The organism is Microbacterium sp. CCH5-D1 (genome assembly GCF_001557335.1).
In the GTDB taxonomy this organism is placed as follows: Bacteria; Actinomycetota; Actinomycetes; order Actinomycetales; family Microbacteriaceae; genus Microbacterium; species Microbacterium oxydans.
Map to the genome: position 1 here is coordinate 1 of NZ_LSJW01000175.1, position 41,306 is coordinate 41,306.

Annotated in this window: 52 protein-coding genes; 49 read left to right on the top strand and 3 right to left on the bottom strand. The window is 66.7% G+C overall.

Annotation, left to right across the window (positions count from 1 at the left end):
- The 16 genes from AX744_RS21000 to AX744_RS10750 all read left to right on the top strand — a co-directional run.
- Window positions 1-960, top strand: a 960-nt coding sequence (locus AX744_RS21000) for a hypothetical protein (protein WP_061016820.1), incomplete at its 5' end; no start/stop codon positions are given.
- Between the two features lie 65 nt (window positions 961-1,025).
- The gene (locus tag AX744_RS10680) at window positions 1,026-1,460 is read left to right on the top strand and encodes a hypothetical protein (protein WP_061016822.1); all 435 of its coding nucleotides are present in this window, start codon (window positions 1,026-1,028) and stop codon (window positions 1,458-1,460) included.
- Window positions 1,461-1,541: 81 nt separating this feature from the next.
- Window positions 1,542-2,189, top strand: a complete 648-nt coding sequence (locus tag AX744_RS10685; RefSeq protein ID WP_061016824.1) for a hypothetical protein — start codon at window positions 1,542-1,544, stop codon at window positions 2,187-2,189.
- Window positions 2,190-2,406: 217 nt separating this feature from the next.
- On the top strand, window positions 2,407-2,775 hold the full coding sequence (rpsL, locus tag AX744_RS10690; protein ID WP_017201609.1) for a 30S ribosomal protein S12: 369 nt from the start codon (window positions 2,407-2,409) through the stop codon (window positions 2,773-2,775).
- A gap of 5 nt (window positions 2,776-2,780) precedes the next feature.
- Window positions 2,781-3,251, top strand: a complete 471-nt coding sequence (gene rpsG, locus AX744_RS10695) for a 30S ribosomal protein S7 (protein ID WP_017201608.1) — start codon at window positions 2,781-2,783, stop codon at window positions 3,249-3,251.
- Between the two features lie 87 nt (window positions 3,252-3,338).
- Entirely contained in the window at window positions 3,339-5,453 is a 2,115-nt protein-coding gene (gene fusA, locus AX744_RS10700; protein WP_046747809.1) for an elongation factor G, read from the top strand.
- A 168-nt stretch (window positions 5,454-5,621) separates the two neighbouring features.
- Window positions 5,622-6,812, top strand: a complete 1,191-nt coding sequence (gene tuf / locus AX744_RS10705; RefSeq protein ID WP_046747810.1) for an elongation factor Tu — start codon at window positions 5,622-5,624, stop codon at window positions 6,810-6,812.
- Window positions 6,813-7,067: 255 nt separating this feature from the next.
- Entirely contained in the window at window positions 7,068-7,655 is a 588-nt protein-coding gene (locus tag AX744_RS10710; protein ID WP_061016826.1) for a hypothetical protein, read from the top strand.
- A complete protein-coding gene (locus AX744_RS10715) occupies window positions 7,652-9,460 on the top strand; it encodes a polysaccharide biosynthesis protein (protein WP_061016828.1) in 1,809 nt (602 codons plus the stop codon). Before AX744_RS10710 ends, AX744_RS10715 begins: the two co-directional genes overlap by 4 nt.
- A complete protein-coding gene (locus AX744_RS10720) occupies window positions 9,457-10,593 on the top strand; it encodes a DegT/DnrJ/EryC1/StrS family aminotransferase (protein WP_061016830.1) in 1,137 nt (378 codons plus the stop codon). The genes AX744_RS10715 and AX744_RS10720 overlap by 4 nt, the downstream gene beginning before the upstream one ends.
- Window positions 10,590-11,213: a sugar transferase gene (locus AX744_RS10725; protein ID WP_061016832.1), complete on the top strand. Its 624-nt coding sequence runs from the start codon at window positions 10,590-10,592 to the stop codon at window positions 11,211-11,213. Before AX744_RS10720 ends, AX744_RS10725 begins: the two co-directional genes overlap by 4 nt.
- Window positions 11,206-11,868 carry a NeuD/PglB/VioB family sugar acetyltransferase gene (locus tag AX744_RS10730; RefSeq protein WP_061016833.1) on the top strand — a complete coding sequence of 221 codons (663 nt, stop codon included), beginning with the start codon at window positions 11,206-11,208 and terminating at the stop codon, window positions 11,866-11,868. Before AX744_RS10725 ends, AX744_RS10730 begins: the two co-directional genes overlap by 8 nt.
- The gene (locus AX744_RS10735; protein ID WP_061016835.1) at window positions 11,865-12,797 is read left to right on the top strand and encodes an NAD-dependent epimerase/dehydratase family protein; all 933 of its coding nucleotides are present in this window, start codon (window positions 11,865-11,867) and stop codon (window positions 12,795-12,797) included. The genes AX744_RS10730 and AX744_RS10735 overlap by 4 nt, the downstream gene beginning before the upstream one ends.
- Complete coding sequence (locus AX744_RS10740; protein WP_061016836.1) at window positions 12,794-13,930, top strand: glycosyltransferase family 4 protein; 1,137 nt, start codon at window positions 12,794-12,796, stop codon at window positions 13,928-13,930. The genes AX744_RS10735 and AX744_RS10740 overlap by 4 nt, the downstream gene beginning before the upstream one ends.
- Window positions 13,927-15,255 carry an oligosaccharide repeat unit polymerase gene (locus tag AX744_RS10745; RefSeq protein WP_061016839.1) on the top strand — a complete coding sequence of 443 codons (1,329 nt, stop codon included), beginning with the start codon at window positions 13,927-13,929 and terminating at the stop codon, window positions 15,253-15,255. Before AX744_RS10740 ends, AX744_RS10745 begins: the two co-directional genes overlap by 4 nt.
- A complete protein-coding gene (locus AX744_RS10750; RefSeq protein WP_061016841.1) occupies window positions 15,252-16,274 on the top strand; it encodes a glycosyltransferase in 1,023 nt (340 codons plus the stop codon). Before AX744_RS10745 ends, AX744_RS10750 begins: the two co-directional genes overlap by 4 nt.
- Here the strand turns inward: AX744_RS10750 and AX744_RS10755 are convergent.
- Window positions 16,253-17,407: a hypothetical protein gene (locus AX744_RS10755; RefSeq protein ID WP_061016843.1), complete on the bottom strand. Its 1,155-nt coding sequence runs from the start codon at window positions 17,405-17,407 to the stop codon at window positions 16,253-16,255. The two genes, AX744_RS10750 and AX744_RS10755, sit on opposite strands and share 22 nt — an antisense overlap.
- The gene (locus AX744_RS10760; RefSeq protein ID WP_061016855.1) at window positions 17,404-18,657 is read right to left on the bottom strand and encodes a nucleotide sugar dehydrogenase; all 1,254 of its coding nucleotides are present in this window, start codon (window positions 18,655-18,657) and stop codon (window positions 17,404-17,406) included. Before AX744_RS10760 ends, AX744_RS10755 begins: the two co-directional genes overlap by 4 nt.
- 91 nt (window positions 18,658-18,748) lie before the next feature.
- On the opposite strand from AX744_RS10760, the gene AX744_RS10765 reads away from it, so the two are divergent.
- From AX744_RS10765 to rplQ, 33 genes are all read left to right on the top strand, one after another.
- Window positions 18,749-20,560 carry a DUF4012 domain-containing protein gene (locus tag AX744_RS10765; protein WP_157543582.1) on the top strand — a complete coding sequence of 604 codons (1,812 nt, stop codon included), beginning with the start codon at window positions 18,749-18,751 and terminating at the stop codon, window positions 20,558-20,560.
- On the top strand, window positions 20,557-21,870 hold the full coding sequence (locus AX744_RS10770) for an O-antigen ligase family protein (RefSeq protein WP_061016847.1): 1,314 nt from the start codon (window positions 20,557-20,559) through the stop codon (window positions 21,868-21,870). The genes AX744_RS10765 and AX744_RS10770 overlap by 4 nt, the downstream gene beginning before the upstream one ends.
- Before the next feature lie 33 nt (window positions 21,871-21,903).
- Complete coding sequence (locus AX744_RS10775) at window positions 21,904-22,116, top strand: hypothetical protein (RefSeq protein ID WP_045264638.1); 213 nt, start codon at window positions 21,904-21,906, stop codon at window positions 22,114-22,116.
- A gap of 845 nt (window positions 22,117-22,961) precedes the next feature.
- Window positions 22,962-23,270, top strand: coding sequence for a 30S ribosomal protein S10 (rpsJ, locus tag AX744_RS10780; RefSeq protein ID WP_017201594.1), 309 nt, complete (start codon window positions 22,962-22,964; stop codon window positions 23,268-23,270).
- Between the two features lie 8 nt (window positions 23,271-23,278).
- Window positions 23,279-23,938, top strand: coding sequence for a 50S ribosomal protein L3 (gene rplC, locus AX744_RS10785; RefSeq protein WP_021201123.1), 660 nt, complete (start codon window positions 23,279-23,281; stop codon window positions 23,936-23,938).
- Between the two features lie 2 nt (window positions 23,939-23,940).
- A complete protein-coding gene (gene rplD / locus AX744_RS10790) occupies window positions 23,941-24,603 on the top strand; it encodes a 50S ribosomal protein L4 (protein WP_021201122.1) in 663 nt (220 codons plus the stop codon).
- Window positions 24,600-24,923, top strand: a complete 324-nt coding sequence (rplW, locus tag AX744_RS10795; RefSeq protein WP_017829206.1) for a 50S ribosomal protein L23 — start codon at window positions 24,600-24,602, stop codon at window positions 24,921-24,923. Before rplD ends, rplW begins: the two co-directional genes overlap by 4 nt.
- Before the next feature lie 20 nt (window positions 24,924-24,943).
- Entirely contained in the window at window positions 24,944-25,783 is an 840-nt protein-coding gene (gene rplB, locus AX744_RS10800; protein WP_017201590.1) for a 50S ribosomal protein L2, read from the top strand.
- Between the two features lie 12 nt (window positions 25,784-25,795).
- Window positions 25,796-26,077 (top strand): 30S ribosomal protein S19, encoded by a 282-nt coding sequence (gene rpsS / locus AX744_RS10805; RefSeq protein ID WP_017829205.1) that lies wholly within the window; start codon window positions 25,796-25,798, stop codon window positions 26,075-26,077.
- The gene (gene rplV / locus AX744_RS10810) at window positions 26,077-26,475 is read left to right on the top strand and encodes a 50S ribosomal protein L22 (protein WP_045264641.1); all 399 of its coding nucleotides are present in this window, start codon (window positions 26,077-26,079) and stop codon (window positions 26,473-26,475) included. The genes rpsS and rplV overlap by 1 nt, the downstream gene beginning before the upstream one ends.
- On the top strand, window positions 26,475-27,230 hold the full coding sequence (rpsC, locus tag AX744_RS10815) for a 30S ribosomal protein S3 (RefSeq protein WP_017201587.1): 756 nt from the start codon (window positions 26,475-26,477) through the stop codon (window positions 27,228-27,230). The genes rplV and rpsC overlap by 1 nt, the downstream gene beginning before the upstream one ends.
- Complete coding sequence (gene rplP / locus AX744_RS10820; RefSeq protein WP_017829203.1) at window positions 27,230-27,649, top strand: 50S ribosomal protein L16; 420 nt, start codon at window positions 27,230-27,232, stop codon at window positions 27,647-27,649. Before rpsC ends, rplP begins: the two co-directional genes overlap by 1 nt.
- Entirely contained in the window at window positions 27,649-27,966 is a 318-nt protein-coding gene (gene rpmC / locus AX744_RS21260; protein ID WP_017829202.1) for a 50S ribosomal protein L29, read from the top strand. The genes rplP and rpmC overlap by 1 nt, the downstream gene beginning before the upstream one ends.
- The gene (gene rpsQ / locus AX744_RS21265; RefSeq protein ID WP_017829201.1) at window positions 27,966-28,298 is read left to right on the top strand and encodes a 30S ribosomal protein S17; all 333 of its coding nucleotides are present in this window, start codon (window positions 27,966-27,968) and stop codon (window positions 28,296-28,298) included. The genes rpmC and rpsQ overlap by 1 nt, the downstream gene beginning before the upstream one ends.
- On the top strand, window positions 28,295-28,663 hold the full coding sequence (rplN, locus tag AX744_RS10835; protein WP_017201583.1) for a 50S ribosomal protein L14: 369 nt from the start codon (window positions 28,295-28,297) through the stop codon (window positions 28,661-28,663). The genes rpsQ and rplN overlap by 4 nt, the downstream gene beginning before the upstream one ends.
- 2 nt (window positions 28,664-28,665) lie before the next feature.
- Window positions 28,666-29,025, top strand: coding sequence for a 50S ribosomal protein L24 (gene rplX, locus AX744_RS10840; RefSeq protein ID WP_045264644.1), 360 nt, complete (start codon window positions 28,666-28,668; stop codon window positions 29,023-29,025).
- A complete protein-coding gene (rplE, locus tag AX744_RS10845) occupies window positions 29,025-29,615 on the top strand; it encodes a 50S ribosomal protein L5 (RefSeq protein ID WP_045264645.1) in 591 nt (196 codons plus the stop codon). Before rplX ends, rplE begins: the two co-directional genes overlap by 1 nt.
- 132 nt (window positions 29,616-29,747) lie before the next feature.
- Complete coding sequence (gene rpsH, locus AX744_RS10850) at window positions 29,748-30,146, top strand: 30S ribosomal protein S8 (RefSeq protein ID WP_021201117.1); 399 nt, start codon at window positions 29,748-29,750, stop codon at window positions 30,144-30,146.
- A gap of 6 nt (window positions 30,147-30,152) precedes the next feature.
- On the top strand, window positions 30,153-30,689 hold the full coding sequence (rplF, locus tag AX744_RS10855; protein WP_017829197.1) for a 50S ribosomal protein L6: 537 nt from the start codon (window positions 30,153-30,155) through the stop codon (window positions 30,687-30,689).
- Window positions 30,690-30,691: 2 nt separating this feature from the next.
- Window positions 30,692-31,051 carry a 50S ribosomal protein L18 gene (rplR, locus tag AX744_RS10860; RefSeq protein WP_017201578.1) on the top strand — a complete coding sequence of 120 codons (360 nt, stop codon included), beginning with the start codon at window positions 30,692-30,694 and terminating at the stop codon, window positions 31,049-31,051.
- Between the two features lie 20 nt (window positions 31,052-31,071).
- Complete coding sequence (gene rpsE / locus AX744_RS10865; protein WP_269430495.1) at window positions 31,072-31,752, top strand: 30S ribosomal protein S5; 681 nt, start codon at window positions 31,072-31,074, stop codon at window positions 31,750-31,752.
- Window positions 31,752-31,937 carry a 50S ribosomal protein L30 gene (gene rpmD / locus AX744_RS10870; protein ID WP_017201575.1) on the top strand — a complete coding sequence of 62 codons (186 nt, stop codon included), beginning with the start codon at window positions 31,752-31,754 and terminating at the stop codon, window positions 31,935-31,937. The genes rpsE and rpmD overlap by 1 nt, the downstream gene beginning before the upstream one ends.
- Window positions 31,937-32,572 (top strand): 50S ribosomal protein L15, encoded by a 636-nt coding sequence (gene rplO / locus AX744_RS10875; RefSeq protein ID WP_061016850.1) that lies wholly within the window; start codon window positions 31,937-31,939, stop codon window positions 32,570-32,572. Before rpmD ends, rplO begins: the two co-directional genes overlap by 1 nt.
- Window positions 32,573-32,755: 183 nt before the next feature.
- The gene (secY, locus tag AX744_RS10880; RefSeq protein ID WP_046747821.1) at window positions 32,756-34,078 is read left to right on the top strand and encodes a preprotein translocase subunit SecY; all 1,323 of its coding nucleotides are present in this window, start codon (window positions 32,756-32,758) and stop codon (window positions 34,076-34,078) included.
- The gene (locus AX744_RS10885; protein ID WP_058632584.1) at window positions 34,075-34,680 is read left to right on the top strand and encodes an adenylate kinase; all 606 of its coding nucleotides are present in this window, start codon (window positions 34,075-34,077) and stop codon (window positions 34,678-34,680) included. Before secY ends, AX744_RS10885 begins: the two co-directional genes overlap by 4 nt.
- Window position 34,681: 1 nt before the next feature.
- The gene (gene map, locus AX744_RS10890; RefSeq protein WP_058632585.1) at window positions 34,682-35,533 is read left to right on the top strand and encodes a type I methionyl aminopeptidase; all 852 of its coding nucleotides are present in this window, start codon (window positions 34,682-34,684) and stop codon (window positions 35,531-35,533) included.
- The gene (locus tag AX744_RS10895; RefSeq protein ID WP_046747824.1) at window positions 35,533-36,201 is read left to right on the top strand and encodes a DsbA family protein; all 669 of its coding nucleotides are present in this window, start codon (window positions 35,533-35,535) and stop codon (window positions 36,199-36,201) included. The genes map and AX744_RS10895 overlap by 1 nt, the downstream gene beginning before the upstream one ends.
- A gap of 165 nt (window positions 36,202-36,366) precedes the next feature.
- Window positions 36,367-36,588, top strand: a complete 222-nt coding sequence (gene infA / locus AX744_RS10900; RefSeq protein ID WP_017201569.1) for a translation initiation factor IF-1 — start codon at window positions 36,367-36,369, stop codon at window positions 36,586-36,588.
- A gap of 64 nt (window positions 36,589-36,652) precedes the next feature.
- Window positions 36,653-36,769 (top strand): 50S ribosomal protein L36, encoded by a 117-nt coding sequence (gene rpmJ / locus AX744_RS10905; protein WP_005050492.1) that lies wholly within the window; start codon window positions 36,653-36,655, stop codon window positions 36,767-36,769.
- A gap of 178 nt (window positions 36,770-36,947) precedes the next feature.
- Entirely contained in the window at window positions 36,948-37,322 is a 375-nt protein-coding gene (rpsM, locus tag AX744_RS10910) for a 30S ribosomal protein S13 (protein ID WP_017201568.1), read from the top strand.
- 31 nt (window positions 37,323-37,353) lie between these two features.
- A complete protein-coding gene (rpsK, locus tag AX744_RS10915) occupies window positions 37,354-37,752 on the top strand; it encodes a 30S ribosomal protein S11 (protein WP_017829189.1) in 399 nt (132 codons plus the stop codon).
- Window positions 37,753-37,886: 134 nt separating this feature from the next.
- The gene (locus AX744_RS10920) at window positions 37,887-38,876 is read left to right on the top strand and encodes a DNA-directed RNA polymerase subunit alpha (protein WP_021201111.1); all 990 of its coding nucleotides are present in this window, start codon (window positions 37,887-37,889) and stop codon (window positions 38,874-38,876) included.
- Window positions 38,877-38,909: 33 nt separating this feature from the next.
- Window positions 38,910-39,458 carry a 50S ribosomal protein L17 gene (gene rplQ / locus AX744_RS10925; RefSeq protein WP_061016852.1) on the top strand — a complete coding sequence of 183 codons (549 nt, stop codon included), beginning with the start codon at window positions 38,910-38,912 and terminating at the stop codon, window positions 39,456-39,458.
- 69 nt (window positions 39,459-39,527) lie between these two features.
- Here the strand turns inward: rplQ and AX744_RS10930 are convergent, their stop codons facing one another.
- Window positions 39,528-41,102, bottom strand: a complete 1,575-nt coding sequence (locus AX744_RS10930) for an AMP-binding protein (RefSeq protein WP_061016854.1) — start codon at window positions 41,100-41,102, stop codon at window positions 39,528-39,530.
- Window positions 41,103-41,306 lie beyond the last annotated feature (204 nt).

The window sequence follows — 41,306 nt, forward strand, 5'->3', positions numbered from 1 at the left end:
GGTCTGGATGCCGCCGCGGCCGCAGGTGCGGATGTCCCCGGCTCCGGCGAGACCGTGGCAGACGGTGGCGACGTCACGCCGGCCGCCGCACCCGTGGATCCCGACCTCGCCGCTTTCGAAGCGGCCGAGCGCGAACACCCCGGAACCTTCGCATCGCCGCCCCCCGCGGTGACCCCCGCTTCCTCCGCCGCGTCGTACGACCGTGCCGAAGAGGTCAGGGCTCAGGCCGACGCCGAGAACACCTCCTTCTACCCGGAGCCCGTCGTGGGCGAGCCCGTGCCCTTCGGTCACGAGCAGTCCGGCATGGCGGGAGCCGCCTACGCCCAGTACGGCGATGAGGCCGAGACGCGTGTCGTCCCCTCGGAGCCGCTGGTGGTCGCGGCCGCAGCGCAGCCGCAGCCGATCTTCGTCCAGGCTCCCGAGCCTCCCCGTGACCGGGGCAACCGCGGCACGGCAGGGGCCATCGGGCTTCTCGCCACCCTCGTCTTCGCGGTCCTGTACCTCGGTGCATGGCTCGGTCTCGGCGCGATCGCCGGTGACGTGACCGGAGAGAACATCGGTCAGAGTGCTGTCGCCCCGCTGTCCACCTGGGGGTTCTGGACGCCCGTCGTCGTGTTCTTCCTCGGGTTCTGGCTGCTCGGCGCGATCATCAACCGCGGTCGCTGGGGACTCTGGGTCGTCTTCGGTCTCATCGTCGGCGTCATCGCGTACGGCGGCCACATCCTCGGGCAGCTCTTCGAAGCCCCGTTCTGGAAGCTCAGCTCGAGCCAGGGCCTCGACCTCGTCGGCGAGCAGCTGCTCGCTCCGCTCGCGATCGCGGCATTCGTGTTCGCCCGCGAGCTCACGATCTGGTTCGGCGCGTGGGTCGCACGCAGCGGCGCCCGCAAGACCGAGCTGAACGCCGAGGCGCAGCGCGAGTACGAGCGCACGCTCGAAGCCGGCCCGACGCTGGCGAGGTAATCACGAACTCCACCACGCCGAACCCCCGCGGACCCGAGTCCGCGGGGGTTTCGGCCATCCTGGCGGTGGTCCTCGCCACCATCGGCTTCTTCGCGCTCGCCGTCTTCGGGCTCGGAGCGGTGAGCGTCGCCACGGACACCGACATCATCGCGGTCCCGAACCTGGGCCAGGTGCCGGGAGTGGCCGGGATGATCGCCGCCGTCGTCTCCTTCGCCCTCGTCCTGTGGTCGACGCTGCGTCGGTCGCAGCCCTCCTATGTGGCGACGGTCGCGATCGCCCTGACGGCGGGACTCGCCCACCTCGTCGTGGTCTGGTTCGCCGTACTCATCGGCGACGGAGATCTCGTGCTCGCGACTGCGGTCGCCGGAGACCTGGTGCGCGGCGGGACGAGCGCTGTCATCGTGCTGGCTGCGCTGATCGCCGGGTGGGGCGGTATCGCCCTGCGGCGCACCCGTGCGGAGCATCCACGCTGGCCCTGGGAGCGCGAAGAGGAGGAGTGACCTTCGGGCGCTCGTCCGTCTTCGCCCCGCCGGGCTGGGGAAATCGCGACGGCGAGGGGCGACGCGCCGTACGCTGGTGGAGTGGAGCGCTCGTTGGAGACGCAGGTCGACCAGGCCGTCGAAGCCTGGTTGCGCTGGGTGCCGCGCTGGGAGCCGGCGACCCACCGCGGTCGCGTCGCGCCGTGTCGTCGGTGTCTCGGCTCTCCGATCCTCTCGGCGGCCGGCATCGGGGCGAACGTGCCGCACGGGGTGCAGCACGGGCTGTCGACCAGGATCAAGACCATCGTCGATCATGCCGTCGCGGAGTACACGGCGAGGAACCTGCCGATGCTGCAGCGCGAACTCGACCAGCAGGCCGCGCGCAACCGTGCCCGCAGCTATCGCCCGGCGGAGGATCTCGACCCCGAGTTCGACGGCCTCCCGCTCGATCCCGATCCGGTTCCCGGCGCCCCGTTCCTGTTCACCATCGCCGGGCTCGCGGACGACTCTGCCCCGGAGCTCCCCGCGCTGCCTCCGCTCACGGAGGAGGCCAAGATCGCGCTCCGGCAGGAGGTGGCACTCGCCGACGAGTACGCCAACCTGGTGGGCCGCGAGATCTGCGGCATCCTGCTGCGGCACCGGATCTCGATCCAGGCCGCGGTCTCGCAGCACGTCGAGCCGCAGATCGAGGCTCTGCTGGCCGAGCTGACCGAATCGCTCGACTCGCCGTTCGACCCCGACCTGCCCTGAGGTGCGAGCGCAGGCACGCCCATTTGACCGCTACGTTACGCGGCATTACACTTGATCAGGTGTGTGCACGCCTCCGCGTGCGCACTGGGCGCCGGCACCTGTCGGTCTGCCCCCACGGCATACCCATCACACCAAAAGCTCGTCGGTTCCGGCGTGCCGGTGGGTCATGATGTGAAACCCATCACGCTGTCACCGTGCAGCACTATGAGGAGAGAACGTGCCAACCATTCAGCAGTTGGTTCGCAAGGGTCGCTCGCCCAAGGTCACCAAGACCAAGGCGCCGGCGCTCAAGTCGAACCCGCAGCAGGCCGGGGTCTGCACCCGCGTCTACACCACCACGCCGAAGAAGCCGAACTCGGCGATGCGCAAGGTCGCTCGTGTGAAGCTCCGCAACGGCACCGAGGTCACCGCGTACATCCCCGGTGAGGGCCACAACCTGCAGGAGCACTCGCTCGTGCTCGTGCGTGGCGGTCGTGTCAAGGACCTCCCCGGTGTGCGTTACAAGATCGTCCGCGGCGCCCTGGACACCCAGGCAGTCAAGAACCGTAAGCAGGCTCGTTCCCGCTACGGCGCGAAGAAGGGTTGAGTTAGATGCCTCGTAAGGGACCAGCCCCCAAGCGCCCCGTCGTCAACGACCCGGTATACGGCGCACCGATCGTCACCTCGCTGGTGAACAAGATCCTCGTCGACGGCAAGAAGTCGCTGGCCGAGTCGATCGTCTACGGCGCCCTCCGCGGTGTCGAGGCGAAGAACGGTCAGGACGCCGTCGCCACCCTGAAGAAGGCGCTCGACAACGTGCGCCCGACCCTCGAGGTCCGCAGCCGCCGCGTCGGTGGCTCGACCTACCAGGTGCCGGTCGAGGTCAAGCCTCACCGCGCCAACACGCTCGCACTGCGCTGGCTCGTGAGCTACGCGAAGGGCCGTCGTGAGAAGACGATGACCGAGCGTCTGCAGAACGAGATCCTCGACGCGTCGAACGGCCTGGGTGCCGCGGTCAAGCGCCGCGAGGACACGCACAAGATGGCCGAGTCGAACCGCGCGTTCGCTCACTACCGCTGGTAAACAGCTCCGCCGGCCCCTCGGCCACCCGCCGAGGGGCCGGCACCCCCTCTTCGCAGTACACCTGCTCCAAAAGATAAGGACACTCCTGTGGCACAAGACGTGCTCACGGACCTGAGCAAGGTCCGCAACATCGGCATCATGGCGCACATCGATGCCGGCAAGACCACGACGACCGAGCGCATCCTGTTCTACACGGGCGTCAACCACAAGCTCGGCGAGACGCACGACGGCGCCTCGACCACCGACTGGATGGAGCAGGAGAAGGAGCGCGGCATCACGATCACGTCTGCCGCCGTGACCTGCTACTGGAACAAGAACCAGATCAACATCATCGACACCCCCGGCCACGTGGACTTCACGGTCGAGGTGGAGCGTTCGCTCCGCGTGCTCGACGGTGCGGTCGCCGTGTTCGACGGCAAGGAGGGCGTCGAGCCCCAGTCCGAGACCGTCTGGCGTCAGGCCGACAAGTACAACGTCCCGCGCATCTGCTTCGTCAACAAGATGGACAAGCTCGGCGCCGACTTCTACTTCACGGTCGACACCATCATCAACCGCCTCGGCGCCAAGCCGCTCGTGATCCAGCTGCCGATCGGCGCGGAGAGCGACTTCATCGGCGTCGTCGACCTGATCGAGATGCGTGCACTGGTCTGGGCCGGAGACTCCAAGGGTGACGTCACCATGGGCGCCTCCTACGAGATCCAGGAGATCCCGGAAGACCTCAAGGAGAAGGCGGCGGAGTACCGTCAGCAGCTCCTCGAGACCGTCGCCGAGACCGACGACGCGCTGCTGGAGAAGTTCTTCGGTGGCGAGGAGCTCACGGTCGCCGAGATCAAGGGCGCCATCCGCAAGCTGACCGTCGCGAGCGAGATCTACCCGGTGCTCTGCGGCTCCGCGTTCAAGAACCGCGGCGTCCAGCCGATGCTCGACGCGGTCGTCGACTACCTCCCGAACCCGCTCGACGTGGGCTCGATCGAGGCGCACGACCCGAAGGACTACGACACGATCATCGAGCGTCACCCCGACGCCAATGACCCGTTCGCAGCTCTCGCGTTCAAGGTCGCCGTGCACCCGTTCTTCGGTCGCCTCACCTACGTGCGCGTCTACTCGGGCCACCTCGACTCCGGTTCGGCCGTCGTCAACTCGACCAAGAACAAGAAGGAGCGCATCGGGAAGATCTTCCAGATGCACGCCAACAAGGAGATCCCGGTCCCCTCGGTCACCGCCGGCAACATCTACGCGGTCATCGGCCTCAAGGACACCACCACGGGTGACACCCTCACCGACCCGACGGCGCCGGTCGTGCTCGAGTCGATGACGTTCCCGGAGCCCGTCATCGAGGTCGCGATCGAGCCGAAGACCAAGGCCGACCAGGAGAAGCTGGGTGTCGCCATCCAGAAGCTCGCTGAAGAGGACCCGACCTTCCGCACGGAGCTTAACCCCGAGACCGGTCAGACGACCATCAAGGGCATGGGCGAGCTGCACCTCGACATCCTCGTCGACCGCATGAAGCGCGAGTTCAACGTCGAGGCCAACGTCGGCAAGCCGCAGGTGGCGTACCGCGAGACGATCCGCAAGACCGTCGAGAAGCACGACTACACGCACAAGAAGCAGACCGGTGGTTCTGGACAGTTCGCCAAGATCCAGTTCACCATCGAGCCGCTCGACCTCGACTCCGAGAAGACCTACGAGTTCGTGAACGCCGTCACCGGTGGTCGCATCCCTCGTGAGTACATCGGCTCGATCGACGCCGGTTTCCAGGACGCGATGAACGTCGGTGTGCTCGCGGGCTACCCGATGGTCGGCGTCAAGGCGACCATCGTCGACGGTGCGGCCCACGACGTCGACTCCTCGGAGATGGCGTTCAAGATCGCGGGCTCCATGGGCTTCAAGGAGGCCGCGCGTCGTGCCAACCCCGTGCTGCTCGAGCCGCTGATGGCCGTCGAGGTCCGTACTCCTGAGGAGTACATGGGCGACGTCATCGGCGACCTGAACTCGCGTCGTGGCCAGATCCAGTCGATGGAAGACGCTGCCGGCGTCAAGGTCGTCCGCGCTCAGGTCCCGCTGTCCGAGATGTTCGGCTACATCGGCGACCTGCGCTCGAAGACCTCGGGCCGTGCCGTCTACTCGATGGAGTTCCACAGCTACGCTGAGGTGCCCCGCGCTGTGGCCGACGAGATCGTCCAGAAGACCAAGGGCGAGTAATCGCTCTTCTGGGAGCCCTGGGTCGCTGAGCCTGTCGAAGCACCCGGGGTTCCCAGGTCACCTACAACTTCACATTCCCTCTCTACTAAACTGAGAACCTAACCCGTAGAGAACCGGTCGCAAACCAGTGCCCGGTCACCTCTACAACGACGTCCTGAGGAGGACCCAGTGGCTAAGGCCAAGTTCGAGCGGACCAAGCCGCACGTCAACATCGGAACGATCGGTCACGTCGACCACGGCAAGACCACGCTCTCCGCAGCGATCTCGAAGGTGCTTGCTGACAAGTTCCCGTCCGACACCAACGTGCAGCGTGACTTCGCTTCCATCGACTCGGCGCCGGAAGAGCGCCAGCGTGGAATCACCATCAACATCTCGCACATCGAGTACGAGACCCCCAAGCGCCACTACGCGCACGTTGACGCTCCCGGCCACGCCGACTACGTCAAGAACATGATCACCGGTGCGGCTCAGATGGACGGCGCGATCCTCGTGGTCGCCGCCACCGACGGCCCGATGGCTCAGACGCGTGAGCACGTGCTGCTCGCCAAGCAGGTCGGCGTTCCGTACCTGCTGGTCGCGCTGAACAAGTCCGACATGGTCGACGACGAGGAGATCCTGGAGCTCGTCGAGCTCGAGGTCCGCGAGCTGCTCGCAGGCCAGGGCTTCGACGAGGACGCTCCTGTCGTCCGCGTCTCGGCTCTCAAGGCCCTCGAGGGCGACGAGAAGTGGACCCAGGCGATCCTGGACCTGATGCAGGCTGTCGACGACAGCGTTCCGGACCCGGAGCGTGACCGTGACAAGCCGTTCCTGATGCCCGTCGAGGACGTCTTCACGATCACCGGTCGTGGCACCGTCGTCACGGGTCGCGCCGAGCGTGGCACGCTGGCCATCAACTCCGAGGTCGAGATCGTCGGACTCCGTCCGACCGTCAAGACCACGGTCACGGGTATCGAGATGTTCCACAAGCAGCTCGACGAGGCCTGGGCCGGCGAGAACTGTGGTCTGCTGCTCCGCGGCACCAAGCGTGAGGACGTCGAGCGCGGCCAGGTCATCGTGAAGCCGGGTTCGGTCACGCCGCACACCGACTTCGAGGGCACCGCTTACATCCTGTCCAAGGACGAGGGTGGGCGTCACAACCCGTTCTACACGAACTACCGCCCGCAGTTCTACTTCCGCACCACCGACGTCACCGGCGTCATCTCGCTGCCCGAGGGCACCGAGATGGTCATGCCCGGCGACACCACCGACATGACGGTCGAGCTGATCCAGCCGATCGCCATGGAGGAGGGCCTCGGCTTCGCCATCCGTGAGGGTGGACGCACCGTCGGCGCCGGTACGGTCACGAAGATCATCAAGTAAGCACCTGCTTCCTCGCAAAGGGGTCGGACCTTCGGGTCCGGCCCCTTTGTCGTGCAGCGGGCGCTCACGACGGCGTCGGGCTCGGGCGATGTCGGCATGGGGTGCGACTTTTCATCCAATAGAATGACTAGACCGCGCAGGAGCGGCAGCGTCGTACATCGGGATTGTTGGCGTGTTTTGACCGTCCGACTCCGATGTATTGGGATGCTGGATTACAGAGTCGTTCCGTGCCCATGTGGTTCGAAGAGGAGAAGCATGTCGCCGGAGGAGTGGTTCGGCGCGTTCAGACGCGCATGGGTGGGCATGACGGCCGTCTTCCTGCTGAGCGTGCTCGCTTCGACGGCGGTGCTCGTCTTCACGCCTCCGACCTATGAGGCGGAAGCGGAGATCGTGTTCAGCGCGGGCGACACCCGGGAGACCTTCGTCCCTCGCACAGTGGCTTCGAATGCTGCCGTCCGCGCCCGTTCGGAGAGCGTCCTCGCCCCGATCGCCGAGGACTTCGGCGTATCGCGGAGCGAACTCGCCGACCGCGTCTCCGCAACGTGGCGTCCGGAGACCTCGATCACGGCGGTGACCGTCTCGCACACGGACCCTCGGACGGCGGCGGCCATGGCGACCGCGATCGCCGAGTCCGCGGCGGAGCAGGCCGGATCCGGCGTCAGCGCGGAGACGTTCGAAGCGGTGACGCCGGTGGCGCCCGTCCAGCCGCTCGCGGTGACCGTGCTCCCGGTGGGGGCACTCATCGGCCTGGCGCTGGCCGTCGCATACGCCGGTCTCCGCTTCGTGATGGGGGGCCGCACGACGGTCGGAGCGACGGCTGACCGACACGGAGGGAACGAATGAGCATCGGAGAAGGTACGGGTATCCGTACGGTCAATCGGTTGGTCCCGGACGCGGTGGCGTGGGCCATCGCCGCGTTGCTGGTGGTGCTGCTGCGCTATGACTTCCTTGTCCCGCTGACGGTGTGGCCGTTCGCGTTGATCGTGGTCGCGGGCCTCATCGCCGCGCAGTTCGCTGCCGGGTTCGTCCTTCACCTGTATCGCGGGCGCTATCTGTACGGGTCCATCGAGGAAGTCCGCGCACTGGGGCTAGCCGCGCTCCTCGTGGGTGTCCTCATGGGGGTCGTGCTGCTCGTCTGGATGCGTCAGCCGGCGGAGGCCCTTCGAACCGCCCTCTCCGTGACGGCGATCGCGTTGGTCCTGATGCTGGTCTTCCGCTACGTGCCGCTCGTCTTCAGCCGGAAGAGCGATGACGTTCCGGGAGGATCGCGCAAGGTGCTGGTGTTCGGCGCCGGGTGGGTGGGCCAGCAGCTGATCAGCCGAATGCTCAACGAGACGAAGGAGCCGGTCTTCAGTCCCGTCGGTCTGATCGACGATGACCTCAAGAAGCGGAACCTGCGGGTCAAGGGGGTTCCCGTCCTCGGGACGCTCGCTCAGCTGAGGGCTGCCGTCGAGCTGAGCGGCGCGACGGAGCTCATCATCGCGGTAGGACGCGCCGACGCCGCACTGCTGCGTCGCGTCACCGACGCGGGCAACGCTGCCGGTCTCAACGTGCTCGTGCTCCCCGAACTCGACAAGGTCCTGCAGGGCGCGAGCCGCATCCGGGACCTGAGGGATGTCAGCATCGAAGACCTCATCGGCCGTCAACCCGTCGACACCGATGTCAAGTCGATCGCGGGATACGTGACGGGGAAGCGTGTGCTCGTCACGGGGGCCGGCGGGTCGATCGGCGGCGAGCTCTGCCGTCAGCTCTCGCAGTTCGGTCCGGACGTGCTCGTCATGCTCGACCGCGACGAGAGCGGCCTGCAGGGAAGCCAGCTCAGCATCTCCGGTCACGGCCTTCTCGACACCGAGGATGTCGTCCTCGCCGACATCCGTGATGTCGAATCGCTCCGCGAGATCTTCCGTCGTCATCGCCCCGAAGTCGTCTTCCACGCTGCGGCGCTGAAACATCTGCCCATGCTCGAGCAGTATCCCGAAGAGGCCTGGAAGACGAACGTGCTCGGCACCCGGAACGTGCTCGAAGCCGCCCTCGATGTCGATGTCGAGACGTTCGTGAACATCTCCACCGACAAGGCGGCGAACCCCTCGAGCGTTCTCGGACACTCCAAGCGCGTGGCGGAGAAGCTCACGGTGTGGGCCGCGAAGAGCTCGCATCGGCGGTACCTCTCCGTGCGCTTCGGCAACGTGATCGGCAGCAGGGGCTCCATGCTCCCCATGTTCCGGACCCTGATCGAGGCAGGCGGGCCCGTGACCGTGACCCACCCGGAGGTCACTCGATACTTCATGACGATCTCCGAAGCGTGCCAACTGGTGATCCAGGCCGGAAGCATCGGCCGGCCGGGCGAAGTGCTCATCCTCGACATGGGTGAGCCGGTGAAGATCCTCGACATCGCGCAACGCATGATCGCGATGTCCGGCGAGTACATCGAGATCGTCTACACCGGTCTGCGCCCAGGCGAGAAGCTGCACGAGGAACTGGTCGGTGAAGACGAGGTCGTCGAACGACCCTTCCACCCCCAGATCCAGCACACGTCGATCGGGAGCATCAGCCCGGAGGCGCTCGACCTCGGCGGCTGGATGCGCCGGCTCGTTCCCGCAGAGGCTGCCGTGTCCGCCCATGGTCGAGAAGGAGACCTCCCGCGATGAACGACCGGATCTACATGTCGTCTCCCGATGTCGGCGAGCTCGAGGAGAAGGCGATCGTCGCCGCACTGCGGTCCGGATGGGTCGCTCCGCTCGGTCCGGACGTCGACGCCTTCGAGCACGAGATGTGCGACAGGGTCGGAGTGCGCCACGCGGTCGCGCTGAGCTCGGGGACGGCAGGGCTCCACCTCGGACTTCTCGCGCTCGGGGTCGGTGCCGGCGACATCGTCGTCACGTCGAGCTTCACGTTCGCTGCCACCGCCAATGCGATCGCCTACACGGGCGCGACGCCGTACTTCATCGACGCGGACCCGGTGACGGGCAACATGGATGTGGGCCTGCTCCGCGAGGTCATCACGGAACTCGAGGCGAAGGGCACACCGCCGAAGGCGATCGTCCCCGTCGACCTGCTCGGCAAGGTCGCCGATCTCGAGGCGATCGAGCAGATCGTCGACGCGTACGGGATCCCGGTGCTCGCCGATGCCGCCGAGTCGCTCGGAGCCCGCCGCGGCGGCCGACCCGCAGGCAGCTTCGGGCGCGCGTCGGTCTTCTCCTTCAACGGCAACAAGATCATGACGACCTCCGGCGGCGGCATGCTGGTGACCGATGACGCGGAGATCGCAGATCGCGTCCGCTATCTCGCGACGCAGGCGCGACAGCCGGTCGCGCACTACGAGCACACCGACATCGGCTACAACTACCGGCTCAGCAACCTCCTCGCCGCGCTCGGTCGCGCACAGCTGTCCCGCCTCGACGACATGATCCGCCGACGTCACCGCTGGCGCGACGAGTACCGCGCGCTGTTCGCGGACATCGACGGCGTCTCGGTGTTCGGCGGAGACCACGATGCCGAGGACAACGCGTGGCTCACCGCCGTGCTCGTCGACGAGGACGTCACCGGCTGGAGTGCCTCCGAGCTCTCCGCGCACCTCGGTTCTCATGACGTCGAATCCCGACCGCTGTGGAAGCCGATGCATCTGCAGCCCGTCTTCGCCGAGGCCCCGGCCGCGGTGAACGGGGTCTCGGAGCGCTTCTTCCGCGTGGGCATCACGCTGCCGTCGGGGTCGGCGCTGTCCGAGGAGCAGATGGAGCGTGTGCAGACCCTGATCCGCGGTTTCCTGGCTGAGCGCGCATGAGCAGAGTCTTCTTCGATGCGGCCAAACGCACGCTCGACCTCGGTGTCGCCGCCGTGGTCCTGATCCTCTCCCTTCCCCTGCAGATCATCGTGGCCGCGCTGGTGCTGGTGAACCTCGGTCACCCGGTGATCTTCCGGCAGCCGCGGCCGGGACGCGAGGGGAAGGTCTTCACCCTCTACAAGTTCCGCACCATGCGCCCCGCCGATCCTGCGGTCGGCACCGCCGACGACGCGGCGCGGCTGACCGCGTTCGGGCGTCTGCTGCGCGGCACCAGCCTCGACGAGCTGCCGACCTTCTGGAACGTGCTGCTCGGCGATATGAGCCTGGTGGGTCCACGCCCTCTCCTCGTCTCCTACCTCGACCGGTACACGCCAGTGCAGGCTCGTCGGCATGAGGTGCGACCAGGGGTCACCGGGTTGGCGCAGGTGAGCGGTCGGAACACCGTCGACTGGGATGAGCGGTTGCAGCTCGACGTGAAGTACGTCGACACACGATCGATGAGGCTCGACCTCTGGATCCTGTGGCGCACGGTCGCCGTCGTGGTGCGCCGTGACGGGGTCAGCGCCGACGGGCACGCGACGATGCCGGAGTTCCGAGGTCTGAAGGATGCCGATGCGTGAGCTGATCATCCTCGGCGCCGGAGGCTTCGCGCGCGAGACGCTGGACGTCGTCGAAGCCCTGAACGCGGTGTCGCCCCGCTTCGACGTGCTCGGTTTCGCCGACGACGCCCCCAGCCCTCTCGCTCTGGAGCGTCTGGCCGATCGGGGCCATCGCCATCTCGGCACCATCGATGCGGCACTCGCCGCGCACCCGGCGTCGTCGTTCGTCATCGCGGTGGGGTCGCCCGAACATCGCGCGCACATCGCCGCGCGGGTGGGAAGCGACCGGGCGGAGACGCTGGTGCACCCCGGCGCGTCGATCGGGTCCCTGACGACGATCGGCGTCGGCACGGTCGTGTGCGCCGGTGTGCTGGTGTCGACGAATGTCCGGGTCGGACGACACGCTCACCTGAATCCGGGAGCCATCGTCGGCCATGACAGCGTCCTCGCGGATGCGGTGTCCTTGAATCCGGGATCGGTGGTGTCGGGGGACGTGCGCATCGGAGAGCGCGTGCTCATCGGCGCGAAATCGGTGGTGCTGCAGGGATTGAGCATCGGTGCGGACGTCACGGTCGGTGCGGCTGCGTGCGTGACCAAGGACGCCCCTGCACGGGTGACACTGGTGGGAGTGCCCGCTCGTATCCACAGAACAACAGGAAAGAGTCACAGCTCGTGAAGGTAGTCATCACCGGCGGTGCCGGGTTCATCGGTTCGAACCTCGTGCGACGGTTCAACGACGAGGCGTCCGATGTCGATGTCCACGTGCTGGACGACTTCAGCACGGGACGCGAATCCAACCTCGCCGGAACGCGGATCACGCTGCACCGCGGGTCCGTCGCCGATGCCGAAGCGGTCGCCGCCGCCACGGTCGGCGCGGACGCGGTCGTCCACCTGGGCGCGCTCGGCAGCGTCCCGCGGTCCATCGACGACCCCGTCGCCTCTCACGTCGCCAACCTGACGGGGACGCTGACCGTGCTCGAAGCGGCCCGGCGCGAGAACGCCTACGTGGTGATGGCATCCTCGAGCTCCGTGTACGGCGCCAACCCCGCTCTGCCGAAGTCGGAGTTCGACTGGACGCGGCCGATGAGCCCGTATGCGGCGACCAAGCTCGGGGGAGAGGCCTACGTGCTGGCCTACCAGTACTCCTACGGTCTTCCGACCCTGGCGTTCCGCTTCTTCAACGTCTACGGTCCCTACCAGCCGGCCGACCATGTGTACGCCGCCGTGATCCCGAGGTTCGTCGACGCGGCCCTCGCCGGGCGCGCGCTCACCATCCACGGCGACGGCCTGCAGTCGCGGGACTTCACGAGCGTCGACACGGTGACGCATGCGCTCATGGTCGCCGTCCGAGACCGCGTGACGTCGGGACATCCCGTGAATCTCGCGTTCGGAACCAACACCACGCTGCGCGAGCTGGTGACCGTCATCGAAGATCAGACCGGCCGCACGGTGAGCGTCGAGCACGTCGATCCGCGTCCTGGCGATGTACGTGCCTCCCAGTCCGACGGCGTTCGTCTGCGGGAGCTGTTCCCCGACGTGCAGCCCGTCCCGCTCGAGGAAGGGATCGCGAAGACCGTCGCGTGGTTCCGGAGCAAGGACTCGTGACCCCGGCCGCGACAGCTCGCATACTGATCGGCGTCACGGCGGACGTCTCCATCGGCCTGTTGTCCGGGCTGCCGCAGCGGCTGATCGCTGACGGATGGGAGGTGCACGTCGCGAGCTCGCCCGGCGAGAGACTCGACGCGCTCGCATCGTCTCCCGGCGTCTCGGTGCACCCGCTTCCCATGGCCAGGGAGATCGACATCGTCGGGGACGTCCGCGGGCTTCGTGACTGGATGCGGCTGATCCGCCGCCTCCGACCTGACGTCGTCTTCGTCGGCACCCCGAAAGCAGGCCTGCTCGGCATCACCGCCGCCCGACTGCTCGGCGTTCGCACTCGTGTGTATCACCTGCGCGGGCTCCGGCTGGAGACCGCAGCGGGGATGACTCGGCGGGTGCTGACGATCATGGAGCGTCTGACGATCCGCCTCGCGACCTCCACGCTGGCCGTGAGCCCGAGCCTCCGCCAGCGCGTCGTGTCCCTGCGGCTCGCGCCGGCCGCACGCATCACCGTGCGCGGCAGAGGCAGCTCCAACGGTGTGGATGTGGATCGCTTCGCCCCCGGCAACACGGCGGCGCAGGTCGATGGCCTCCTGCCCGGTGTCCCCGTCATCGGCTTCGTCGGCAGACTCAACCACGACAAGGGCCTCGAGGTCCTCGCCGAGGCCTGCCGCCTCCTGGACGACCGCGGAGCGGAGTACCAGCTGCTGATCGTGGGCGGCGTCGACGGTGCGGAGTTGGACTCCTTCTCGCGACTGCGGCGCGCCCCGATCGTGCTCGGAGCCGTGCCGGACACATCGATGTACTATCCCCTGATGCGAGCCCTCTGCCTCCCGACCCTGCGCGAGGGTTTTCCCAACGTCGTGCTGGAGGCCGGGGCGACAGGGATCGCCGTCGTCACGACGGATGCGACCGGAGCGGTGGATTCCGTGATCCCCGAGCGCACCGGACTCATGGTGACGGCGGGGGACGCGGGTCAGCTCGCCTATGCTCTGCAGCGGGTGATCGAGGATCCGCATCTCGCGGCGGACCTGGGCGCGAACGCCCGCGACTTCGTGGTCGAGCATTTCCGACGTGACGCGGTCCATGCATCGGTGTCCGACTTCCTGCGGAGTGAGATGGAGCGGGGTCGGCGATGACGGACGTCTCCAACGGCGTCGGCGCGCTCGTCGTCGTCGCCGTGCTCATCGGGCTGACCGTCCTGACCTGGTTCATCGCGCGACGAGCGTTCCTTCCCGTGGTCGTGCACAACGCGGTGTGGGCGGTGACGCTGGTCCTCATCGGGTCGGGGCTCATCGCCTATCACGGTGCATCGATCGCCGCGTGGGGCGTGCTGCTGGTCGGTATCGCGTTCTTCTCCGTCGGGGCGTGGGGAGGTGTCGCGCTCGCAGCCCGCAAGGCACGCGGCGCCGACCTGGCACCGCGGGACCATGCGCTCGTCAGCCGGCGAGTCCTGCTGATCCTCGCAGGCGCCTACGCGCTGGGTTTCGGGGTGTACATCTGGACCATCCTCCAGCGCTTCGGGTGGGACGCCTTCTGGTTCCATCCCGAGACGATCCGAGGCGCCGCCGAGTCGTACCTCGCCGGGGTGCCCCTGTGGGCGCGTCTGCTGATGTACGTCGGACCTCTTCTGCTGGCGATCCTCATCGTCCCCGGGTCGGTCCGGAACGGACTCGCGTGGTGGTGGCGCGTGCCGGCCGCGGTCCTGCTCGCCGCCTCGATGCTCGCCCTGCTGCAGCGGACGAACCTCTTCGCGGGGGTTCTGCTCGCGATCGCTGCCCTTCTCCTCCTCTACGCGCGCTCCTGGCGGGGCGGGGCTGAGCGTGCGTGGTACCGCCGGCCGTGGGTGATGGCGGTGTCGATCGCAGCCATCGGCGTCGGAGCGCTTCTCGCTTTCCAGGTGCTCGCCGGTGCACTCGGCAAGACGGGTGATGTCGGCGGCAACGTCTCGCCTGCCCTGAGCGCCTCCGGACTCTCCAGCCCCTTCATCTACCTGACCGCGGGCGTGCCCGCGTTCCTGTCCCTCGTGGATTCCACCAACGGCGCGTGGCCCCCGGTGGGCGGGCCTCGCCTCGTCTACGGCGACTACAACCCGCAGACCTTCGGAACGGCCTTCTTCGAGCCCATCCTGGGTCTGATCCCCGGGCTGCGCACCTGGGAATCCTCGGCGCCGTTCGTCGACGTGGGCACACTGACGAACGTGTACACGTGGCTGGAGCCGTTCTACCGGGACTGGCGGGTCGTCGGCGCAGCCGTCGGCGCGGCGGCGATCGGTGCGCTCGTGGCCTACCTGTACTCCACGCGGCGGGCGTCGCCCGTGCGATGGTGGCTCTCGGCCCTGCTGGTGTCGACGCTGTTCCTGGTCACGTTCGCGCAGAAGACCAACAACACGCTGTACCTCGTCACAGCCGCGATCATCGTGGTGCTCGGGGTGATCGGCTCTCGCCGGCGGGCGGCATCATGACGGCGCTGCACACGTACACCAGTTACGGGCGCAGTGCGGGAAGCGCACGGGTCCGCGTCTTCGACTGGCTCGACAGGCTGGAGGTGCCCGCGGTCACGCACTCGTATCTCCACGGTGCGACCAACTCCGGACGGTCTCTCCTGAAGTCTCCTCGGCGGCTGCTCGCGGCCGAGGCGGAGCTGCGTCGCAGGCCTCCGCGCGACGCGCGAGTGCTGGTGTCGCGGCAGGCGAGTCCGCTGAGCCGTGGCGGTGTGGAGAGGCGTCTGCTGGGTGGCGAGCGCGTCGGGATCTATGATTTCGACGACGCCCTCCACCTCGACCGCCGGGGCCCGTTCCCGAAGGCGGCGATCTGGCGAGCGGCGGTCGGCGCGGCCGACGTCGTCATCGCCGGAAACGCCACACTCGCCGAGGCGGCGAGTCGGATCAACCCTCGCGTGACCGTGATCCCGAGCTGCGTGGATCCGGCGGACTACTCGCGCAAGACGAGCTTCGACATCGGGGAGACGCCGCGCGCGATATGGATCGGCTCGCCCGCCACGGAGCGCTATCTGCGCGACATCGAGTCTGCGCTGCTGTACGCGCATGAGCGGACGGGCATGCGGCTCACCGTCGTCAGCGCGGGGGACGCGGAGCTCGGACCGCTGGACGCGATCGTCGACCGGGTGGCGTGGTCGCCGCAGACCTTCGGTGCCGTGCTCGCCGACGCCGATCTCGGGCTGATGCCGACACCGGATTCCGCCTGGTCGCGGGGCAAGTGCGGCTACAAGCTGCTGCAGTACGGCGCGGCCGGGCTTCCGATGATGGGTGACCCGGTCGGGGTGAACGCCGAGATCCTGCGCAGAGGTGACGGCATCGCACCCGAGAGCACGGACGACTGGGCGGACGCCCTCATCGGCTTCTTCTCGGAGAGCGCGACGCGACGCGGGGAGCGGGGAGCCGCTGGTCACCGCACAGTCCGGGATCACTACAGCTTCTCGGCGTGGGAGTCGGTCTGGCGTCAGGCGGTGACCGGCAGCTGATCCGCGCGGCGGGCGACGAGCAGCCAGAAGAGCGACGACAGCAGGGTGGAGAGGGCGTATGCCCAGATCGCTCCGCTCAGCCCGCCCAGCAGAGCACCCGCCAGCGGCCCGACGACGCCCAGCGCGGTCTGGACGAGCCGCGCCGCGAGCAGGCCGCGTCGTGAGGCCCGCAGCCGGGACACGATGTAGAAGGTGTGTCCCACCATGTTCGCCATGACGAAGATCGCGGTCGGTGCGGCGAACGGAATCAGGTCCCGGAGAGTGCCGAGCGGCCAGGACGTCTCGCCGAGCAGCAGCAGCACCCCGGCGGCGAGACCGCCGAGCACGATACCGCCGGCCACGACCGCGCCGACGGTCGACGCAGACATCCGCAGTCGGGCGATGCGCGGCCGGATCGGATTCAGCAGCAGGCGCACCGGTGCGGCGACGTTCGACACGGCCCGGTAGACACCGAACGGGCCCACTCCGAGGATCGGGGCCAGCGCGTAGGGGGTACCGATCGAAGAAGCATCCATGATCAGGGAGTCGCGCACGAGGGGAGCGATGGCGGTCCAGCGCTGACGGGTCCAGCGCACGAGCACGCCAGGTCGACTCAGAGCCGGCCACCTCGAGAACACGGCGGCGACGACGCTCGACGCCGCCCAGGTGCCGAGGACCCAGGAGAGCTCGCCGCTGTGGAGGGTGAGGGTCACGACGCTGAGGACGACGGCGACGATGGCGGCGATGGCGTCACCGACGACCGACCCGCGTGTGTCGCTGTTCTCGACCGCGTAGAACCGTGCGGTCGAGCGGTAGGCGCTGCCGCCGATGGCGAGCGCGATCAGCCACCAGTACGGCGTCAGGGGCGAGTTCGTCAGGGAGACGACGAGTGCGGAGACGGCGGCGAAGATCAGGGCGAACTCCGTCGACGCACCGCTGAAGTCCGGCCAGGAGGTGGGGACGTCCTGGCGTGAACGGGTCGCCGCCTCGCAGATGAGGGAGAGTGCGAGCGACAGCGCGAAGGCGCCGGCGAGATAGACGATCGAGAAGAGCCCGAAGTCCGTGGGGGCGAGGGTGATGAGGCCGAGGACCTGAACGGAGAGTGTCGCGACCGCGGCAGCCGAGGACGTGAGGATCAGGCGCAGCGAGCTCACAAACGAACGACCCTGGGTCCTGTGAGCCGGCCCTTGGTGTCGAGCACCGGCGTCGGGGACTCATGCAGCAGCGTCAGGTCGAAGTCGGAGTGGTCGGTCACCAGGATGACCAGATCCGCGGCCTCCACTTCCGCAGCGGAGAGCTCCACACGCTCGACGGCGGCCGGCCACCGGTGCGACTCGACGTGGCGGTCCGCGCCGCGGATGGACGCGCCGAAGGAGGTGAGCAGCTCGATGAGGCGCAGCGAGGGGGACTCGCGGATGTCGGCGGTGTCGCGTTTGTACGCGAGTCCGACCAGCAGGATCGTCGACCCGTTCAGCGAGCGCCGGTCTTCGTTGAGCAGTTCCATGGAACGCTGGGCGACGTAGTCCGGCATGTGGTCGTTGACATCGTTCGCCAACTCGACGAAGCGGAAGCTGCGTCCGAGCTTGCGCCGCACCTGCCACGAGAGGTAGCTCGGATCCACGGGAAGGCAGTGGCCGCCGACACCGGGGCCAGGGGTGAACTTCATGTACCCGAACGGCTTGGTCGCCGCGGCATCGATCGATTCCCAGATGTCGACGCCCAGCTCGTGCGCGAACACGGCGAGTTCGTTCACCAGGGCGATGTTGACGTGGCGGAACGTGTTCTCGAGAAGCTTGGTGAGCTCGGCCTCCTTGGGCGTGGTCACGCTCACCGTCCGGTCCACGAGGAGGTCGTAGAAGGCCTTCACCTTGCCGAGTGACTGCTCGTCGATGCCGGAGACGACCTTCGGTGTGTTGACGAAGCCCCACGTGGGGTTGCCCGGGTCGATCCGCTCCGGGCTGTATCCGACGGCGAAGTCCTGTCCTGCCCGGAGCCCGGAGCCGGCCTCGAGGAGGGGGACGAGGATCTCCTCTGTCGTGCCCGGGTAGGTCGTGGACTCGAGCACGACCGTCGCCCCGCGGGTGAGTCGGGTCGCCAACGATGCTCCCGCCGACTCGATGTAGGAGATGTCGGGGAGGCCCTCGCGGAGCGGGGTGGGGACCGTGATCACCGCGACGTCGAAGCCCTCGGTGTCGTCGTAGTCGGAGGACGCGAGATAGCGACCGGAAGCGATCGCCTCCTTCAGCTGCTCCGACGAGATGTCATCGACGTACGACTCACCGGCGTGCAGAGCGGCGATCCGCACGCTGTCGACATCGAGTCCGACGACGGTCATGCCCACCTGCACGGCGCGCATGGCTACCGGAAGCCCGACATATCCCTGACCGACGATGACAGCTTTCACGTGCACTCCTCCATGGTGTGGGCGAACCCCCGCCATGGGCGTGCGTCGCGGTCTGCGACGCTGCTCAGGTCCACCTCGGTAGTATATTGCGGTGACCCGAGACTCCAGACGCGCGCGTCGAGCCCAGAACGAGCAGCAGCGTCGAAAGAGTCGCCGCACCCGGATCATCCTGTGGGTGGTGGGCGTCGTGCTCGCACTGCTCATCGCCGTCGCCGTGATCGCGGCGATCCTCATTCCGAAGGCGCTCGACGCCAAGGACAAGCTCGAGGCTTCGGTGCCGCTGGCCCAGAGCATCCCCGGGCTGATCGCCTCCGGCGACACTGCGGGCGCGCAGGCCGCGGCGGAGGAGCTGACGAAGACCGCCGCTTCCGCGCACGAGCAGACCAGCGGATTCCTCTGGGAATCGCTGGAGTGGGTGCCGGTGATCGGCCCCAACCTCCATGGCGTCCGCATGGCGACCGCGGCCGTCGACGAGCTGGCCACTAAGGCGCTCCTTCCCGCTTCGGGGATCGACATCGCAGCACTTCGTCCTTCCGACGGCGGGCTCGACCTCCAGGCGATCCACGGCATCGGGGACATCGCGCGGTCGGCCGACCAGGCCGTGCGCGCTGCCTCATCGATGCTGGCGGGCGTCGATCATGACGCGCTCCTCGGGCCCGTGGCATCCGGTGTGGAACGCATCGAGAAGGTTCTGAAGCCGGCTGCGAGCACACTCGCCGGCGTCATGCCGCTTGTCGAAGCCCTCCCCGAGATGCTGGGAGAGGGGGGACCCCGCGACGTGCTGGTCATCTTCCAGAACAATGGAGAGGTGATGTCCGGTGGCGGCACGATCGGCTCCATGGCCCAGGTGCACATCGACAACGGCGCCATCTCGATCGTGAACCAGTCGTCGGCTTCCGGTCGCGACTTCCCGAACTTCCGTCCACCGGTCGGGGGAGTGACGCAGGAGGAGACCGACCTGTACGGCTCGCTGTTCGGCAGCTACGTTCAGGCGCTCACCCGCTCGCCCCGTTTCGACAGGACGTTCGAGATCGCACGCGACATGTGGCGTGAGGCCAAGGGCGTCGAGGTCGACGCGGTCGTCTCCCTCGATACGGTCGCCCTGAGCTACCTCCTGGTCGCGACCGGGCCGGTCGCTATCCCCGGCGGTCCGGAGATCTCGAACTCCAACGCGGTGGCGATGCTGCTCGGCGACCTCTACAAGACGTACGAGCCCGCAGAGGTCGACATGATCAACCAGGTCTTCGCTGGGCTGACACTGCAGAAGCTGATGGGCGGTCAGGTCGATTTCGCCAAGCTGTCCTCTGTGCTCGGGCTCGCAGCGAAGGAGGGCCGGATCGCGATCTGGAGCGCCCGCGAGTCGGAGCAGCAGCTCATCGCCGGCACGGACCTCGATCGTCGCGGGCCGAGGGCGGCGGAAGGCACGGAGGCGTTCGGCGTCTACTTCATCGACTGGACGCCCGGGAAGATGCAGCGGTACATGACCCAGTCGATCGACGTGAGTCAGCCGATCTGCGCCGCCGACGGACGCCGTCACGTGTTCGTGACGGTGACGCTTGCCAACACCGTCGATCCCGCTTCGGTGCGAGGGCTTCCCGAGTACGTCACCGGCGTCGGGATCGAGACGCCGAAGGGATCGATGCAGGTGGAGACCCTCGCCTTCGCCCCTCCGGGATACTCGCCGGTCGGGCAGAGGGCAGACGCCGAGCTCGCGCAGTCGGAGGTGCGCAAGGACCAGGAGTTCACCGTCGGAACGATGCGGTTGACGCTGGCGCCGCAGGAGAGCAGGACGCTCACCTACGAGTTCGTCGCCGACTCCGACGCCCCCACGAAGATCGAGCTCGACAGCACCCCGGTCGTCACTCCGACGGTCCTCACGCAGGACGCCGTCACCTGCCAGTGACCGACGCCACGGGCGCGCGCCCGTTTCTGCAGACTCTCGACACGGCGGCGGACGTGCTGGCCGCGGCGATCCTCGCCTACCTGATCGTCCTGCCCGTGGGGCACAACGCGGTCCTCGTTTCTCTGCTCCTGCTGCTCGGGATGTGGTGCGTATGGAGAATCGCGCGCCACCCTCGTCGGCTTCCTCCGCTTCTCCTGGCGGCGGCGGGTTGCGCTGTCGGCGCGATTCTCATCGGCGTGATCGGCGGTGCTGGCAACCCCGGTTTCGCGCACTCGCTCATCAGCTGGGTGGCTGCCCCCGTTCTCTTCTGGGCATGGGCCAGCCAGATGGACGAGCGTGTGCTCGGTCTCTTCCTGCGCTTCGCCGCGTGGGCGACCGCCGTCCTGGCTGGCACCGTGCTGGTGCTGTGGACGATGGGTGCGGTGGGGCTCGAGCCCGCGGTGTGGATCAAGGTCCTCGTCGATGCCGACGTCTCCGGCGCATGGCCGAACGTGATCGTGGGCGTCTACGGAGCGTCATCGCTGATCGCCGTGGCTCCGCTCTGGATCGTGGGGATGTTCTTCCAGGGCCGTGCGCTTCCCTCTCGAAAGCTCATGATCGCTGCAGCTGTCCTCGCGACCCTGGCTGCGGTCGTCAGCACGCGGAGGGCAGCCCTCGCCCTCGGGCTGCTGGTGCCGGTTCTGATCTTCGTCGCCTATCTCGCGGTGGTCGGCCGTGCGTGGTTCACTCGGCGCCACGTCCACGCGCTGATTGTCGTGGGCGGGGCAGCGGTGCTGACCGCCGTCGCCCTGCTGATCACGCCGACCGGACAGCGCATGAGCGCGGGTGTTCTCGCGCTGCTGACGGGCAGAGGCGGCACTGCTGACGAGGATCTGCGGATCGAGCAGACGGAGCGTCTCTGGGCGGGGTTCTTGGAATCCCCGGTGTTCGGCCATGGCATCGGTGCGGTCATCCCGGGTTATGCGCGCAGCGAAGCACGTCCCTGGAACTTCGAGATGCAGTACAACATGCTGCTCTTCCAGGTCGGCGTCGTCGGAGCTCTGCTGCTGGCAGCGAGCGTGGTGCTCGTCGCGTGGGCTGCGGTCCGTGTCGTGACTCGCCGGGTGGAGGCACGGCCGGCTGTGTTCACGACGGCCGCAGCCGCGCTGGCGGTGCTCGCGGCGAACGCGCTCAACCCGCTCCTGCAGGCGCCGGGACACTTCTGGGCCGTCTTTCTCCTCGTCGGCGCGGTCACGGCTTTCTGGCCCTCCCCGGACGTCCGGCCACGCGCCGAGACATCTGGTGATAGCGCGGCGGTTCGTGCAGACTAGACGCACATCGCACACCGCCTCCGAAGGGGAATCATGGGTATCGAGGACGCCGTCAACAAGGGCAAGGACCTGTACGAGCAGAACAAGGACAAGATCGCCGAGGCGGTCAAGAGCGAGCAGGCCGAGGACATCAGCGACAAGGTGCTCGACGGCGTGGCCGACTTCGCCAAGAAGATCGCTCCCGGCGCCGCAGACAAGATCGACGAGATCCGCGACAGCGCCGACAAGGCCGTCGGCAACGAGTAGCACTCAGCACCGCATCTGAGCGGCGATCCACTCCGGTGGGTCGCCGCTCTTCTGTTCCTGTCCAGCGGCTTCGGCTTCGGAATGTCGTCGGATGTGGCGCATCCACAGATGTATCCAGTAGGATCGTCGAGACCGCCTGGGGATCTTGCGGTCGGGGAGCCGAAGGGGTTCGGTTTCCCGAAGCACGCGGACTTCCGCGTACGAAACTGGGGAAATGCGATCTTGGGGATCATCGTGCGACGCGCGCCGTCACGGCGCCTGAGCGTCTCCCTGCCTGCGCGGCGGGTCTTCCGCCGCGCCCTCGGTCGAGGAGTTCGGCGTCCCTTCACGCCGGGCTACTCGCGTTCGGTGTGCCCCCTCGCACTGAACGCCCTCCCCAAGCGGGGCGAGGCATGGGGATGCCTCGCCCCGCTATCTCCTGGGATCTGAGTCGTCTCCGACGCGTCACCGGGACTGCCGGAGGAGCGCGACACGCCCGGGTTTGCGCAAGTGAAATCAGCCGTGGCAGAATAGACAGGTTCGATATTCCGTCGCCGCTGTGCGCGCGATGGATCACTGCCAGGGCAGTGCATAGACGGTGCCTCCTCCGGGACGGTGCAGGGTTCTAGGCCGCGGGTAGCAGAACACAACCCCGACACCCCTCTACATGAAGGGTTCTGCCGTGCGCGGCGGAAGGTCGGCATCCGGTCGCTTCACGGCGTCCGGCTGACAGAAGAACAGTGGTGCAGCAGATCGACTCGCAAGAGCCGTTCTCGTGCCGAGGCGCGAACAGCGCCGACGTGCGTCCAATGCCCCAGGGCCACCCGGTCCCGGACGGTAAGACGCTTAAAGAGAGAGAGCAGACAATGGCGGGACAGAAGATCCGCATTCGCCTGAAGTCGTATGACCACGAGGTCATCGACACGTCCGCACGCAAGATCGTCGACACCGTGACCCGTGCGGGCGCAACCGTCGTCGGCCCCGTGCCCCTTCCGACCGAGAAGAACGTCGTGTGCGTCATCCGGTCGCCGCACAAGTACAAGGACAGCCGCGAGCACTTCGAGATGCGCACCCACAAGCGTCTGATCGACATCGTCGACCCGACGCCCAAGGCCGTCGACTCGCTGATGCGTCTCGACCTGCCGGCCGATGTCAACATCGAGATCAAGCTCTGAGGTTCGACATGGCTGACATCAACTCCAAGGTTTCCAAGGGCATGCTGGGCACGAAGCTCGGCATGACCCAGGTGTGGAACGAGAGCGGCAAGCTCGTTCCCGTCACCGTCATCGAGCTGGCACCCAACGTGGTCACCCAGGTCCGCACGCCCGAGAAGGACGGCTACAACGCCGTGCAGATCGCGTACGGCCAGATCGACCCCCGCAAGGTGAACAAGCCGCTCTCCGCCCACTTCGAGGCAGCAGGCGTCACGCCGCGTCGTCACGTCACCGAGATCCGCACCGCGGATGCCGGCGACTACAACCTGGGCCAGGAGCTCACGGTCGACGGCACCTTCGAGGCCGGCCAGCTCGTCGACGTCGTCGGCACGAGCAAGGGCAAGGGCTTCGCCGGTGTCATGAAGCGTCACAACTTCAAGGGTGTCTCGGCTTCGCACGGTTCGCACCGCAACCACCGCAAGCCCGGCTCCATCGGCGCATCGTCGACCCCGAGCCGCGTCTTCAAGGGCATGCGCATGGCCGGCCGTATGGGTGGCGAGCGCGTGACCGTCCTCAACCTCACGGTGCACTCCATCGACATCGAGAAGGGACTCATGCTCGTCAAGGGCGCCGTCCCCGGTGCTCGTGGCCGCATCGTCTATGTCCGCAACGCAGTGAAGGGTGCCTGATCATGGCTGACTCCACTCTCGCGCTCGACGTCCTCAAGGCAGACGGCAAGAAGGCAGGCTCGATCGAGCTTCCCGCCGCGCTGTTCGACGCCAAGACGAACATCCCGCTCATCCACCAGGTCGTCGTCGCGCAGCTCGCGGCGGCTCGCCAGGGCACGCACTCGACCAAGCGTCGTGGCGAGGTCTCCGGTGCCGGCCGCAAGCCCTTCAAGCAGAAGGGCACGGGTAACGCCCGTCAGGGTTCCATCCGCGCGCCGCACATGACCGGTGGTGGCATCGTGCACGGCCCCAAGCCGCGCGACTACTCGCAGCGCACCCCCAAGAAGATGATCGCCGCCGCCCTGCTGGGCGCGCTCAGCGACCGCTTCCGCGGTGACCGCATCCACGCCATCGAGTCCTTCGGGATCGACGGCACGCCTTCGACCAAGACCGCGGTGAACTTCCTCACCAACGTCGTCTCGTCGAAGAACGTGCTCGTCGTGATCGAGCGCAACGACGACGTGACGCTGAAGAGCATCCGCAACCTGTCGAACCTGCACGTGCTGACGTTCGACCAGCTCAACGCATACGACGTGCTCGTCTCCGACGACATCGTCTTCACCCAGGCCGCGCTCGAGGGCTTCATCGCCTCCAAGTCCGGCGCCAACCAGGAGGTCTCCGCATGAGCGAGCAGGCATCTGTTCTCCAGACGGCCCTGAACAAGGACCCGCGCGACATCATCCTGAAGCCGGTCGTGTCCGAGAAGAGCTACGGTCTCATCGATGAAGGCAAGTACACCTTCCTCGTCGACCCGCGCGCTTCGAAGACCGAGATCAAGCTCGCCATCGAGAAGATCTTCGGCGTCAAGGTCGCAGGGGTCAACACCCTCAACCGCGTCGGCAAGGCTCGTCGCACCCGCTTCGGCACCGGCAAGCGCAAGGACACCAAGCGCGCCATCGTCACCCTGAAGTCGGGCACCATCGACATCTTCACGGCAATCGGCTGATCCGGGGGATAAGGACAATAATGGCTATTCGCAAGTACAAGCCCACGACCCCGGGCCGTCGCGGCTCGTCGGTGGCTGACTTCGCCGAGATCACTCGATCGACGCCGGAGAAGTCGCTGCTGCGCCCGCTCTCGAAGACCGGTGGTCGCAACAACCAGGGCCGCATCACGACCCGTCACATCGGTGGTGGCCACAAGCGCCAGTACCGCGTCATCGACTTCCGTCGTAACGACAAGGACGGCGTCAACGCCAAGGTCGCTCACATCGAGTACGACCCCAACCGCACCGCGCGCATCGCGCTGCTGCACTACTTCGACGGTGAGAAGCGCTACATCCTCGCTCCGGCGAAGCTGAAGCAGGGCGACATCGTCGAGTCGGGTGCCGGGGCTGACATCAAGCCGGGTAACAACCTCCCGCTGAAGAACATCCCCACGGGTACCGTGATCCACGCGATCGAGCTCCGCCCCGGCGGCGGCGCGAAGATGGCACGTTCGGCCGGCGCGTCCGTCCGTCTCGTCGCCAAGGACGGCCCCTACGCCCAGCTGCGTCTGCCCTCGGGCGAGATCCGCAACGTCGATGCGCGCTGCCGCGCGACCATCGGCGAGGTCGGCAACGCCGAGCAGTCGAACATCAACTGGGGCAAGGCCGGCCGCATGCGCTGGAAGGGCGTCCGCCCGACCGTGCGTGGTGTCGCGATGAACCCGGTCGACCACCCGCACGGTGGTGGTGAGGGTAAGACCTCTGGTGGTCGTCACCCCGTCTCCCCCTGGGGCCAGGCTGAGGGTCGTACCCGTCACGCCAACAAGGAAAGCGACAAGTACATCGTGCGTCGTCGTAACGCCGGCAAGAAGCGTAAGTAGGAGTAAGAGAAGATGCCTCGCAGTCTTAAGAAGGGCCCCTTCGTCGACGATCACCTGCTTCGCAAGGTGGTCGTGCAGAACGAAGCCGGCACCAAGAACGTCATCAAGACCTGGTCCCGTCGGTCCATGATCATCCCGGCCATGCTGGGTCACACGATCGCGGTCCACGACGGACGCAAGCACATCCCTGTGTTCGTGTCCGAGACCATGGTCGGTCACAAGCTGGGCGAATTCGCGCCCACCCGCACCTTCCGCGGCCACGAGAAGGACGACAAGAAGGGGCGGCGCCGCTAATGGTCGAATCGATCGCACGCGTGAAGCACATTCGCGTGACCCCTCAGAAGGCTCGTCGTGTCGTCGCGCTCATCAAGGGCAAGCAGGCCCAGGAGGCTCTGGCGATCCTGAAGTTCGCTCAGCAGTCCGCCAGTGAGCCGATCTACAAGCTCGTCGCGTCGGCCATGGCCAACGCGCAGGTGAAGGCAGATCGCGACGGCGAGTTCCTCGACGAGAAGGACCTGTACGTGGCCAACGCGTACGTCGACGAGGGCACCACGCTCAAGCGTTTCCAGCCCCGTGCACAGGGTCGCGCTTTCCAGATCAAGAAGCGCACGAGCCACATCACGGTCGTGCTCTCGACGCCTGAGGTGGCTCCGGCCGCCGCGGGCGACAGCAACAAGAAGGCGAGCAAGTAATGGGACAGAAGGTAAACCCGTACGGCTTCCGTCTCGGCATCACGACGGACCACGTCTCGCGTTGGTTCTCTGACTCGACGAAGCCGGGTCAGCGCTACGCCGACTACGTCGCCGAAGACATCAAGATCCGTAACCTGCTCAAGACGCAGCTCGACCGCGCCGGTGTCTCGAACATCGAGATCGAGCGCACCCGTGACCGCGTCCGCGTCGACATCCACACCGCCCGTCCGGGCATCGTGATCGGTCGTCGTGGAGCCGAGGCCGAGCGCATCCGCGGCGACCTCGAGAAGCTCTCGGGCAAGCAGATCCAGCTGAACATCCTCGAGGTCAAGAACCCCGAGGCCGATGCACAGCTCGTCGCACAGGGCATCGCCGAGCAGCTCTCTGCTCGTGTGGCGTTCCGTCGTGCGATGCGCAAGGGTCTGCAGGGCGCTCAGCGCGCCGGCGCCAAGGGCATCCGCATCCAGGTCTCCGGCCGCCTCGGCGGCGCCGAGATGAGCCGTTCGGAGTTCTACCGTGAGGGTCGTGTGCCGCTGCACACGCTGCGCGCGAACATCGACTACGGCTTCTACGAGGCGAAGACCACCTTCGGCCGCATCGGCGTGAAGGTCTGGATCTACAAGGGCGACCTGACCGCGAAGGAGCTCGCTCGCGAGCAGGCCAACGCACCCAAGGCTCGTCGTGACGACCGTGGTGGCGACCGCCGCCGTGCCCCGCGCAACGAGGCACCTGTCGCAGAAGGAGCGTCGGCATAATGCTCATCCCCCGTAAGGTCAAGTTCCGCAAGCAGCACCACCCGGGTCGCTCGGGTCAGGCCACCGGCGGCACGAAGGTCTCCTTCGGCGAGTACGGTATCCAGGCCCTCACGCCCGCTTACGTGACGAACCGTCAGATCGAGTCCGCTCGTATCGCGATGACCCGTCACATCAAGCGTGGTGGAAAGGTGTGGATCAACATCTACCCCGACCGTCCGCTCACGAAGAAGCCGGCCGAAACCCGCATGGGTTCCGGTAAGGGTTCCCCCGAGTGGTGGGTCGCCAACGTCAAGCCGGGCCGTGTCCTCTTCGAGGTCGCGGGTGTCGACGAGGAGCTCGCTCGCGAAGCTCTGACCCGTGCAATTCACAAGCTGCCGCTCAAGGCACGCATCATCAAGCGCGAGGAGGGCGACGCGTAATGGCGATCGGCACCAAGGAGCTCGCCCCGGCAGAGCTCGACACATTCGAAGACCAGCGCCTCGTGGAGGAGCTGCGCAAGGCCAAGGAGGAGCTGTTCAACCTCCGTTTCCAGTCGGCCACCGGCCAGCTGGAGAGCCACGGCCGCATCCGCGCCGTCAAGCGCGACATCGCGCGCCTCTACACCGTGATCCGCGAACGCGAGCTGGGCATCCGTGCGACGCCCGCTCCGGTCGAGGCTCCGGCGAAGAAGGCGACCAAGTCGAAGGCGAAGAAGGCGGACTCCGCCGACGACGCCGTGAAGGAAGAGGCTGAGTGATGGCCACCAAGAAGGAAGCGACTGTGGAGACGCAGGCCGCAGGACACGAGTCGTCCGAGCACGACGTCCGCGACGCCGCTGCCCGCGGTTACCGCAAGGCACGCCGCGGCTACGTCGTCAGCGACAAGATGGACAAGACCATCGTGGTCGAGGTCGAGGACCGCGTGAAGCACCCGCTTTACGGCAAGGTCATCCGCCGCACCTCGAAGGTCAAGGCGCACGATGAGGCGAACTCCGCCGGCATCGGCGACCTGGTCCTGATCAACGAGACCCGCCCGCTGAGCGCCACGAAGCGCTGGCGTCTGGTGGAGATTCTGGAGAAGGCCAAGTGATCCAGCAGGAATCCCGACTCAAGGTCGCCGACAACACCGGCGCCAAGGAGCTGCTCACCATCCGCGTTCTCGGTGGCTCGAAGCGCCGTTACGCGGGCCTCGGCGACACCATCGTCGCGACCGTCAAGGACGCGATCCCCGGTGGAAACGTCAAGAAGGGCGACGTCGTCAAGGCGGTCATCGTCCGCACCAAGAAGGAGGTCCGTCGTCCGGACGGCTCCTACATCAAGTTCGACGAGAACGCCGCAGTGATCCTGAAGAACGACGGGGAGCCCCGCGGCACCCGTATCTTCGGGCCGGTCGGTCGTGAGCTTCGCGACAAGAAGTTCATGAAAATCGTCTCGCTGGCGCCGGAGGTCATCTAATCATGGCGAAGATCAAGAAGGGTGACCTGGTTCAGGTCATCACCGGTGCCACGCAGGAGCGTGGCGGCGACCGTGGCAAGCAGGGCAAGGTCCTGGATGTCCTCGCCGACAAGAACCGCGTGATCGTCGAAGGCGTGAACTACGTCACCAAGCACACGCGCGTCGGCCAGACGCAGCGTGGCACCAAGACCGGAGGCATCGAGACCGTCGAAGCCTCCATCCACATCTCGAACGTCGCACTCGTCGACCCCTCGACCAAGAAGCCGACCAAGGTCGGCCACCGGGTCGAGGAGCAGACGAAGGACGGCGTGAAGCGCACCGTCCGTGTGCGCTACGCGAAGAAGAGCGGTAAGGACCTCTGATGAGCACCGACACTGCCGCGCCGGCTGGCAAGATCCAGCCGCGCCTGAAGCAGAAGTACAACACCGAGATCAAGAAGGCTCTGCAGGAAGAGTTCGGCTACGCGAACGTCATGCAGATCCCCGGACTGGTCAAGGTCGTCGTGAACACCGGTGTCGGCGAGGCAGCTCGCGACAGCAAGGTGATCGATGGCGCGGTCGACGATCTCACCAAGATCACCGGCCAGAAGCCGATCGTCACGAAGGCTCGCAAGTCCATCGCGCAGTTCAAGCTGCGCGAGGGACAGGCCATCGGCGCGCACGTCACCCTCCGTGGTGACCGCGCGTGGGAGTTCGTGGATCGCCTCGTCTCGCTCGCACTGCCCCGTATCCGCGACTTCCGCGGTCTCTCGGGCAAGCAGTTCGACGGCAACGGCAACTACACCTTCGGTCTCCAGGAGCAGAGCGTGTTCCACGAGATCGATCAGGACAAGATCGACCGGGTTCGCGGTTTCGACATCACCGTCGTCACCACCGCGAAGACGGATGACGAGGGCCGGGCACTGCTCCGCCACCTCGGCTTCCCGTTCCGCTCGGAAGACGCACAGGCGTAACACCCTCGACGGGCTCAGTGGTCTCGTGTCACTGAGCCCGTCGATGTGCACGTACAATTGAAGATTGCGTGTCATCGCAGGCCGTCTGTCGTGTAACGGCAGCCGGAACCTCATGAACAAAGGAAAACAACAATGACAATGACAGACCCGGTCGCAGATCTGCTGACCCGTCTGCGCAACGCGAACTCGGCGCACCACGATTCCGTGACCCTGCCGTCGAGCAAGCTCAAGACGCACATCGCTCAGATCCTCCAGCAGGAGGGCTACATCGCCGGCTGGGAGACCTCTGACGCCCGCGTCGGACAGAACCTCACGCTGACGCTGAAGTACGGTCCCAACCGTGAGCGCTCCATCGCTGGCATCAAGCGCGTCTCGAAGCCCGGTCTCCGCGTTTACGCGAAGTCGACCGAGCTCCCCACGGTCCTCGGCGGCCTTGGCGTGGCGATCCTGTCCACCTCCTCCGGTCTTCTCACCGACCGTCAGGCAGAGCAGAAGGGCGTGGGCGGAGAAGTTCTCGCCTACGTGTGGTAATTCGAAATGTCGCGTATTGGACGACTTCCCATCGACGTTCCTGCGGGCGTGACCGTTTCGGTCGACGGCCGTGAGGTCGCGGTGAAGGGCCCCAAGGGTGAGCTCACCCTCACGGTGGCCAGCCCCATCGAGGTCGCGGTCGAGGAGAACCAGGTTCTGGTCTCCCGTCCCGACGACGAGCGCGAGTCGCGGTCGCTTCACGGCCTGACCCGCACGCTCATCAACAACAACATCATCGGCGTGACCCAGGGCTACACCAAGGGTCTCGAGGTCGTCGGTACCGGTTACCGCGTGCAGCAGAAGGGCAGCTCGGTCGAGTTCGCCCTCGGCTTCTCGCACCCGGTCCTGATCGACCCGCCCGCCGGCATCACGCTCACGGTCGAGGGCACCACGAAGCTCACCGTCAGCGGGATCGACAAGCAGGCTGTCGGCGAGGCAGCTGCCAACATCCGCAAGATCCGCAAGCCCGAGCCGTACAAGGGCAAGGGTGTGCGCTACGCCGGCGAGAACGTGCGTCGCAAGGCCGGAAAGAGTGGTAAGTAACCATGGCTCTCAAGTCAAAGTCTGACGCCCGCGCGCGTCGTCACGCCCGCCTTCGCAAGAAGGTCGTCGGCACCGAGGCGCGTCCGCGTCTCGTCGTCAACCGCTCGGCCCGCCACGTCTTCGTGCAGCTGGTCGACGACAGCAAGGGTCACACCGTTGCGTCGGCTTCGACGCTCGAGACCGACCTGCGCTCGCTCGAGGGTGACAAGACCGCCAAGGCCCGCAAGGTCGGCGAGCTCCTCGCCGAGCGTGCGAAGGCTGCCGGCGTTTCCGAGGCAGTGTTCGACCGTGGCGGCAACCGCTACGCCGGTCGTGTCGCCGCCATCGCCGACGGCGCCCGCGAGGGGGGTCTGGCACTGTGAGTGACAACAAGGAGAACGAAGTGACCGAAGCGGCTGCTGCCACTTCCGAGACGGCTGCCGGCACCACGCAGGCCGAGCCGGCTCGCGACTCGCGTGACGGCCGCCGCGGCGGCCGTGGCGACCGCAACCAGGGTGGCGGTCGTGACCGCAACTCCCGTGACCGCGGCGACAACCAGTTCCTGGAGCGCGTCGTCACCATCAACCGCGTCTCGAAGGTCGTGAAGGGTGGTCGTCGCTTCAGCTTCACCGCCCTCGTGGTCGTCGGTGACGGCAACGGTCTGGTCGGTGTCGGCTACGGCAAGGCCCGCGAGGTCCCTCTGGCGATCTCGAAGGGTGTCGAAGAGGCCAAGCGCAACTTCTTCCGCGTTCCGCGCGTCGGCAGCACCATCCCGCACCCCGTGCAGGGTGAGGCGGCCGCCGGTGTGGTCCTGCTCCGCCCGGCTGCCGCCGGTACCGGTGTCATCGCCGGTGGTCCGGTCCGCGCCGTGCTCGAGTGCGCCGGTATCCACGACGTGCTGTCGAAGTCGCTCGGCTCGTCGAACACGATCAACATCGTGCACGCGACGGTCACCGCCCTGAAGCAGCTCGAGGAGCCTCGTGCGGTCGCCGCACGTCGTGGCCTCGAGTTCGACCAGGTTGCCCCTGCGCGTCTCGTGCGCGCCGAGGCAGACGCCATCGCCGCACAGAAGGTAGGTGCCTGATGGCCGCGCGACTGAAGGTCACGCAGATCAAGTCCAAGGTGAGCGAGAAGCAGAACCAGCGCGACACGCTGCGCAGCCTCGGTCTGAAGCGGATCGGTGACACCACCGTCCGCCCCGACGACGCGCAGACGCGTGGTTACGTCAAGACCGTCGCCCACCTCGTCAAGGTTGAGGAGATCGACTAATGGCCGAGAAGAACGAGGCCGTCGAGGCTGAGAAGGCCCCGAAGAAGGCTGCGGCTCCCAAGGCTGCCGCCGAGAAGAAGCCGGCTGCGAAGAAGGCTCCGGCCAAGACCGCTGCCGCCGACGCGAAGGCTGAGGGCGCTGCCAAGAAGCCTGCCGCCAAGAAGGCGACGCCGGCGAAGGATGCTCCGGCATCCCGCCCCGGCGTGCTGAAGGTGCACCACCTGCGTCCGGTCCCCGGATCCAACACCGCCAAGACTCGCGTCGGCCGTGGTGAGGGTTCCAAGGGTAAGACCGCTGGTCGTGGAACCAAGGGCACCAAGGCGCGCAACACCGTTCGCGTCGGCTTCGAGGGTGGGCAGATGCCGCTGCACATGCGCACCCCGAAGCTGCGCGGGTTCAAGAACCCGTTCCGCGTGGAGTACCAGGTCGTGAACCTGGAGAAGCTCGCGGAGCTGTACCCGAAGGGTGGCGACGTCACCGTCGGCGACCTGGTCGCCAAGGGTGCCGTTCGCAAGAACGAGAAGGTCAAGGTTCTCGGAAACGGCGACATCGCCGTGAAGCTCACCGTTTCGGTCGACAAGGTCTCGGGTTCTGCCGAGCAGAAGATCGTCGCGGCTGGCGGATCCGTCAAGTAACCGCACAGCAAGAGGGGCCGGAGATTCTCCGGCCCCTCTTGTGGTTTCACACTCCGAGACCTTGCTCTGGGGCCGCATCCGGCGGGCCTGGTATCGGTGGCGAATTCCGGGAAGCCCGGTTTGCGTTACCCTGGTCTTTCAGCCGTCCTTCGGGAATCGGCAACCTTTTCAGGAGGAACGTCCTTGTTTAGCGCCATCGCGCGGATCTTCCGCACCCCAGACCTGCGGCGGAAGATCGGTTTCACTCTCGCCATCGTCGCGATCTACCGACTCGGCTCCAACGTCCCGGCTCCGTTCGTGGACTTCCCGAACGTCGAGGAGTGCCTCGCCGCCAACGCCGGCACCGATGGGCTGCTCGGGCTGGTCAACCTGTTCTCCGGTGGTGCACTGCTGCAGCTGTCGATCTTCGCGCTCGGTGTCATGCCGTACATCACCGCGACGATCATCACGCAGCTCCTGCGCGTGGTCATCCCGCACTTCGAGGCGCTGCACAAGGAAGGACAGGCCGGTCAGGCCCGTCTGACGCAGTACACGCGTTACCTCACGATCGCCCTCGCGCTGCTGCAGTCGACGACCCTCGTCACGGTGGCGCGCAGCGGCCAGCTCTTCGGAACCACCGACCTCGCGGCCTGCCAGCAGCTTCTGACGAACGACGTGTGGTGGGCGCAGCTGCTCATCATCATGGCGATGACGGCCGGTACCGGTCTGATCATGTGGTTCGCAGAGCTCGTCACCGAGCGGGGCATCGGCAACGGCATGTCGCTGCTCATCTTCACCTCGATCGCCGCGACGTTCCCCGGCGCCATGGGTCTGATCTGGCAGACCAAGGGCTTCGAGGTCTTCCTGCTTGTGCTGCTGGTCGGGATCATCGTGATGGGGCTCGTCGTGTTCGTCGAGCAATCCCAGCGACGGATCCCCGTGCAGTACGCCAAGCGCATGGTCGGTCGACGCACCTACGGCGGCACGAACACCTACATCCCGATCAAGGTGAACATGGCGGGTGTGATCCCCGTGATCTTCGCCTCGTCGCTGCTGTACATCCCGGCCCTCATCGCGCAGTTCAACACCCCGCAGGACGGATCTACTCCGGCGGCCTGGGTGACCTGGATCACGACGAACTTCACGACCGGCAACAGCCCCGTGTACATGGCGGCGTACTTCCTGCTGATCATCGGGTTTACCTACTTCTACGTGGCGATCACCTTCAACCCGGTCGAGGTCGCCGACAACATGAAGAAGTACGGCGGGTTCATCCCCGGCATCCGTGCGGGGCGTCCGACGGCCGAGTACCTCGACTACGTGCTCACCCGCATCACGCTCCCCGGCTCCCTCTACCTCGGTCTGATCGCGCTCATCCCGCTCATCGCCCTGGCCACCGTCGGCGCCAACCAGAACTTCCCGTTCGGCGGCGCCTCGATCCTCATCATCGTCGGTGTGGGTCTCGAGACGGTCAAGCAGATCGATGCGCAGCTGCAGCAGCGACACTACGAAGGGCTCCTCCGATGACAGCTTCCGCACGTCTTCTCATCGTCGGCCCGCAGGGCTCGGGCAAAGGCACGCAGGGCGTGCGGATCGCCGAGTCCTACGGCATCCCGGTCGTGTCGACCGGCGACATCTTCCGCGCGAACATCAAGGAGGGAACGCCGCTCGGCCAGCAGGTCACGGCGATCCTCGACAAGGGTGACCTCGTTCCGGATGAGCTGACCAGCGAGATCGTGCGCGACCGTCTGTCGCAGGAGGACGCAGCGCAGGGTTTCCTCCTCGACGGCTACCCGCGCAACACCGCACAGGTCGACCACCTCGAGTCGTTCCTCTCCGAACGGGGTGAGGCTCTCGACGCCGTCATCCTCCTCGACGTGCCCCGCGAGGAGAGCCTGGAGCGTCTGACGCTCCGTGCGACCGAGCAGGGACGCTCCGACGACACCCCCGAGGCCATCGGTCACCGTCTCGACATCTACGAGAACGAGACCGCCCCGATCCTTGAGGTCTACGGCGCCAAGGGCATCGTCGACCGCATCGACGGCGTCGGCTCGCTCGACGAGATCACCGAGCGCATCGCACAGGCTCTGGCCGCGCGCGGCCTGCGTCCCGCGGTCTCCACCTCCTGAGATGTTCCGCCGGTCGATCTACAAGACCCCGGCTCAGTTGCGGGCCATGGTGGAGCCCGGGCTGATCACGGCAGCGGCACTGGACGCCGTCCGCCCGCTGATCAAGGCCGGGGTCACCACCCTCGAACTCGACACCGTGGCGAACCGCACCATCCTCGCCCGCGGCGCCGAGTCGAATTTCCAGCTGGTGCGCGGCTACCACCACACGACCTGCATCTCGGTGAACGAGCAGGTCGTGCACGGGATCCCGGGGGAGCGGGTGCTCCAGCCGGGAGACATCGTGTCGGTCGACTGCGGTGCGCAGTTCCGCGGGTGGAACGGCGACAGCGCCATCACGGTCGTCGTGCCCGACCCGGAGCGCCCGGAGCTCGTCGCCCAGCGCGAAGAGCTCTCCCGCGTCACCGAGGGGTCGATGTGGGCCGGGATCGCCGCCATGGCCTCGGTCTCGTCCATCGACGAGATCGGCGCGGCCATCCAGGACTACATCGAGGCTCAGGGGCCCTCAGCGGTCTCGGGCGAGCCCTACGGCATCCTGCGCGAGTACGTGGGTCACGGCATCGGGCGCAAGATGCACGAGGCCCCCAGCGTCTTCAACTACCGCACGCCCGATCGTGGCGAAGACGTGAAGCCCGGTCTGGTGCTCGCGATCGAGCCCATGGTCACCGCCGGCGGAGATGCGACCTTCATCGAGGAGGACGACTGGACCGTCACGACGGTGGACGGTACGGACGGCTCCCATTGGGAACATAGCGTCGCCCTGCATGATGGGGGTATCTGGGTGCTCACCGCGCCCGATGGAGGAAGAGCCGGACTCGCCCCGTTCGGGGTAGAGCCTCGAGAGATCGGAAAGTAATGGCAGCGGCGAAGAGCAACACCAACTGGTTCGCGATCGGCGTCTCGATCGCCGTCGTCGTGGTGCTGGTGGCGATCGGCGGTCTCGTGGTGTTCCTCAACAACCAGGCCACCGCGCCCGGTGCGACGCCCAAGGCCAACGACACGTTCAACTCCGAGACCGGGGCGATCTCGTTCGGGGACGGCGAAGACACGATCGCGGTGTTCGTCGATTTCCAGTGCCCGGTCTGCAAGACCTTCGAGGACCAGTTCGGTGGACAGCTGGAGGCTGCGGCCGCCGACGGTCGTATCACCCTCGAGTACCACCCCATCGCGATCCTCGACCGGTTCTCGCAGGGGACCGAGTACTCGTCGCGCTCGGCCGGTGCCGCGGTGTGCGTCGCCGAGTCGAACCCGGAGCTGTACCTCGACTTCGCCAAGACGCTGTTCGAGAACCAGCCCGCGGAGAACACCTCGGGTCTCACCAACGACCAGCTCGCGGGCTTCGCGACGCAGGTCGGCGCAGACGACGCCGTGTCGTGCATCACCGATGAGACGTACCGCAAGTTCGGGGCAGCCCAGGCGAAGTCGCACGAGATCGCGGGAACGCCGACGGTCGAGATCAACGGAACGCGCCTCAACCTGCAGGACCAGGCCGACCTCAAGAAGTTCACCGACCTGATCAGCTGAGCCCGCTGCTCGTCCGCCGCGCGCGGTCGAGTTGCCGGATGGCTCCGGAGCGTCTAACATAGATCTTTGGTGCTTTGTGCCTTGATTCGGCGTGTCCGTCGGCGCAGTACCGCAATCCCATCACCCACCGCAGATCGACCGATCTGCAGAAGCGTCAGCGAGGCTATGGCTAAGAAAGACGGTGTCATCGAGATCGAGGGCGTGATCTCCGAGGCTCTGCCCAACGCGATGTTCCGCGTTGAGCTCAGCAACGGACACAAGGTCCTTGCAACGATCTCCGGCAAGATGCGGCAGAACTACATCCGCATCATCCCCGAGGACCGCGTGGTCGTGGAGCTCAGCCCCTACGACCTCACCCGCGGCCGTATCGTCTACCGCTACCGCTGATCGGTCGAGAAGTAACGGCCTGCCCCTGCCGGGGGCGGTACGAAGACAGCGAACAGGAAACATCATGAAGGTCAACCCCAGCGTCAAGCCCATCTGCGATCACTGCAAGGTGATCCGCCGTCACGGCCGCGTCATGGTGATCTGCAAGAGCAACCCGCGTCACAAGCAGCGCCAGGGCTGAGTCCCTGGCGGGCCCGCCGGTCTGATCGACGGGCCCGCGCTGTGCGGTATCGCTCACGCACATCTCACAACTGAATACACAACGGCAGGATCAGAACCCGCGCATGCGGGGGACACCTCGGGGCGGAGGCCCGGGCACCGATCCTGTTCCACACCTCCACAACACCCAGGAGAACCGCATGGCACGTCTTGCCGGCGTTGACATCCCGCGCGACAAGCGCGTGGTGATCGCCCTTACCTACATCTACGGCGTCGGCCGTACCCGCTCGGTCGAGATCCTCAAGGCGACGGACATCGACGAGAGCATCCGCGTGAAGGACCTCAGCGACGACCAGCTGATCGCCCTCCGCGACCACATCGAAGGCAACTACAAGGTGGAGGGTGACCTGCGCCGCGAGGTTGCAGCAGACATCCGCCGCAAGGTCGAGATCGGCTCCTACGAGGGCATCCGCCACCGTCGTGGTCTCCCGGTCCGTGGTCAGCGCACCAAGACCAACGCCCGTACCCGCAAGGGCCCGAAGCGCACCGTCGCAGGCAAGAAGAAGGCCCGCTAAGCGCGGCCCCAGGGACTAGGAGAACACTTTCATGGCTGCACCCAAGGCCGCCGCGCGCAAGCCGCGCCGCAAGGAAAAGAAGAACATCGCGCTGGGCCAGGCCCACATCAAGTCGACGTTCAACAACACGATCGTCTCGATCACCGACCCGTCCGGCGCCGTCATCGCCTGGGCATCGTCGGGTGGCGTGGGCTTCAAGGGCTCCCGCAAGTCGACCCCGTACGCCGCCGGCATGGCTGCCGAGTCCGCTGCCCGTCAGGCTGCGGAGCACGGCGTCAAGAAGGTCGACGTCCTCGTGAAGGGTCCGGGCTCCGGCCGCGAGACCGCGATCCGCTCGCTCCAGGCCGCAGGCCTCGAGGTCGGCTCGATCCAGGACGTCACCCCGCAGGCACACAACGGCTGCCGTCCGCCGAAGCGTCGCCGCGTCTGATTCGCGTGTCGAGCCGCTCGGTCCCTTCGCGGTCTGAGCGGCTCGACGCCCGCGTGCGGGCATCGACTTCCACAACTCAAAACCTCACCCCACCACATGTCATATAGCGGGCATGTGATCGAAAGGAACACAGAGTGCTTATTGCACAGCGTCCCACACTGACCGAGGAAAAGATCGTCGAGAACCGTAGCCGGTTCATCATCGAGCCTCTGGAGCCCGGCTTCGGTTACACGATCGGCAACGCGCTGCGCCGCAGCCTGCTGTCGTCGATCCCCGGTGCTGCTGTCACCAGCGTTCGCATCGACGGCGTGCTGCACGAGTTCAGCACCATCCCCGGCGTGAAGGAGGATGTCACCGAGATCATCCTCAACATCAAGCAGCTCGTCGTCTCGTCGGAGCGCGATGAGCCCATCACCGCGTACCTGCGCAAGACCGGTGCGGGCGAAGTCACCGCCGCTGACATCTCGGCTCCGGCCGGTGTCGAGGTGCAGAACCCCGAGCTCGTCATCGCGACGTTGAACGACACCGCGAAGTTCGAGCTCGAGCTCACCATCGAGCGTGGCCGTGGCTACGTCTCGGCGACGCAGAACCGCAACGAGTACGCCGAGGCCGGTCAGATCCCGATCGACTCGATCTACTCGCCGGTCCTCAAGGTCAGCTACCGCGTCGACGCGACCCGTGCCGGGGAGCGCACCGACTTCGACAAGCTCGTCCTGGATGTCGAGACCAAGTCGGCGATCAGCCCCCGCGACGCCGTCGCTTCGGCTGCGAAGACGCTCACCGAGCTGTTCGGTCTCGCCCGCGAGCTGAACGTCGAGGCCGAGGGCATCGAGATCGGCCCGGCGCCGGTGGAGGCAGTGAACTCCAGCGAGCTGTCGATGCCGATCGAGGACCTCGACCTGTCGGTCCGCTCGTACAACTGCCTGAAGCGTGAGGGCATCAACACCGTTTCCGAGCTCGTCGCCCTGTCGGAGACGCAGCTCATGAACATCCGCAATTTCGGCCAGAAGTCGGTCGACGAGGTGCGCGACAAGCTCATCTCGCTCGGTCTGTCGCTCAAGGATTCGGTGCCCGGTTTCGACGGCGCCCACTTCTACGGCGGCAGCGAAGACGAGTCCTTCTGATACCCGACCTTTCTGACCAGGAGTTAGACGATTATGCCCAAGCCCACTAAGGGTCCCCGCCTCGGAGGCGGCCCCGCCCACGAGCGCCTGATGCTTGCCAACCTCGCGGCGGCGCTCTACACCCACAAGTCGATCAAGACGACCGAGACCAAGGCGAAGCGCCTTCGTCCGCTCGCCGAGCGACTGATCACGTTCGCCAAGCGTGGCGACCTGCACGCGCGTCGTCGCGTGCTCTCGGTCATCGGTGACAAGGAAGTCGTGCACGTCCTGTTCTCCGAGATCGCGCCGCTCGTCGCGGACCGTGAGGGTGGCTACACCCGCATCACGAAGGTCGGCAACCGCAAGGGCGACAACGCTCCGATGGCCGTGATCGAGCTCGTCCTCGAGCCCGTCACCCCGAAGGCGAAGTCGACCAAGAAGGCTGCTGCTCCGAAGGCCGAGAAGCCGGCTGAGGTCGTCGAGGAGGCTCCCGCTGAGGAGGCTCCCGCCGACGAGACCGTCGAGGCCGGCGCCGAGTCGCAGGCCGAAGGCGAAGCCGCTGAGGCTGCTGCCGAGGACGCTGTCGAGAAGAAGTCCGAGTAAGCACTCGCTCACGAAGAAGCCCGCCGCCCTTTCGGGGTGGCGGGCTTCTTCGTGTTCCGGGCGACGTCGTCAGCGCGCGCGCAGATCCTTGCGCAGGATCTTCCCCGAGCTCGATTTGGGGATCACATCGATGAACTCCACTTGCCGGACTTTCTCGTGCGGTGCCACGTGTGCGGCCACGTGCGCCATGACCGATTCTGCATCGAGGTCGGCGCTCGGCTGACGGACGACGAACGCCTTCGGCACCTCCTGCCCGTCTTCATCGAAGGCACCGATGACGGCCGCATCGGCGATGGCGGGGTGCTCGAGCAGCACGGCTTCCAGCACGGCGGGTGCCACCTGATAGCCCTTGTACTTGATGAGCTCCTTGAGCCGGTCGACGATCCGGTAGATGCCGTCGTGCGTGACAGTCGCCACATCGCCGGTGTGCAACCAACCATCGGCGTCGAGCATCTCCGCCGTGGCATCCGGGCGATTGAGGTACCCGACCATCACCTGGGGGCCGCGCACCCACAGCTCACCGGGCTCGCTCGTTCCCGACTCGGGCACCGTGACGTCCTCGCCCGACTCGGGGTCGACGAGGCGTGCTTCCGTGTTCGGAACGAGGGGACCGATGCTCGAGCGGTCGATGTCGGTGCGTGTCTCGGAGGTGAGGTTCACCGCGGGACTGGTCTCGGTCATGCCGTAGCCCTGGGTGACGATGCAGCCCAGCCGGTTGGCCACCGCCGAGGCCAGCGCTCCGTCGAGAGGGGCGGCGCCGGAGAAGACGACCTTCACAGAGGAGAGGTCGTACTGGTCGATGATCGGGTGCTTCGCAAGGGCGACCGCGATCGGGGGAGCGACGAACACCCACGTGGTGCGGTGCTCGGCGATGATGCGCAGGAACTCGGGAAGGTCGAACTTCGGCATCGTGACGAGTCCGGCGCGCTGTCGCAGCGCGAAGTTCAGCAGCACCGTCATGCCGTAGATGTGGAAGAAGGGCAGGACGGCGAGCACCCGGTCGCTCGCATCGACGCCGAGCACCGGGCCGCACTGCGACACGTTCGCGACCAGGTTGCGGTGCGTGAGCATCACGCCCTTCGGGCGTCCGGTCGTTCCCGAGGAGTAGGGGAGCACGGCGAGGTGGGTGGACCGGTCGAAGGACACAGCCGGTGCCGGGTGCCCTTCGCCGAGGAGCGCAGCGAGCGATGGGTGTCCGTCCGCGCCGTCGAGCACGATCACATGATCGGCATCGAAGCCGAGCTTCTCGGCAGCGGCCTGAGCTCCGGGGAGGAGCGGGGAGACCGTCACGAGCCAGGTCGCGCCGGCATCTGTGAGCTGATTCGCGATCTCCTCCGCCGTGTAGAGGGAGTTGATCGTGGTGGCCGTCGCCCCCGCGCGGAGGATGCCGTGGAACACGGTCGCGAAGGCGGGGACGTTGGGGCAGAGCACCCCGACCGTCGTGCCGACTCCCACCCCACGCGCCGCGAGAGCGCCGGCGAACAGATCGATCTGCCCGACGAGTTGACGATAGGTCGTGGTCGCGCCGCTCACGCCGTCGACGAGCGCGACGGTGTCGAGTTCGGCGTCGGTGAGGTCGCCGAAGAGGAACTGGTGGATGGAGACCTCGGGGATCTCCACATCGGGATAGGTACTGCGAACCATGAGATCTCCTTCGATCCGGGCAGGCTGACGACGTCGTCGGATGCGATCCAGTGTCGCACACAATGGCACTGCGTCCCAGGGGAGTCGCGTACGTCTGAGAGTCAGACGGCGGCGCGATACCGGGTGCTCGGGCGGCCCTTGGTCGAGTAGTCGAGGGAGCGCGTCGCACTGCCGGACGCGGCGAGATGCTCGAGGTAGCGGCGG

Bases quoted from the DNA above. Each gene is read 5' to 3' on its own strand.
- rpsG (WP_017201608.1), top strand. From the start codon at position 2,781: ATGCCTCGTAAGGGACCAGCCCCCAAGCGCCCCGTCGTCAACGACCCG.
- AX744_RS10710 (WP_061016826.1), top strand. From the start codon at position 7,068: ATGTCGCCGGAGGAGTGGTTCGGCGCGTTCAGACGCGCATGGGTGGGC.
- AX744_RS10715 (WP_061016828.1), top strand. From the start codon at position 7,652: ATGAGCATCGGAGAAGGTACGGGTATCCGTACGGTCAATCGGTTGGTC.
- AX744_RS10720 (WP_061016830.1), top strand. From the start codon at position 9,457: ATGAACGACCGGATCTACATGTCGTCTCCCGATGTCGGCGAGCTCGAG.
- AX744_RS10725 (WP_061016832.1), top strand. From the start codon at position 10,590: ATGAGCAGAGTCTTCTTCGATGCGGCCAAACGCACGCTCGACCTCGGT.
- AX744_RS10730 (WP_061016833.1), top strand. From the start codon at position 11,206: ATGCGTGAGCTGATCATCCTCGGCGCCGGAGGCTTCGCGCGCGAGACG.
- AX744_RS10745 (WP_061016839.1), top strand. From the start codon at position 13,927: ATGACGGACGTCTCCAACGGCGTCGGCGCGCTCGTCGTCGTCGCCGTG.
- AX744_RS10750 (WP_061016841.1), top strand. From the start codon at position 15,252: ATGACGGCGCTGCACACGTACACCAGTTACGGGCGCAGTGCGGGAAGC.
- AX744_RS10775 (WP_045264638.1), top strand. From the start codon at position 21,904: ATGGGTATCGAGGACGCCGTCAACAAGGGCAAGGACCTGTACGAGCAG.
- rpsJ (WP_017201594.1), top strand. From the start codon at position 22,962: ATGGCGGGACAGAAGATCCGCATTCGCCTGAAGTCGTATGACCACGAG.
- rplC (WP_021201123.1), top strand. From the start codon at position 23,279: ATGGCTGACATCAACTCCAAGGTTTCCAAGGGCATGCTGGGCACGAAG.
- rplD (WP_021201122.1), top strand. From the start codon at position 23,941: ATGGCTGACTCCACTCTCGCGCTCGACGTCCTCAAGGCAGACGGCAAG.
- rplW (WP_017829206.1), top strand. From the start codon at position 24,600: ATGAGCGAGCAGGCATCTGTTCTCCAGACGGCCCTGAACAAGGACCCG.
- rplB (WP_017201590.1), top strand. From the start codon at position 24,944: ATGGCTATTCGCAAGTACAAGCCCACGACCCCGGGCCGTCGCGGCTCG.
- rpsS (WP_017829205.1), top strand. From the start codon at position 25,796: ATGCCTCGCAGTCTTAAGAAGGGCCCCTTCGTCGACGATCACCTGCTT.
- rplV (WP_045264641.1), top strand. From the start codon at position 26,077: ATGGTCGAATCGATCGCACGCGTGAAGCACATTCGCGTGACCCCTCAG.
- rpsC (WP_017201587.1), top strand. From the start codon at position 26,475: ATGGGACAGAAGGTAAACCCGTACGGCTTCCGTCTCGGCATCACGACG.
- rplP (WP_017829203.1), top strand. From the start codon at position 27,230: ATGCTCATCCCCCGTAAGGTCAAGTTCCGCAAGCAGCACCACCCGGGT.
- rpmC (WP_017829202.1), top strand. From the start codon at position 27,649: ATGGCGATCGGCACCAAGGAGCTCGCCCCGGCAGAGCTCGACACATTC.
- rpsQ (WP_017829201.1), top strand. From the start codon at position 27,966: ATGGCCACCAAGAAGGAAGCGACTGTGGAGACGCAGGCCGCAGGACAC.
- rplX (WP_045264644.1), top strand. From the start codon at position 28,666: ATGGCGAAGATCAAGAAGGGTGACCTGGTTCAGGTCATCACCGGTGCC.
- rplE (WP_045264645.1), top strand. From the start codon at position 29,025: ATGAGCACCGACACTGCCGCGCCGGCTGGCAAGATCCAGCCGCGCCTG.
- rpsH (WP_021201117.1), top strand. From the start codon at position 29,748: ATGACAATGACAGACCCGGTCGCAGATCTGCTGACCCGTCTGCGCAAC.
- rplF (WP_017829197.1), top strand. From the start codon at position 30,153: ATGTCGCGTATTGGACGACTTCCCATCGACGTTCCTGCGGGCGTGACC.
- rplR (WP_017201578.1), top strand. From the start codon at position 30,692: ATGGCTCTCAAGTCAAAGTCTGACGCCCGCGCGCGTCGTCACGCCCGC.
- rpmD (WP_017201575.1), top strand. From the start codon at position 31,752: ATGGCCGCGCGACTGAAGGTCACGCAGATCAAGTCCAAGGTGAGCGAG.
- rplO (WP_061016850.1), top strand. From the start codon at position 31,937: ATGGCCGAGAAGAACGAGGCCGTCGAGGCTGAGAAGGCCCCGAAGAAG.
- AX744_RS10885 (WP_058632584.1), top strand. From the start codon at position 34,075: ATGACAGCTTCCGCACGTCTTCTCATCGTCGGCCCGCAGGGCTCGGGC.
- map (WP_058632585.1), top strand. From the start codon at position 34,682: ATGTTCCGCCGGTCGATCTACAAGACCCCGGCTCAGTTGCGGGCCATG.
- AX744_RS10895 (WP_046747824.1), top strand. From the start codon at position 35,533: ATGGCAGCGGCGAAGAGCAACACCAACTGGTTCGCGATCGGCGTCTCG.
- infA (WP_017201569.1), top strand. From the start codon at position 36,367: ATGGCTAAGAAAGACGGTGTCATCGAGATCGAGGGCGTGATCTCCGAG.
- rpmJ (WP_005050492.1), top strand. From the start codon at position 36,653: ATGAAGGTCAACCCCAGCGTCAAGCCCATCTGCGATCACTGCAAGGTG.
- rpsM (WP_017201568.1), top strand. From the start codon at position 36,948: ATGGCACGTCTTGCCGGCGTTGACATCCCGCGCGACAAGCGCGTGGTG.
- rpsK (WP_017829189.1), top strand. From the start codon at position 37,354: ATGGCTGCACCCAAGGCCGCCGCGCGCAAGCCGCGCCGCAAGGAAAAG.
- rplQ (WP_061016852.1), top strand. From the start codon at position 38,910: ATGCCCAAGCCCACTAAGGGTCCCCGCCTCGGAGGCGGCCCCGCCCAC.
- AX744_RS10930 (WP_061016854.1), bottom strand. From the start codon at position 41,102: ATGGTTCGCAGTACCTATCCCGATGTGGAGATCCCCGAGGTCTCCATC.